The sequence below is a fragment of the Bacteroides sp. AF29-11 genome, from assembly GCF_003602895.1.
Taxonomy (GTDB): domain Bacteria; phylum Bacteroidota; class Bacteroidia; order Bacteroidales; family Bacteroidaceae; genus Bacteroides; species Bacteroides uniformis.
In genome coordinates, this window is sequence record NZ_QTLY01000010.1 from 173,015 (window position 1) to 222,209 (window position 49,195).

General features: G+C 47.2%; 43 protein-coding genes and 2 tRNA genes (1 of these 45 only partly in view). 8 read left to right on the top strand and 37 right to left on the bottom strand.

The window, feature by feature from the left end; all coding sequences use genetic code 11:
- Positions 1-220, bottom strand: partial view of a tRNA 2-thiouridine(34) synthase MnmA gene (gene mnmA / locus DWZ03_RS17485; RefSeq protein WP_016273142.1) — the 5' portion only. The gene continues 848 nt to the left of window position 1, outside the view; 220 of the gene's 1,068 nt are visible here — the first part of the coding sequence; it begins with the start codon at positions 218-220; the stop codon falls past the left edge of the window.
- Positions 221-318: 98 nt separating this feature from the next.
- Positions 319-2,601 (bottom strand): exo-alpha-sialidase, encoded by a 2,283-nt coding sequence (locus tag DWZ03_RS17490; protein ID WP_229122445.1) that lies wholly within the window; start codon positions 2,599-2,601, stop codon positions 319-321.
- Positions 2,602-2,888: 287 nt separating this feature from the next.
- Between DWZ03_RS17490 and DWZ03_RS17495 the strand changes: the two genes are divergently transcribed.
- On the top strand, positions 2,889-3,944 hold the full coding sequence (locus DWZ03_RS17495) for a porin (protein ID WP_117600792.1): 1,056 nt from the start codon (positions 2,889-2,891) through the stop codon (positions 3,942-3,944).
- Between the two features lie 67 nt (positions 3,945-4,011).
- A complete protein-coding gene (locus DWZ03_RS17500) occupies positions 4,012-4,872 on the top strand; it encodes a hypothetical protein (protein ID WP_117600791.1) in 861 nt (286 codons plus the stop codon).
- Between the two features lie 4 nt (positions 4,873-4,876).
- Here DWZ03_RS17500 and DWZ03_RS17505 read toward each other — a convergent pair whose 3' ends face one another.
- The 5 genes from DWZ03_RS17505 to DWZ03_RS17525 all read right to left on the bottom strand — a co-directional run bounded on the left by DWZ03_RS17505 (position 4,877) and on the right by DWZ03_RS17525 (position 8,843).
- Positions 4,877-5,932 carry a Gfo/Idh/MocA family oxidoreductase gene (locus tag DWZ03_RS17505; RefSeq protein WP_117600790.1) on the bottom strand — a complete coding sequence of 352 codons (1,056 nt, stop codon included), beginning with the start codon at positions 5,930-5,932 and terminating at the stop codon, positions 4,877-4,879.
- Positions 5,933-5,954: 22 nt separating this feature from the next.
- A complete protein-coding gene (locus DWZ03_RS17510) occupies positions 5,955-6,971 on the bottom strand; it encodes a metallophosphoesterase family protein (protein WP_120130466.1) in 1,017 nt (338 codons plus the stop codon).
- 44 nt (positions 6,972-7,015) lie between these two features.
- A complete protein-coding gene (gene ispF, locus DWZ03_RS17515) occupies positions 7,016-7,495 on the bottom strand; it encodes a 2-C-methyl-D-erythritol 2,4-cyclodiphosphate synthase (RefSeq protein WP_035450125.1) in 480 nt (159 codons plus the stop codon).
- A gap of 74 nt (positions 7,496-7,569) precedes the next feature.
- Complete coding sequence (locus tag DWZ03_RS17520) at positions 7,570-8,187, bottom strand: fumarylacetoacetate hydrolase family protein (RefSeq protein ID WP_009037830.1); 618 nt, start codon at positions 8,185-8,187, stop codon at positions 7,570-7,572.
- Positions 8,187-8,843, bottom strand: a complete 657-nt coding sequence (locus DWZ03_RS17525) for a redox-sensing transcriptional repressor Rex (RefSeq protein WP_016274430.1) — start codon at positions 8,841-8,843, stop codon at positions 8,187-8,189. The genes DWZ03_RS17520 and DWZ03_RS17525 overlap by 1 nt, the downstream gene beginning before the upstream one ends.
- Positions 8,844-8,993: 150 nt before the next feature.
- Here DWZ03_RS17525 and DWZ03_RS17530 point away from each other — a divergent pair, with 150 nt between their 5' ends.
- The gene (locus DWZ03_RS17530) at positions 8,994-9,341 is read left to right on the top strand and encodes a translation initiation factor (protein ID WP_005833443.1); all 348 of its coding nucleotides are present in this window, start codon (positions 8,994-8,996) and stop codon (positions 9,339-9,341) included.
- A 107-nt stretch (positions 9,342-9,448) separates the two neighbouring features.
- Here the strand turns inward: DWZ03_RS17530 and tsf are convergent, their stop codons facing one another.
- The 12 genes from tsf to carB all read right to left on the bottom strand — a co-directional run bounded on the left by tsf (position 9,449) and on the right by carB (position 22,189).
- Complete coding sequence (tsf, locus tag DWZ03_RS17535; protein WP_005829605.1) at positions 9,449-10,441, bottom strand: translation elongation factor Ts; 993 nt, start codon at positions 10,439-10,441, stop codon at positions 9,449-9,451.
- 122 nt (positions 10,442-10,563) lie between these two features.
- Positions 10,564-11,397: a 30S ribosomal protein S2 gene (rpsB, locus tag DWZ03_RS17540; protein ID WP_005829604.1), complete on the bottom strand. Its 834-nt coding sequence runs from the start codon at positions 11,395-11,397 to the stop codon at positions 10,564-10,566.
- 172 nt (positions 11,398-11,569) lie between these two features.
- Positions 11,570-11,956, bottom strand: coding sequence for a 30S ribosomal protein S9 (gene rpsI / locus DWZ03_RS17545; RefSeq protein WP_005829603.1), 387 nt, complete (start codon positions 11,954-11,956; stop codon positions 11,570-11,572).
- A gap of 6 nt (positions 11,957-11,962) precedes the next feature.
- On the bottom strand, positions 11,963-12,424 hold the full coding sequence (rplM, locus tag DWZ03_RS17550; protein ID WP_117600785.1) for a 50S ribosomal protein L13: 462 nt from the start codon (positions 12,422-12,424) through the stop codon (positions 11,963-11,965).
- Between the two features lie 338 nt (positions 12,425-12,762).
- Entirely contained in the window at positions 12,763-13,254 is a 492-nt protein-coding gene (locus DWZ03_RS17555; RefSeq protein ID WP_005829599.1) for a DUF4488 domain-containing protein, read from the bottom strand.
- Between the two features lie 151 nt (positions 13,255-13,405).
- Positions 13,406-14,809, bottom strand: a complete 1,404-nt coding sequence (asnS, locus tag DWZ03_RS17560) for an asparagine--tRNA ligase (RefSeq protein ID WP_117965166.1) — start codon at positions 14,807-14,809, stop codon at positions 13,406-13,408.
- Positions 14,810-14,836: 27 nt separating this feature from the next.
- The gene (locus DWZ03_RS17565) at positions 14,837-16,321 is read right to left on the bottom strand and encodes a pseudouridine synthase (protein WP_120130467.1); all 1,485 of its coding nucleotides are present in this window, start codon (positions 16,319-16,321) and stop codon (positions 14,837-14,839) included.
- A 136-nt stretch (positions 16,322-16,457) separates the two neighbouring features.
- On the bottom strand, positions 16,458-17,804 hold the full coding sequence (gene purB, locus DWZ03_RS17570; RefSeq protein ID WP_005829591.1) for an adenylosuccinate lyase: 1,347 nt from the start codon (positions 17,802-17,804) through the stop codon (positions 16,458-16,460).
- A 157-nt stretch (positions 17,805-17,961) separates the two neighbouring features.
- Positions 17,962-18,036: transfer RNA gene (locus DWZ03_RS17575), tRNA-Val, on the bottom strand.
- 31 nt (positions 18,037-18,067) lie between these two features.
- A tRNA-Val gene (locus DWZ03_RS17580) sits at positions 18,068-18,142 on the bottom strand.
- 130 nt (positions 18,143-18,272) lie between these two features.
- The gene (locus DWZ03_RS17585) at positions 18,273-18,833 is read right to left on the bottom strand and encodes a sugar O-acetyltransferase (RefSeq protein WP_016274434.1); all 561 of its coding nucleotides are present in this window, start codon (positions 18,831-18,833) and stop codon (positions 18,273-18,275) included.
- A 128-nt stretch (positions 18,834-18,961) separates the two neighbouring features.
- Positions 18,962-22,189 (bottom strand): carbamoyl-phosphate synthase (glutamine-hydrolyzing) large subunit, encoded by a 3,228-nt coding sequence (gene carB / locus DWZ03_RS17590; RefSeq protein WP_005829587.1) that lies wholly within the window; start codon positions 22,187-22,189, stop codon positions 18,962-18,964.
- Between the two features lie 641 nt (positions 22,190-22,830).
- On the opposite strand from carB, the gene DWZ03_RS17605 reads away from it, so the two are divergent.
- Positions 22,831-23,475, top strand: coding sequence for an HU family DNA-binding protein (locus tag DWZ03_RS17605; protein WP_022401787.1), 645 nt, complete (start codon positions 22,831-22,833; stop codon positions 23,473-23,475).
- Positions 23,476-23,549: 74 nt separating this feature from the next.
- Positions 23,550-24,644, top strand: a complete 1,095-nt coding sequence (gene trpS, locus DWZ03_RS17610) for a tryptophan--tRNA ligase (RefSeq protein ID WP_005829577.1) — start codon at positions 23,550-23,552, stop codon at positions 24,642-24,644.
- A gap of 156 nt (positions 24,645-24,800) precedes the next feature.
- On the opposite strand, the gene DWZ03_RS17615 is transcribed toward trpS, so the two are convergent.
- From DWZ03_RS17615 to tig, 12 genes are all read right to left on the bottom strand, one after another.
- The gene (locus DWZ03_RS17615) at positions 24,801-25,994 is read right to left on the bottom strand and encodes an OmpA family protein (protein ID WP_009037822.1); all 1,194 of its coding nucleotides are present in this window, start codon (positions 25,992-25,994) and stop codon (positions 24,801-24,803) included.
- Positions 25,995-26,123: 129 nt separating this feature from the next.
- On the bottom strand, positions 26,124-28,040 hold the full coding sequence (gene mutL / locus DWZ03_RS17620) for a DNA mismatch repair endonuclease MutL (RefSeq protein ID WP_120130468.1): 1,917 nt from the start codon (positions 28,038-28,040) through the stop codon (positions 26,124-26,126).
- A 39-nt stretch (positions 28,041-28,079) separates the two neighbouring features.
- Positions 28,080-28,370 carry a hypothetical protein gene (locus DWZ03_RS17625; RefSeq protein WP_005829571.1) on the bottom strand — a complete coding sequence of 97 codons (291 nt, stop codon included), beginning with the start codon at positions 28,368-28,370 and terminating at the stop codon, positions 28,080-28,082.
- Positions 28,371-28,374: 4 nt separating this feature from the next.
- Entirely contained in the window at positions 28,375-30,096 is a 1,722-nt protein-coding gene (locus DWZ03_RS17630) for an OstA-like protein (protein ID WP_022401785.1), read from the bottom strand.
- 25 nt (positions 30,097-30,121) lie between these two features.
- A complete protein-coding gene (locus tag DWZ03_RS17635; RefSeq protein ID WP_005829568.1) occupies positions 30,122-31,489 on the bottom strand; it encodes a peptidylprolyl isomerase in 1,368 nt (455 codons plus the stop codon).
- Positions 31,490-31,499: 10 nt separating this feature from the next.
- Entirely contained in the window at positions 31,500-32,348 is an 849-nt protein-coding gene (locus tag DWZ03_RS17640) for a peptidylprolyl isomerase (protein WP_022401784.1), read from the bottom strand.
- A 57-nt stretch (positions 32,349-32,405) separates the two neighbouring features.
- Positions 32,406-33,968: a peptidylprolyl isomerase gene (locus DWZ03_RS17645; RefSeq protein ID WP_022401783.1), complete on the bottom strand. Its 1,563-nt coding sequence runs from the start codon at positions 33,966-33,968 to the stop codon at positions 32,406-32,408.
- Positions 33,969-34,057: 89 nt separating this feature from the next.
- Positions 34,058-35,533, bottom strand: a complete 1,476-nt coding sequence (guaB, locus tag DWZ03_RS17650) for an IMP dehydrogenase (protein ID WP_117600772.1) — start codon at positions 35,531-35,533, stop codon at positions 34,058-34,060.
- Between the two features lie 102 nt (positions 35,534-35,635).
- Entirely contained in the window at positions 35,636-37,819 is a 2,184-nt protein-coding gene (recQ, locus tag DWZ03_RS17655; RefSeq protein ID WP_120130469.1) for a DNA helicase RecQ, read from the bottom strand.
- Positions 37,820-37,993: 174 nt separating this feature from the next.
- Positions 37,994-39,238: an ATP-dependent Clp protease ATP-binding subunit ClpX gene (clpX, locus tag DWZ03_RS17660; RefSeq protein ID WP_005829557.1), complete on the bottom strand. Its 1,245-nt coding sequence runs from the start codon at positions 39,236-39,238 to the stop codon at positions 37,994-37,996.
- A gap of 2 nt (positions 39,239-39,240) precedes the next feature.
- Positions 39,241-39,903: an ATP-dependent Clp endopeptidase proteolytic subunit ClpP gene (gene clpP / locus DWZ03_RS17665; protein ID WP_005829555.1), complete on the bottom strand. Its 663-nt coding sequence runs from the start codon at positions 39,901-39,903 to the stop codon at positions 39,241-39,243.
- 131 nt (positions 39,904-40,034) lie between these two features.
- Positions 40,035-41,390 carry a trigger factor gene (gene tig / locus DWZ03_RS17670; RefSeq protein ID WP_005829551.1) on the bottom strand — a complete coding sequence of 452 codons (1,356 nt, stop codon included), beginning with the start codon at positions 41,388-41,390 and terminating at the stop codon, positions 40,035-40,037.
- Between the two features lie 474 nt (positions 41,391-41,864).
- On the opposite strand from tig, the gene DWZ03_RS17675 reads away from it, so the two are divergent.
- Entirely contained in the window at positions 41,865-42,113 is a 249-nt protein-coding gene (locus DWZ03_RS17675; RefSeq protein WP_005829545.1) for an RNA recognition motif domain-containing protein, read from the top strand.
- Positions 42,114-42,193: 80 nt separating this feature from the next.
- Here the strand turns inward: DWZ03_RS17675 and lptB are convergent, their stop codons facing one another.
- A complete protein-coding gene (lptB, locus tag DWZ03_RS17680) occupies positions 42,194-42,934 on the bottom strand; it encodes an LPS export ABC transporter ATP-binding protein (RefSeq protein WP_034523256.1) in 741 nt (246 codons plus the stop codon).
- A gap of 182 nt (positions 42,935-43,116) precedes the next feature.
- Between lptB and DWZ03_RS17685 the strand changes: the two genes are divergently transcribed.
- Both DWZ03_RS17685 and DWZ03_RS17690 read left to right on the top strand, forming a co-directional pair.
- Positions 43,117-43,860 (top strand): MlaE family ABC transporter permease, encoded by a 744-nt coding sequence (locus tag DWZ03_RS17685; RefSeq protein ID WP_005829541.1) that lies wholly within the window; start codon positions 43,117-43,119, stop codon positions 43,858-43,860.
- Entirely contained in the window at positions 43,857-44,627 is a 771-nt protein-coding gene (locus tag DWZ03_RS17690) for an ABC transporter ATP-binding protein (protein WP_005829539.1), read from the top strand. Before DWZ03_RS17685 ends, DWZ03_RS17690 begins: the two co-directional genes overlap by 4 nt.
- A 114-nt stretch (positions 44,628-44,741) precedes the next feature.
- Here the strand turns inward: DWZ03_RS17690 and der are convergent, their stop codons facing one another.
- The 5 genes from der to DWZ03_RS17715 form a co-directional block, all read right to left on the bottom strand.
- Complete coding sequence (gene der / locus DWZ03_RS17695) at positions 44,742-46,055, bottom strand: ribosome biogenesis GTPase Der (protein ID WP_005829538.1); 1,314 nt, start codon at positions 46,053-46,055, stop codon at positions 44,742-44,744.
- Positions 46,056-46,104: 49 nt separating this feature from the next.
- The gene (era, locus tag DWZ03_RS17700; RefSeq protein WP_005829536.1) at positions 46,105-46,986 is read right to left on the bottom strand and encodes a GTPase Era; all 882 of its coding nucleotides are present in this window, start codon (positions 46,984-46,986) and stop codon (positions 46,105-46,107) included.
- Positions 46,987-47,071: 85 nt separating this feature from the next.
- Positions 47,072-48,076 (bottom strand): beta-ketoacyl-ACP synthase III, encoded by a 1,005-nt coding sequence (locus DWZ03_RS17705; protein ID WP_005829534.1) that lies wholly within the window; start codon positions 48,074-48,076, stop codon positions 47,072-47,074.
- Positions 48,077-48,199: 123 nt separating this feature from the next.
- Positions 48,200-48,385 carry a 50S ribosomal protein L32 gene (gene rpmF, locus DWZ03_RS17710; protein WP_004288267.1) on the bottom strand — a complete coding sequence of 62 codons (186 nt, stop codon included), beginning with the start codon at positions 48,383-48,385 and terminating at the stop codon, positions 48,200-48,202.
- A gap of 12 nt (positions 48,386-48,397) precedes the next feature.
- Positions 48,398-48,976, bottom strand: a complete 579-nt coding sequence (locus DWZ03_RS17715) for a DUF177 domain-containing protein (protein ID WP_005829530.1) — start codon at positions 48,974-48,976, stop codon at positions 48,398-48,400.
- Between the last annotated feature and the right edge of the window lie 219 nt (positions 48,977-49,195).

Here is a 49,195-nt window from a genome sequence, read left to right on the forward strand (position 1 = left end):
TCTGTACGATTATCTGTCGGAAGGCTTCGCGCTCATCTGCCACATGATGTTCAATCCCCATGCTGTCTGCCAGTTGGCGAGCTTCTACCGGTTCGTCTCCCCACACCCACATGGTGAGACCGACTATCTCATAGCCCTGCTCCTTCAACATCAGGCAAGTGGCAGTACTGTCTATACCACCGCTCATACCGACCAATACTCGCTTTTCAGGTGTACTCATATCAGAAACCAATGAATTAGTCTGCAAAAATACATGATTTCGAGCAGAAGATAGAGAAAAGGCATGCCTTTTTAGCATGCCTTCACATAAAGAACTTGTCAATCGGAAGAGGGCACTCCCGTCACAATCCCCCGTCCATGTGTCCCTATATAGATCCTGCCATACTCCTGCATATCCCCACAGATATGCAGAACCAACCCGTATTGATGAGCATCATCGTTAATACGCACCCAGGAAACGGCAGCATCGTCTGAGCGGAAAAAGCCGTACTGACCGTTGACAACGCCAATCAGATAAAGGGCCGGATAGTTACTGCCCGGCTTTGCCTTGCCAAACCCGAAGGCATAGATAGTACGGACTTTGTCCAGCGCACGAAAATCAAATCCCGTACGGGTAGTGGAATGGTACAGGCCATCGTAAGCGGCAATCCACAAATCTCCCTCACGACCGGGAGTCGAATAAATACGGTCTTGCCCTCCGCGCGGGTCACCCCTGCGATTCGTCAGAGAGGCATTGCCCCGCCGGAGTGTTTTTACAGCCAGTTGCAGAGTATCGGTATGGAAGGTCGCCCCGCCATCTTCGCTGCTGTATAGAAGTCCGGCAACAGCATCCACGGCATAAAAACGTTTGGGATTCACTTTGTCGGCTATGACACGGATATTCTCCGGCAGGCCTTGACAAGACATCCACGAATTCCCTTTGTCGCGGGTCAGAAAAGCGGTGGAACGGTCGGGTGTCCAAATCCAGGAAGAGCCGTCGGCCGAAATGGCAATATGCCCGTTGCGCGCCTTCTCTACGGGAACAGTAGCACACATGTTCCAACTCCTGCCTCCGTCTTCCGAATAGGAGATGGTGCGTGCACCCGGCTGGTGGCCGAACAAAGTTCCCACTCTGACTATCAAATCCTGCTTCAACCAGGCACCCGTCACTCCATTCGTATTACCGAAATGAGGATTGGCATGACTGCCCAACGGATCGGGCCGATTGAGGTCGAAATGCGTAAAGCCACCATAGTCACCGATACCGGAAATCAGGCGCGCGCCTTTTTCGGGAGCATAAAGTTCGAGGGGCACGGTCTCTTCAATACCGGCAGACATGATGCTCCATTTCACCGGTTCCCCGCGTTCCACGGCCGACAGGTTGAAAGTTTCCCAACCGCCGAAACCGGTGGTAAACATGGCATGTTCGGCGTCAGCAGGGTCTATCTCAATGTCGAACATCCAGTGCAGGGGCGCCACCTCTGTATAGGGAGCTTTAGAATAATCATACTCATATCCCGTCTTGAAAATCGGTTTCCAGCTTTTGCCACCGTCGGTCGTACGGAACATCTCATCACTCTTATAACCGTGTTTGCCTCCCAAGCTGTGTGTACTGGCAATCAGATGTTTCGGATTACGGGCATCCACTGATACAGCTGCATAGCCAAATCCCGCTTTTCCGCCATCGGACAGTCGGACGGGCGAAATGTCCGTCCATTTGTCTTTACGTATATCGTACTTCCAAACTCCACCGTCCTCCATCTGACTCGGACCGGGAGTATCTCCGTACGTCAATACTAATTGGCCGTCACCGGTCAAGACCATATGTGTGGGGCGATACTGCACCGGCTGTCCCCCGACCGGCCGCCAGCTTTCACCATAGTCGTGGCTCACGAACAGATTTTCCCTTCCCATCAATGAAGCCGCCACATAAATGTCACGGGTACCACGCCCATCTTGAGTACCTTGTACATCGTAGACTATGCAGACAATGCCACTACCGCGATTCCCCCATGCAGCACGGTCGGCAGGATTGAACTTCTCGGAGACATCCGGGAAAGACACCACCCGTGCCCAGCTCTGCCCCTTATCCATACTGCGCCACAAACCATGCAAACGGGTTCCCATATAAATGATATTCCCATTCTGCGGGTCCACCATCATCCGTTCCCCATTACCACGCCCGTTCTCGTTGCCGCCCATCGTAAAGGGCACATCGACACGGGCAAAGGTTCTGCCGCCATCATAAGAACAAAGTATGGCCCCATTGGAGCTACTTGTATACGTACCGCAGGCAATATACACGTTCTGCGGATTCTGCGGGTCGATGGCAATGCTCTCCACCCCCTGCAGATTACTTTCATCCAGACTTATCCAGTCCAGCAAGGGCGTCCACTGGTTGGAAGCAGCGTCCCACCGGTAGGCTCCTCCCATATCGGTGCGGCAATAACGGACACCAGGAGCTTCTGGGTGAAAAACGATACCGTCCACAAAGCCTCCTCCCACTATCGGTACGCTCTTCCATTCGTAAGAAACGGAATTCACCGGAGATATATCTTGAGCAAGCATCGGCATGCCGCCCAGTATCAAACTTATTCCTGCTAAAAACAACTGTCTTTTCATAAGCATCAGGGTTCTAAAACAAACGTTCTTGATATTTCCTTCAAAGATAAGAATATTTCATTGATATTTCAGACTGAAACATTTGTGGCAGTGCACATACAATCCTAACAACCAACGTTTTAATAAAAACAAGAAACTAAATCAAGCCATAAAAAGATTAAAACGACACCCATCGCAGTTCTTCCCTCCAACAGTTTTTTGTAACAACAATGCAACATATATGACACAAAAACACAACACGTATGTCCGAACTTTGTCGCCGACAAATCATTCGACAACAACAGATTATGAAAAAAAGTGCATTGACAGTACTGATTGCCCTGCTACCGTTGGCCGCAATTGCCCAAACGCCCTCCATCAACGAGGACGGAAAAAAGATTGAAAAGGAGAAGATGGAAACCAAAGACTACCTGCCGGAAGTCCACGGAACCATCCGCGCCAAATACGAATATCAGACCACCATGGGTGCAGGACGTTTCGAAGTACGCAATGCCCGCGTCAGCGTGACGGGTAACGTATTGCCCAGCGTAGCCTACAAAGCCGAGATAGACCTCTCCGACGAAGGTCAAATCAAGATGCTGGATGCCTACGCCCGGCTTTTCCCAACAAAAGGACTGACAGTCACCGCCGGACAAATGCGCGTCCCCTTCACCATCGACGCCCACCGCTCACCGCACCAGCAATACTTCCCCAACCGCTCGTTCATCGCCAAGCAAGTGGGCAATGTACGGGACGTGGGGTTCACAGTAGGATATACCCTGCCTACCGATGTACCTATCACTGTGGAAGGAGGACTTTTCAACGGTTCCGGACTGACTAACCAGAAAGAATGGCACAAGGAAGTGAACTACTCCGCCAAAGCCCAATTTCTCTTCACCAAAGGACTGAACCTGGCACTGAGCGTGCAGAGCATCCAGCCGGAAGAAGTACGTATGCAATCCTACGACATCGGTGCCTACTATGAAACCGGCCGTTTCCATATCGAAGGCGAATATTTGTACAAGCAATATTCCGACAACGCTTTCAAAGATGTACACGCCGTCAACACTTTCATCAACTACGACCTGCCGCTACGAAAAGTATTCAACCAAATGTCTTTCCTGCTACGCTACGACATGATGACCGACCAGAGCGACGCCAAAACCACCGATGAAGAAACCGGCAGGCTGACAGTGACCGACTACAAACGCCAACGCCTGACAGGCGGCATCACCTTCAGCCTCAGCAAAGCATTCCGCACAGACCTCCGGTTGAATTACGAGAAATACTTCTATGCCAAAAACAGCATAGCGAAGGAGTCGGAACAAGACAAAGTAGTATTGGAATTGATGGTACGCTTCTGATATTTCTTGGCTTCCCCTTGTTTCTTTCATTCCAAAAATGTATATTTGGAATAAATTATTCCGAGCTATGGCAAATCCAATCATACCCGGTATACCGCAGACTGAACAAGACTTATTGTATAGTAAACTGAATGCATACAATCAAGGGAGAGCCTCTTATAAGGAAGTAGGCGCCTATCTTATCGTACTGCCCCGGCCGGAGCATCTCCAATATACTTTGTGGATTTACTCTCCACTGCCCGGGAGACAGTCCATCTTCTACATTTGCGACCTTTCCACCGACATTCACGAAACGCTGCGGATGGCAAGCACGCTATGCTTCTACTCACCGCGCAGCCTGTTGCTTGTGGAGTACAATGCCAAAAGAATGCAGAGCAAAGGGGACGACATTATCTCCATAGGCAAATACCACGGGCATTTCCTGCACGAAATTCTCCGTATAGACCCTGCCTATCTTACGTGGATAGCCTTCAAATTCCAGCCACGCATCCCCAAGCAGGAACGTTTCGTACAGATTGCCAAGATTTACCATTCAGTCCATCTCGACATACAACGAAGAAAAACGTACCAAACCACCGGTGGACGTTTTCTGGGGAAGGAAGGGGAAAAAGTGGAGAACCTGACACTGACCGTACTCAGCGTGCGACTGGAAGACAACCCCTACAAGACGCAGCTCAAAGGAACCACTCCTTATTTCTACGTACGCCAAGTGTTGAAACTGAAAGACTCCGTCGGCAACTTCGTCAGCATCCGGATGAACGCACGCACGGCAAGCCGGAAATCATGCCAACTGCCTGCCGTGGAACATGCCTACCAAGTAGGGGAAATCATGGAAATAGCATCGGCACGCATAGCACGTACCTATATGATAGGAAGCACCAAATATACCCGGCTGACACATGTGAAGTTACACGTCCCTACCGGGTAAAGGATCAGATACGAACCACACACTGCATACGGCTGCTTTCCCAGGCTGCTTCTATCAAGCGGATGACTCCGACCACCTCCCGGGCATCGCTCTGCAAAGGTTTGCCGTGGTGGATATGCCGATAGATATTCTCATAAAAAGCTGCATAATCACCGGGAAGACTTGGATAAGGTTCATGCACGATTCTACCGTCCTTTTCCGTATAAAGCAGTCCCCAAGAGGATTTGTCCTCCTCGCCCCAGTGCGGAGTGCCGGGCAATACGCCCTCGGTCAAGGCAGCTTCCTGCGGGTCGAAACCATATTTTACGTAAGAACCTTCCCTGCCGTGGAGGACGAAACGGGGTTCGCTCGCACACATCAGATAGCTGGATTTCAGCGTTATCTTCACTTCGGGCGCCTTTGAGGGACGTAACAAATGGATGATGAAATAGTCGTCTACCTTGCTGTCCTTGCGCAACGTGGCAATATCTGCAAAGACGGCTTCGGGCATACCGAACAGCTGCACAGCCTGGTCTATGACGTGAGCACCCAGGTTATAGGTCAAGCCGCCGCCATCTTGTCCGGTTTCCTTCCAAGTATTCGGCTTGATAAAATTACGATAACGGGGAAAGGTAGATTCAAACTCCACCAGATGTCCCAGCAAGCCTTTGGATAGTATTTGCTTAACTGTCAGGAAATCGCAGTCCCACCGGCGGTTCTGGTAAACGCTCAAGGTCAGCCCCCGGCTTGCGGCAAATGCCACAAGTTCCTCAGCTTCTGCCACAGTGGTGGTGAAAGGCTTCTCCACAACCACATGCTTACCTGCTTCGAGGGCGCGGCGGGCATACTCATAATGAGTGCTGTCCGGTGTGTTGATGACAACCAAATCCAACCCTTCCACTCCGATAAGTTCCTCAAAACTCCGCACAATACAAGCGTCGGGATACTTCTCCCGGGAGAGTTCCTTACTGCGCTCCATGACGGCAGTCAATTCAAAATGAGGATTGGTGGAGATGAAGGGAGCATGAAAAACACGTCCCGACATTCCGTAAGCGGCTAATCCGGTTCTTATCTTGTCCATATCGTTCTTTTTAAGTTCACCCTTATTCCGTCACCAACGGACGCTTACGCCAATCGTCCTTCATATAGCTGTCGGGGTAGACCGTCTTATCAATAATTTCGCCACCTTTCAGACGAATCCAGGTGGTGAAAGTACGGGCACCTTCCTTCATCAAAATGACACGTGCACCGTTGGACAAATGGTTGTACTCGGTATTGCCACCGGTGAAACGGCCATAAGCCAGCAGGATACCTTTCCACATTACGGCATAATCGTTGTCATGATCGTGCCCGACAAACATCCCCATCACATCACCGGCCTCTTTCATGGCAGTGAACATGCCCGTATTCAGTTCCGGAGCACAAGCCTTTTCCATGCGGGTACCTATCAGTATGGCGTTCTCGTCGGAAGCGGCTTCGTTATATTCCGGCAGAGGAATATGGAAGAATGCCAGTGCAGGCAAAGGTTGCCCACCGTTCTTTGCCTTATAAGCGGCACTCTGCTGACGGTACCAGTTCACCTGGTCAAAAGTAAGCCAGTCATATCCCTTTACATCGGGCAGTTTGGAGTAGGAATGGGAATCCAGGCAGTAAAGCAGGGCTGCATCCTTCTTGCCGTCCGAGGATTTCAATGTGAGGACATAGTCGGGAGATTCTACTCCACCACGGTCTGGCTGGATATTGAAAGGCATGGAACGGATAACATCATAAAGTTCGGCACGTGTTTTTCCCTGCTCGTTGTCGTGGTTACCAAAAGTTACAACAAAAGGAATCTTACGGTCCGTAGCATAGGAAAGCACCTTGCGCATGGCCGTATCGGCAGGTGCGGCATAGACCACATCGCCGGTAAAGACTACTAAATCGGGGCGCTCAGCATCGAGCACCTCGCCAATACGCTTCAAAGCAATGTCTGAAGCCGGATTACCATACTTAAAGTGGATGTCTGTAAACTGGACGATTTTAAACTCTCCATTCTTGTTGAACTGTAAAGGCGATACTTGTGCCGGGCAGAACAAGGAGGATAAAAATGCCAGACAAAAGGTTAAGGAGATTTTCTTCATATAAGTGGATGATTAAAATTAGTCGGTATCATTTCAGCATAGTATTATTCTTTCACTATCAGCACAGTGGCATAGGCAGATATACCTTCTTCTCTGCCCGTAAAGCCGAGTTTCTCCGTGGTAGTGGCCTTGATGGAGATGTCGTCCTCGTCTATGCCCATCACAGTGGCAAGCGTGCGCTGCATTTCGGGAATATGTGCTTTCAGCTTAGGACGTTCGGCACAGACGGTGGCATCAATGTTGCTCACCGAATAACCTTTGGTAGCTATCAGTTCTATTGTTTTTTTCAGCAGAATCTTGCTGTCTATGTTCTTGAACTCACCGGCAGTATCGGGAAAATGATAGCCGATGTCGCGCATATTCGCCGCACCCAGCAATGCGTCACAGATAGTATGAATGAGCACATCCGCATCCGAATGCCCCAACAATCCCTTTTCATGTCCCAAGCGAATGCCGCCTAGCCAAAGCTCGCGTCCTGCCACCAGCTGGTGGACGTCAAAGCCGAAACCTACACGTATCTTCATATCATTACTTCTTTAAGTTGATACGAAAGTACGGAAAAAAAGCGAGGTAACAAGAAAAAACAAGACGAAGATAATCAGCGGATATGGAAGTCGAGCACTTTCTCCTCTCCAAGATAGCCCTGCAAGTGCTGTCCGATGCTGACAGGGCCTACTCCCACAGGTGTACCCGTAAACAGCAAATCACCGATTTTCAAGGTCATGAAGCGGCTGACATAAGCAATGATTTCATCTACCCGGAACAGCATGTCCGCTGTATGACCGCGTTGCACCTCCTTATCATCAATCGTCAGATGGAAGTCCAGATTTTGCACGTCTCCACCCGCCTGCTCCAACGGGATGAAGGTGCCGATGGCTGCCGAATTGTCGAAACCTTTGCAGAGTTCCCACGGATTACCGGCTTCACGGAACTTACGTTGCAGGTCACGCGCAGTGAAATCAATGCCTACCGTCACTGCATCATAATAGCGGTGCGCAAAGCGGGGTGCAATGTTCTTGCCCAGCCGACAGATACGCACAACTACTTCCGTCTCATAATGCACCTCGTTGGAAAAGTCGGGGATAAAGAAAGGTTTGCCATCTTTCAGTATAGCCGAATCGGGTTTCAAGAAAATAACCGGTTCCTTATTCTCGTGTGTATGTCCCAGCTCCTTGTTGTGCAGAGCATAGTTCATTCCTACAGCAATAATCTTCATTACTTGATCTCATTAAAGTTCAGTCTGTTAAACATCACGGCCAGATGGGCATAAAGGGAAGTGTTCTGCACGACAATGTTCTCGGGAACACGGATACGGAACGGGGTGAAGTTCCATACGGCCTTGATACCGCCCTCTACCATGGAATCCGTTATCTGCTGGGCTATTTCGATAGGTACCGTCAGCACGCCTATATTGACATCGTACTCCTGCATCTTCTGCTTGAACTTGTCCGAGTGATAGATGGGGATGCCGCTCAGTGTCGTACCCACCAGTTCGGGCTTCACATCGAAAGCAGCTACTATCTCCAAACCGAAATGGCTCAGACCCGAGTCGCGCAGCAAGGCACCTCCCAAGCTTCCGACACCGAACAGAAAGGCTTTGTGTATATTGGTAAATCCCAGGAAATCCTCCAGCACAGCTATCAGTGTGTCCACCTCATAGCCTACACGCGTACGTCCCGAGATATTGACATACGAAAGGTCTTTGGCAATTTGTGAAGCATCAATATTGATTTCCTTGGAAATCTGGGTGGATGATACGAATCGTTCCCCCTTTTGTTTCAGCAACTTTACATTGGAAAGGTACCACGGAAGCCGGCGCAAGGTAGGTTCCGGCACCTTCATGGTTTCTTTTTTCTGTAACGGACTGCTCATAGTTTCTTATTTAAGTTCTCAATATTGCGATTGGCAAAAGTAGTGCTTTTTTTCTAATCAGTAACACGGATGCAACAAAAGCTTAACATAATTTCTAATTGCATAATTCCACATAATATCGTACTTTTGGGAAGTTTAAAAGAAAGAAGTATGAAGAATAATGATTGGAAAGAACGGTTGAATATAGTCTATTCCACCAACCCGGACTACAACTATGAGATGAATGACGATGAGGAGCAAGCTACCCTCCCCCCTGCACAACAACGCCTGCGTGTACAGCTGGACCGCAAGAACCGGGGTGGCAAAGTCGTCACTCTTGTCACCGGTTTCGTGGGCACCGACAATAATCTGAAAGAACTGGGCAAATTGCTGAAAAGTAAATGTGGAGTAGGCGGAAGTGCCAAAGATGGAGAAATCATCGTGCAAGGCGACTTCAAACAACGTGTCATCGACCTCCTGAAGGCAGAAGGATACACGCAAACCAAGCCCGTGGGATAAACGCATCATCCGTCTCACTGCAACTGTAGAGGCATAAAAAAGTGACCGTTTAGGAATTCAACTCCATATACGGCCACTTCTTTTTATAGAATCGTTTCTAAGCGGAATTATTCAGCGCGCAAAGTAAAACGTTTGAAGTCAACAACCTTCAATTCAGGATCAGCTTCTTTCAAGACTTCTCTAACTGTCTTCTTGCCGTCCATGATGTCTTCCTGGTTCAGCAAGCAAACTTCTTTCAAGAACTTGCCAAGACGGCCCTTAGCAATATTCTGAATCATTTGTTCAGGCAGATGTGCAGCTTTCTCGGCAGAAACAGTAGCAATGATTTCCTTTGCCTTTGCCACGTCTTCAGCAGTAATCCAACCTTTGGCCATGTTGCTTTCCATGTGGTCTTCGCTGTCCACGTGAGCCGGGTTGATACCAGCCTTCTTCAAAGCGGCCTCAACAGCCTTCTGTACCTGTTCAGCTTTTGTCTTCTCGATAGCAACATCTATTTCCTTCTGCTTGATTTCTTCAGATACGCCATCTTCGTCTACTGCAATCGGGTTCATGGCAGCAATCTGCATGGCAATCTGCTTAGCCAGTCCTTCTTCAACAGCCTTGTTGAAAGCAACAATAGTGCAGAGGCCATTTCTGTTCATGTGGTTATAAACCACAGTGCTTGCACCTTCTACAGTCATGTAACCATCCAACTCCATCTTCTCGCCAGTGATACCGCTACGGTCTGTTACAGCATCCTGTACAGTACCGTTGCCCATCGGCAGAGCTTTTACTTCGTCCAGAGTCTTGCACTTGTTAGCTACGGCAAGGTCCAGAATGTCCTGAGTCAATTTCACGAAATCAGCATTCTGAGCCACGAAGTCAGTTTCGCACTTCAGAGCGATGATAACGGCAAAGTCACCCGTAGTCTTAGCCAGCACACAGCCTTCAGAAGCCTCGCGATCTGAACGCTTAGCTGCAACAGCTTGTCCCTTCTTACGGATAATTTCCATTGCCTTGTCGAAATCGCCTTCAGCTTCAGTCAAAGCATTTTTGCAATCCATCATACCAGCACCGGTCATCTTGCGGAGCTTGGTTATATCAGCCATACTTACAGCCATAATATCTTTTTATTTTAATTGTTAATAATATCCTTATAAAGTAATTGAGAGTTGAGAATAGAGAATTGAGAATTGCCGTAAAGTAACTCTCAACTTTCAATTCTCAACTCTCAACAGTATGATTAAGCCTCTTCTTCCTTCATGAAAGCAGCAGCCTTAGCGGCATTGATTGCTTCCTCGTCGGACTTGTCGAGTCTTGCTTTTGTAGCTTTCTTCTTACCTTTGTTGGCAGGAGCTTCACCGGCAGCTTCCATGTCTACCTTTTCGGCCTTACGTTCTTCCAGACCTTCCTGCATAGCAGCGCAGCAAGCATCAAGAATAACTTCTACTGACTTAGTAGCGTCATCATTTGCCGGGATTACGAAATCGATATTCGTAGGATCGGAGTTTGTATCAACGATACCGAATACGGGAATCCCCAGACGGTTAGCTTCACGAACTGCGATGTTTTCCTTCATTACGTCGATAACGAACAGAGCAGACGGCAGACGAGTCAGGTCAGCGATAGAGCCCAAAGTCTTGTCCAACTTTGCACGTTGACGTGAAATCTGAAGAATTTCTCTCTTGGAGAGGTTTGAATAGGTACCGTCGCTTGTCAACTTGTCGATGGTAGCCATCTTCTTGACAGCCTTACGGATAGTCGGGAAGTTAGTCAACATACCACCCGGCCAACGCTCGATTACATAAGGCATATTTACAGATGCAGCCTTATCGGCAACCACCTGCTTAGCTTGTTTTTTAGTAGCAACAAACAGGACTTTCTTTCCTGATTTAGCGATTTGCTTCAAAGCTTCAGCAGCTTCGTCAATTTTAGCAACCGTCTTGTTGAGGTCAATGATGTGAATACCATTGCGCTCCATGAAGATGTAAGGAGCCATTGCAGGGTTCCACTTTCTTTTCAAGTGACCGAAGTGGCAACCGGCTTCTAATAATGTATCAAAATTTGTTCTAGACATTTTCTTTTAAATTAATCGTTTACTTTCTTTTTTGTTTCTTCTAAACCAACCGCCGGGTAGTCTGAATCTGAAGAGTCCCGGTAGTTTAGATACTAAACGCTTTTTCAGTTGAGAGTTGAGAGGTGAAAGTCGAGAATTAAGCAACTTGTCCGCCCCAACCGTTCTCCAACTCTTAACGTTTACTGAACTGGAATCTACGACGTGCTTTCGGTTGTCCCGGTTTCTTACGTTCAACAGAACGAGGATCACGAGTCATGAAACCTTCAGAACGGAGAGCAGCCTTGTCCTCAGCATTGATTTTCACCAGTGCGCGGGCAATTGCCAAACGCAAAGCCTGAGACTGTCCAGTGAAACCACCACCGCAGAGGTTCACTTTGATATCGTACTTTTCAGCAACACCCAGCTTGTTCAACGGCTGTTTAACTACATACTGAAGAATGCTTGATGGAAAGTACTCTGCGAGGTCTCTCTTATTAATAGTAATCTTTCCGGTACCTTCGCTTACGAAAATACGTGCAATTGCACTTTTACGTCTGCCTAATGCATTTACTACTTCCATTATCTCTTATTTAAGTATGTTAATATCAATCATTTTCGGGTTCTGAGCATCGTGTTTGTGCTCGCTACCGGCATATACATACATATTGCCCAGCAATTTTGCGCCCAACTTGTTCTTAGGCAACATACCCTTTACTACTTTTCTCAGTAACTTGTCATCACCGTTCGGTTTTGCCTGCAAACGGGCAGGAGTGATTTCTCTCTGGCCGCCGGGATAACCTGTATATGACAGATATACCTTGTCATTCCACTTGTTACCGGTTAATTTTACTTTGTCGGCGTTGATAATGATTACATTATCGCCACAATCTACGTGAGGGGTAAAGTTAGGTTTATACTTTCCTCTCAACAGTTTCGCAACTTTTGCGCCCAGACGGCCCAATACCTGGTCTGTAGCGTCAACAATGACCCATTCTTTAGTCACTGTAGCTTTGTTTGCAGAAATGGTCTTGTAACTTAAAGTATCCACTCTTAATTGTTTTTTAAAATGTTACTACTAAAATGTTTTTCTTCACCGCAAGCCAGTCATCCCGGACAATGGAAGATTAACTCGCTATGAATTAAATGCTTATCCTTTCGAGATAATAATCGGCTTGCAAAGGTACGGTTTTTCTTAGAACTGGCAAAAGTTTTCCACTTTTTTTTAGAGAGCCACTTGGCTGATATACAACAGACAAAGTTATCCTGCGGAGAAACGAAAGAATCTCCGCTAGAACAACTCTTTATGATGCGGCCTTCATCGGCCAATGCCGTCATAGAAGACCTTCAAAGCTGCATTGAGAAAGAAACGGGAAAGAGAAAGAAATATCAACGGACAAGGTCCTCGGGGAATTTCGCGGGCATGCCCACCCGCTTCCATGTTTCATGGAACCATGTATTCAGTTCATTCCCATTCAAGTCCTTAGCTATAAAATACTTCAGGTACATTACCCCGTCGTCCCCTATTTCAAACTCCAATATATTGTCTTTGTGGTCCAACATGGGCAGATGGATGTTTTTCTCAATACTTTCCTTATAGGAATTATCCGTCAGCTGCTGATAAGTCCCATACCCCGTGATGATGGCATCCTTGCCAGGAATCATTGTAAAGTTGACAATGCGGCCGTCATCACTCAGCACTTTAAAGGTATTACTCGGTTTCAATATCCCGGGAACATCCGGGATTTCGGACACATAATGACATAACTGCCAAATTCCTGCCAGTTCCGCAGGCCTAAACTCTGCGCTCTCCTGCGCATTGGCTCCCGCTACCGCAAGCAGCACCGCTGCCAGCATGGTAAAGAAATAGTTCCGTTTCATATTCGTATGATGTTGGTTAACGTTATGTCGTTCCGCTAGACACAAATATAAAGATTTATTTTGAGATTATAACATTTTTGGGTATAAAAAAACCGCACAAACAACAGAATGTTTGTGCGGATGATTTTATCCAGTTTGTATATTCCGAAACTTAGAACTCGGCGTTGCGCGGCGTACGCGGAAACGGTATGACATCACGGATATTCGTCATGCCCGTAACGAACAGCAGCAAGCGCTCAAAGCCTAAACCGAACCCGGAGTGGGGACATGTACCGAACTTACGGGTATCGAGATACCACCACATATCCTTCATCGGGATGTGAAGTTCGTCAATGCGCGTCATCAGCTTGTTGTAATCCGATTCACGTTCGGAACCGCCAATGATTTCTCCAATCTTCGGGAAGAGTACATCCATGGCACGCACGGTCTTGCCGTCTTCGTTCTGCTTCATATAGAACGCTTTGATTTCCTTCGGATAGTCAGTCAGGATAACCGGACGCTTGAAGTGGTCTTCCACCAGATAGCGCTCGTGTTCGGAAGCCAAGTCAACTCCCCAGTACACCGGGAATTCAAACTTATGCCCTTTGGCAACAGCCTCTTCCAATATCTTGATACCTTCCGTATAAGGCAGGCGCACGAAGCTTTCTTTCAAGACACCTTGCAGACGTTCAATCAAGCCCTTATCAAACATGTCATTGAGGAACTTCACATCGTCGGCACAGTTGTCCAAAGCCCACTGTACACAATATTTGATGAAATCTTCCGCCAGGTCCATATTGTCCGTAATATCATTGAACGCCACTTCCGGCTCAATCATCCAGAACTCTGCCAAGTGGCGGGGAGTATTGGAATTCTCGGCACGGAACGTAGGACCGAATGTATAGATGGCTCCCAATGCAGTAGCGGCAAGTTCGCCTTCCAACTGTCCGGAAACAGTCAGGCTGGCCTGCTTTCCGAAGAAGTCATCATCGTAAATAATGGAACCGTTCTCATCTTTCTTCAAGTCGTAAAGGTTCTTCGTAGTCACCTGGAACATCTGGCCTGCGCCTTCGCAGTCGGAAGCCGTGATAATCGGAGTATGAAAATAGAAGAATCCTCTGTCATGGAAGAACTTGTGGATGGCAATCGCCATATTATGACGAATACGGAACACAGCCCCGAACGTATTGGTACGGGGACGCAGATGGGCTATCTCACGGAGGAACTCCATGGAATGACCTTTCTTCTGCAACGGATACGTGTTATCGCAAGCTCCCAGCACTTCGATTTCGCGGGCCTGCACTTCGGCCTTCTGACCGGAACCGACAGATTCCGTCAGCACCCCGTTTACACTCAAACAAGCACCGGTAGTTATCTCTTTCAGCATCTCCTCATCGAAGTTACCCAAGTCTACTACAATCTGCACATTATTTATTGTAGAACCGTCATTCAGCGCGATAAAGTTTACTTGCTTACTACCTCTGCGGGTACGAACCCAGCCCTTCACGTTGACCATAGCGCCAAAATCTTCACGCTTCAGCAGGTCAACCACCTTTGTTCTACTAATCTTTTCCATAAAACAGTTATTATACCTTATTATATATTACTCGAAAGAACCCATGCGCAGGAAGTTCACCTCTTGTTCCGTGAGGTAACGCCATTCGCCGCGGCGCAGGCCTTTCTTGGTTAAACCGGCAAAATACACACGGTCCAGTTTCATCACCTTGTATCCCAGCGATTCGAAGATACGACGCACGATACGATTCTTGCCGGAGTGGATTTCAATACCGACATCATCTTTCTTGAAGTCATCCGTATAGCTGATGGCATCTGCATGGATTTCCCCATCATCCAGTTGAATGCCGGCTGCAATCTGCTCCATATCGGCTTTTGTCAGGCTCTTGTCCAAATGCACATGATATATCTTCTTCTTCAGATACTTGGGATGCGTCAGCTTGGAAGCCAGGTCACCATCATTTGTCAGCAGCAACACACCTGTAGTATTACGGTCCAGACGACCTACCGGATAAATACGTTCGTTGCAAGCGCCTTTCACCAAATCCATCACCGTGCGACGTGCCTGGGGATCATCCGAAGTAGTCACTGTATCTTTCGGCTTGTTCAGCAGGACGTAAATCTTACGTTCGATGCTGACCGTCTGGTCGTGGAACTTCACTTCATCGCCACGCTTAATCTTGGTTCCCAATTCCGTTACCACCTCTCCGTTTACAGAAACGACTCCAGCAGTGATGAATTCATCAGCCTCGCGACGGGAGCAAACACCGGCATTGGCCAGGAATTTGTTCAGGCGGATAGGCTCGTTCGGGTCCACAAACTGCTCCTTATATTCTATCTGTTTCTTCTTGCTGTACTTAGCATTGGGGTCATAATCGGCCGAACGACGGACTGGACGGCTATAGCTGTCTCTGTTGCCGTATCCGCCAGGTCTTCCACCACCCGAATTGAAGCGTGGACGATAAGGACGGTCACCACCCTCATTATTGTAGCGAGGACGCTGCGGACGGTCGCCATCTTCGCTGTTGTAGCGCGGACGATAGGGACGGTCCGTATTATAAGAACGGTCGCTGTTGTAGGAGCGGTCGCCGTTATAAGGACGTTGCGGACGGTCACCACCCTCATTGCCATAACGCGGGCGCTGCGGACGGTCACTATTATAAGGGCGTTGCGGACGGTCGCCACCTTCGCTGTTATAGCGCGGACGGTAAGGACGGTCACCCGAATTGTTTCCATAAGGGCGTTGCGGACGGTCGCCGCCTTCGCTGTTATAGCGCGGACGATAGGGACGGTCGCCATTATCGTTATTGTAACGAGGACGCTGCGGACGGTCACCATTGTCCGCACCAGGATTAAAGCGCGGGCGATAAGGGCGGTCACTGTTATAAGGACGCTGCGGGCGGTCCCCGTTTTCACTGTTAAATCTGGGGCGATAAGGACGGTCGCCATTATCACGGTTGTAAGACGGACGGCTGTAGCCACCTTCCTTGTTAAATTGGTTACCATCGCGGCCGGCACCTGAGTTCTCCTCTGCGGAAGAAGCATCACGCCAAGTTTCGTTTTCTGTACTCATTGTTTTTTATTCGAATAAAATTAAACCTTGGCCTCACGGCCATTCATTGTCTCTATTATACCTTGAATTTTATATGTTTCTATAACAATTGCCGGAGTAAAAAGTTGAAATTCCTCCGGTACACTTCTGTGGTTGCTTAAATTCCCGTATAAGTATGGGGGGTAATCACCCGCAATTCTTTCTTTATCTCTTCACTTACATTCAGTCCCTCTATAAATTCCTTGATAGACGCTTCCGTAATGGCCTGATTGGTACGGGTCAACGCTTTCAACGCTTCATAAGGATGCGGATAGGCCTCGCGGCGCAGAATGGTCTGGATAGCCTCGGCCACCACGCTCCAGCAATTGTCCAGGTCACGGTAGATGGCCGGTTCGTTCAACAGCAACTTACGCAAACCCTTCAAAGAACTTTGTATGGCAATAATGATATGCCCGAACGGCATACCCACATTGCGGAGCACGGTAGAGTCCGTCAAGTCACGCTGCAAACGGGAAACCGGCAGTTTTACCGCCAAGTGCTCAAGAATAGCATTCGCCATGCCCAGGTTTCCTTCCGCATTTTCAAAGTCAATCGGGTTCACCTTGTGCGGCATCGCGCTGGAGCCCACCTCACCGGCTTTAATCTTCTGCTTGAAATATTCCATAGAGATATATTGCCAGAAGTCACGGTTCATATCAATCATCACCGTATTGATGCGCTTCATGGCATCAAAGATGGCAGACAGATTATCGTAATTGGATATCTGGGTAGTATACTCCTCGCGTTCCAAGCCAAGCTTTTCGGAAACGAACTTATTGCCGAATGCCTTCCAGTCATATTCCGGATAAGCCACATGATGGGCATTGTAATTACCCGTAGCGCCACCGAACTTTGCTGTCACCGGACAAGCCTTCAGCGTTGCCAACTGGCGTTCCAGACGGTAGACAAACACCATTACCTCCTTGCCCAAACGGGTAGGCGAAGCCGGTTGTCCGTGTGTCTTGGCAAGCATGGGGATAGCGGCCCACTCTTCCGCATAAGCACGGAGCTGCGCTATCAGTTCCTCTATTTGAGGATAGTACACCTGCTCCAACGCCTCCTTTACAGACAAAGGAACAGACGTATTGTTGATATCTTGTGAAGTCAGGCCAAAATGGATGAACTCCTTATAGTCGTCCATACCACCCAACTTGTCAAACTCTTCTTTTAAGAAATACTCCACAGCCTTCACATCATGGTTCGTCACGCTCTCAATATCCTTGATGCGTTGCGCGTCGGCTTCGGAGAAGTTACGGTAAATGTTTCTCAAGGTTTCGAAAACGCCCTTATCCACCCCTTTCAGTTGCGGCAAAGGCAGCTCACACAGCGTGATAAAGTATTCTATTTCAACTTGTACACGGTATTTAATCAGTGCAAATTCTGAAAAATAGGCAGCCAAAACATCCGTTTTGCCTCTGTATCGACCGTCAATCGGAGAGATTGCGGTAAGTAAATCAAGTTTCATACGTCGTATTTATGATGATAATTATCGGACTGCAAAATTACTGCTTTTTTCTGAGTAACAAGACATAAAGGATAAAGATTTTAAGAAAAGGAAGTTAACGGATAAAAAAATGGCCTTACAATCACTTGCAAGACCACCTTCGAATGAAAATTTCCAGTGGGCGTTGACGGATTCGAACCGCCGACCCTCTGCTTGTAAGGCAGATGCTCTGAACCAGCTGAGCTAAACGCCCTTTTGATGAACGAAAGTGCTTGGATTTTGTGTGGGCGTTGACGGATTCGAACCGCCGACCCTCTGCTTGTAAGGCAGATGCTCTGAACCAGCTGAGCTAAACGCCCGTACACTTCCGTTTCAAAAGCGATGCAAAGGTACAGCTTATTTTGACATTACCAAAACTTTTGCATAATATTTTTCGATATTTTTTTAGTCATTTAGCGACACGCTCTGTTTCTCAAGCATTTAGTACGTTCACTTTTTTGCCTCATTTTTCCGGATGACCTTTGCCGGATTACCAACGGCTATGCTATCGGATGGAATATCTTTCGTCACCACACTACCCGCACCGATGATACAACGGTCGCCGATGGTGACGCCTGGACACAAAATGGCACCGCCGCCAATCCAGCAATCCTCTCCTATCGTCACCGGATAGGCATATTCCTTTTCCGTACGACGCTCGATATAATCCATCGGATGATGGGGAGTGTATATCTGTACGCATGGACCGACCAACGTATGGGCACCAATCGTGATATATCCCCCGTCCAGGAAAGTGCAATTGGCATTGACAAAGACATGCTCACCCAGCCGGATACCATCCCCATGGTCGCAATGGAACGGCGGACAGATGACGGACGTGGCGGGAATGCCCGGTACCAGCTCCTCCAGCAAGCTCCGGTAATCCTCATCGTAAGTACTCATCACACGCATTTTTGCCAGCAAGCGCTTGGCATGCTCGAACTTCACCTGTATCTCCGGAACGGACATATCCGCCAACTGGGAGCTACGCATTTTTTCCACTTCATTCATATTGTTTCTTCTTTTGATTCATACAGAGACTCAGCCCCGAACAAAAATACGGAAATAAACGCAGTATACCAAAAGAGCGGAAAACCTTTCGGCTTTCCGCTCCTGCAATCGTTTATAGAGCAAACAATTTATTTGTACTCCTGCCAGCTCTTAATCTGGATATCTTCCAGCTTCATTTCGCAGAATGCCTCGATAAAGGCACTTGCCAGGCGGGCATTGGTAATCAACGGAATGTTGTGGTCGATGGCACCGCGACGAATCTTGTAGCCATTGGTCAGCTCGCGTTTCGTATGGTTCTTCGGAATGTTGACAATCAGGTCGAAGGCATGGTCGGCAATCATCGTCATCACGTTGTTTTCCGCATCCGGGCGTTCATCCGGCCAGTAAACGGCTTCCGTCGTCACGCCATGGGCGTTGAGGAAAGCGGCTGTACCTGCCGTAGCATAAATCTTATAGCCTTTGGCAAAGAGCATGCGGCTGGCATCCAGCAAATCCACCTTGGACTTCATGGCTCCGGAGGAGAACATCACGCCCTTCTCGGGACGGGGGATTCTGAATCCGGTAGCAATCATGGCATTCAGCAATGCTTCGGAGAAGTCGTCGCCAATACAGCCTACCTCGCCCGTAGACGACATGTCCACACCCAATACCGGGTCTGCCTTGTGCAGACGGGAGAAGGAGAACTGGCTTGCCTTCACACCGATACGGTCGATGTCGAATGCCGACTTGTCCGGTTGTGTATAGGGAGCGTCCAGCATGATGCGGGTAGCAGTCTCGATGAAGTTACGCTTCAGCACCTTGGATACGAACGGGAAGCTGCGCGATGCACGGAGGTTACACTCGATAACCTTCACCTCGTTGTTGCGTGCCAGGAACTGGATATTGAAAGGACCGGAAATATTGAGTTCCTTCGCAATCTGGCGGCTGATTTTCTTGATGCGGCGTGCCGTTGCAAAGTAAATCTTCTGTGCCGGGAATACCAGCGTAGCGTCACCGGAGTGTACACCGGCAAACTCTACGTGCTCGGAGATGGCGTATTCTACCACTTCACCGTTTTGGGCAACAGCGTCGAACTCAATCTCCTTGGTGTTCTGCAAGAACTGGGATACCACCACCGGATATTCCTTAGATACCTCAGCAGCCATCTTCAAGAAGTTTTCCAGTTCTTCTTCATCGTAGCATACGTTCATCGCAGCACCGGAGAGTACGTAAGACGGACGCACCAGTACCGGATAGCCCACCTTCTCTACAAAGCCTTTCACATCTTCCAGGCTGGTGAGTTCCTGCCAAGCCGGTTGGTCGATGCCCAGCTGGTCGAGCATGGCAGAGAACTTGTTACGGTTTTCGGCACGGTCGATGGAGATGGGGGAAGTACCCAACACGGGAACTGACTGGCGGTGAAGCTTCATAGCCAGGTTGTTAGGAATTTGTCCACCCACGGACACGATGACACCGCGCGGCTGCTCCAGGTCGATAACGTCGAGCACACGTTCGAAGGAGAGCTCGTCGAAGTAGAGACGGTCGCACATGTCGTAGTCCGTAGAAACGGTTTCGGGGTTATAGTTAATCATGATGGACTTGTAGCCCAGCTTGCGGGCAGTCTGGATGGCATTCACCGAACACCAGTCGAACTCTACAGACGAACCGATGCGGTAAGCGCCCGAACCAAGCACAACCACTGATTTTTCATTCTTATAATAGTTCACATCATAACCCTGAACGGCATACGTCATGTAGAGGTAGTTCGTCAGTTCCGGATGTTCGGAAGCCACCGTATTGATGCGCTTCACGGCGGGCAGGATGCCCAGCTCCTTACGACGGGCGCGTACGGTAAGGTTTTCCTTCTCCATATTGCCTTGCGGATTCAGCACGAAGCGGGCAATCTGGAAGTCGGAGAAGCCAAGCACTTTGGCTTCGCGCAGCACGTCGGCGGGGATGTCTTCCACCTTATTATATTGGGAAAGTTTCTGCTTGTAGTCTACGATGTTCTTCAGCTTGCCCAAGAACCAGGGGTCAATCTTGGTCAGCTCAAAGATGCGGTCGATGGCATATCCCTTTTCCAGAGCCTCGGCAATGGCAAAGACGCGCAGGTCGGTAGGATGTGACAGTTCGTAATCCAAGTCATCGAACTCCACTCCCTCATTGCCCACGAATCCGTGCATTCCCTGACCAATCATACGCAAGCCCTTCTGGATAATTTCTTCAAAGGAACGTCCGATAGACATGATTTCGCCTACCGACTTCATGCTGGAGCCAATTTCGCGGCTGACACCTACGAACTTTGTCAAGTCCCAACGCGGAATCTTGCAAATCAGGTAGTCAAGCTGCGGAGCTGCATATGCCGAGTTGGGAGTTCCCATCTCGCCGATTTGGTCGAGCGTATAGCCCAACGCAATCTTGGCAGCCACAAATGCCAGCGGATAACCGGTAGCCTTGGAAGCCAATGCGGAAGAACGGGACAGACGGGCGTTCACCTCGATGACACGATAGTCGTTTGTCTCGGCGTTGAACGCATACTGGATGTTACATTCGCCCACGATGCCCAGGTGGCGGATACATTTGGTGGAGAGCTCCTGCAACATTTTCACCTGCTCGTCGGTCAATGAGCAAGTGGGAGCCACTACGATGGACTCACCCGTATGAATGCCCAGCGGGTCGAAGTTTTCCATGCTTGCCACCGTGAAGCAGTGGTCGTTGGCATCGCGGATTACCTCGAATTCAATTTCCTTCCAACCCTTCAGAGACTCTTCTACCAGAATCTGCTTGGAGAAAGTGAAAGAGCTTTCGGCCAATTTAATGAAGGCTTCCTCGTCCGGACAAATACCGCTTCCCAGTCCACCCAGAGCATAAGCCGAGCGCACCATCACGGGGTAGCCAATCTCGCGGGCTGCCTTCAGTGCGTCTTCCATGCTCTCCACAGCGTGGCTCTTCGGAGTCTTCATCGGAATCTCGTCCAGCTTCTTCACAAAGAGGTCACGGTCTTCGGTGTACATAATCGCCTCAACGGAAGTACCCAGCACGCGCACGCCATATTTCTGAAGAATTCCGTTCTGATAGAGTTCCGTACCGCAGTTCAGCGCCGTCTGTCCGCCGAATGCCAGCAAAATGCCGTCGGGACGTTCTTTCTTGATGATTTCTTCCACGAAATAAGGAGTTACCGGCAAGAAATAAACTTGATCGGCGATACCTTCCGATGTCTGGATAGTAGCAATGTTCGGGTTTACCAAAACAGAACCGATACCTTCTTCGCGCAACGCCTTCAGCGCCTGCGAACCGGAATAGTCAAACTCTCCGGCCTGACCAATCTTGAGCGCACCAGAACCCAAGACAAGCACTTTCTTTAAATTCTTTTCCATATTCTCTTGTTGTCTATTAAGTTACGAGTTACAAGCTACGAACTACGAGTTGTAGCTATTTCACAAAAAAAATGCGTCACCCAATAAAGGATTAACGCATTACCAAAGAACTAAAAATATCTTTCTCGAAAAAAGAGAAACTGACGGCTCCCAAATGAAATTCATTCGAACGGAGGTTATATTTGCTTCTCATTTCCTGCGATTGCATAGTCTCTTTAAAATTTGTGCAAAGTAACGACTTATTTACGAAAAGAGCAAATTGTGGCATATTTTTTTGTATAAAAGAAACGTCATCCTCCATAATAGAAGAGCGGCCGTCGCCCGCAACCGAAATCTTTTTCCGAAAAATGCGATTCCATATAAAAAAGAAAGACTATATCTCAGTAAAGGCATTTGCGGATAAATATGAAGATTCTCCCCACCAAAACTTGCTTTTCTCGCCACGGAAACTTACCTTTGTGCCTATACAAAAATAGAACAAGGATTCTGTTTCTACAAACAAAGCCTTTATTCTTAAAAATAAAATTTCTATTCCTTGGAATAAAGGCTTTATTCTAAGATTTCTCCGCCACCAAAAGAACTTTGCTCCGCAGGGAAAAGGACTTTGCAACGAAGGAAAGAAAAGAAAGGAGAACGCAACAATGACCACACGCTACCAAATGAAAGAAATGCCCGACTTGCAAGGCACGGGCGAACCAATCACCTACCCCAAGATGGTGATGACCGGACAGACCGGCACGCGCGAACTGGCGGAATACATCGCCATGACCTCGGGATTCTCGAAAGGCGTAACCGAAGGAGTTATCTGCGAGCTGGGCGAAGCCCTGGCCCACGAAATGGGAATGGGACGCTCGGTGAAGATAGAAGGATTGGGCGTATTCACCCCCGCACTGTCCATCTACCCCGACAAAGAACGCGAACAGCCCCAAGAAAGCAGCACGAAGCGAAATGCACGGAGCATCTACGTAAGCGGCGTGAACTTCCGCACGGACAAGGCCTTGATTAGAGAAACCAACCATTGGTGCGAACTGGAACGTGCCTCCTGGAAACCCGCACACTCGTCGAAGAAATACACCCCCGAACAACGTCTGGCTCTGGCGCATCAGTATCTGGACAAGCACGCCTTCCTTACTGTCAGCATCTACCGGCAACTGACCGGACTCGTCCGCTCCACCGCCACCGTGGAACTGCGCAAATGGGCACATACTCCCGGCAGCGGAATCGATACAAGCGGCATCGGAAGCCATAAGGTATACGTGAAAAGGAAAGAAAGCGTCATCCCTTGAGGTTTCGATAATTATAGGTATCTTTGCCGGTCTTAATGGCTTTTATACAATGAAGAAACTAAAAAATACATAATATGGCAAAAGAAAAAATCATCCTTACGGGCGACCGCCCCACAGGACGCCTGCACATAGGACACTATGTAGGCTCATTGAGAAGAAGAGTGGAACTGCAAAACTCCGGCTTATACGACAAGATTTTCATCTTCATCGCCGACGCACAAGCGCTGACGGACAATATGGAGAACCCGGAAAAGGTGCGCCAGAACGTCATCGAGGTGGCATTGGACTACCTGGCTTGCGGACTGGACCCGACGAAGAGTACTATCTTCATCCAATCCCAGATACCGGAACTCTGCGAACTGACCTTCTACTATATGGACCTGGTGACCGTGAGCCGCCTGCAACGCAACCCGACGGTAAAGACCGAAATCCAGATGCGTAATTTCGAGACAAGCATCCCCGTAGGTTTCTTCACCTACCCCATCAGCCAGGCAGCGGACATTACCGCCTTCCGCGCCACTACCGTGCCCGTGGGCGAAGACCAGGAGCCGATGATTGAACAAGCTCGTGAAATCGTACGCCGTTTCAACTATATATATGGTGAAACCCTCGTGGAACCGGAAATCCTGTTGCCCGACAATGCAGCCTGCCTGCGCCTGCCGGGAACGGACGGCAAAGCCAAGATGAGCAAGAGCCTCGGCAACTGTATCTATCTTTCGGACTCTGCCGACGAGGTGCAGAAGAAGGTGAAGAGCATGTATACCGACCCCGACCACCTGCGTGTGCAAGACCCCGGAAAATTGGAAGGCAACACCGTATTCACTTACCTGGATGCCTTTTGCCGTCCGGAACACTTCGGCCTTTATCTGCCCGAATATCCGAATCTGGACGAACTGAAAGCCCACTACCAACGTGGCGGTCTGGGCGACATGAAAGTGAAGAAGTTCCTCAACGAAATTATGCAGGAGACACTGGAGCCTATCCGCAACCGCCGCAAGGAGTTTGAAAAAGACATCCCCGCCATCTACGACATGCTGAAGAAAGGTTGCGAAACTGCCAGGGAAACCGCTGCCGCAACCTTGGACGATGTACGCAAGGCTATGAAGATAAACTACTTTGATGATGCGGAACTGATTGCAGAGCAAGTAAAGAAATTCGGCGGAGAATAAGGGATAGGAGATACGAGTTACAGAAGTTACGAGTTACAAGGAGCTACCTGTTACAAGTTACTGGTTACAAAAAATGAGGGGCATGCGTCATAATAACGCATGCCCCTTCTCATTTCTATAACTCGTAACTCCTTGTAGCTTGTAGCTCGTAGCTTTCTAATTGGCAGATTTCACCAATACCACACGGTTCAGAATCGGCTGTCCGAACTTATCGACACCACCACCGGCATCCACCTTCAGGCGGTCAGCAGGAATTCCGTATTGTTTTACCAATACATCGACCACGGCTTGTGCACGCTTCAAACTCAACTCTTTGTTGAATGCCGGCGTACCGGTTGCAGAGTCTGCATATCCGTTTACAGTGTAAGTGGCGTTCGGGAACTGTTTCATCTGGTCTGCCAGATAAGACAAGTTCATTGCTTCACGTGGAGAGACTTCGGCAGAACCGATATTGAAGAATACGGTACGCGGTGCTATATCCGGATCGGGAACAATCACTTCGGTTTCCGTAACTTCGGCCACCGGCTGGTTCTGTGCAGCCACCAATGCATTCTGCAGCTGCTGGTTGGCAGCTCCCATCTCTGCAAGCTGTGCCTGCATGGCAGCCAGCTCTACCTGAGAAATCAACTGAGGCATCGGGCGACGGAATCCACGGGCGGGGAAACGGTATGTCAACCCTACCGTTGCACTCAGCACGCCATCATATCCATGATCGCCGCCAACTTCGCCATCGAACTTATCTTCAACGCCCATTGCGCTCAGCTCCAGGTTAATATCTATCGCATTGGAAATACGGAAGCGATTGATGATACCCGCGTTTACAGACAGAGCTTCGCGGTGAGGCTTTGTGTAGTTGTGAGTGAAGCCAGCACCTACATAAGGAATGATTTCATACACACGGTGCTGGTTGTATCCTCCAAACAGCGCATTCAGATTGAACATCACATCTCCGTGCAGATTCATATAGTCGAAACGCTGTTTGTAGTAGCCGTCATCCATCTGAGTGCCTTTCACGTAGTCAGCACCTGCATCATATGTATATCCTCTTGCCTGAAGGCCGCTATATTGCAGACGTACTCCCAGTCCCGGGGTGAACCATTTGCCGATGGCAAAATTCAGCGTCGGACTGATACGCTTGCCAAAACTTCCTGCCTTATCATTATCTCCAAAAGTTGCTTCGGCACCACCGCCTATAGAGAAAAACCAATTACTCCAGAACGGATTAGTGATTACCTGATATTTATCCTGAACCTGGATAACACCAAATTCTTCCACAACTTCAGTCTTTTGCTGCGCCATGGCAACAGAAGACACACCAGCTAAAGCCAGTAACATTAGAATCTTTTTCATATACCTTAAAATAGTTAAGTGGTTAATTAAACTCTTTATCATTCAAACTGTCTAATTAACGCCAACAGAACTAAAAGGTTCTGAATATTTGTACTTTTTTTGCCTTGATGCAAAAGAAAGTACTCTTCCTTATTTGGAGAAAAGCTTTTCTATGTCGTCTTCTTTAATGGTCGCCAGCACCGTCTTTCCGTCCGGAGTATAATTCGGGGATGGGCATGCAAACAGATTGTCCACGAGATTGGACATTTCCTCGTTGCTCAGCACTTGTCCATAGACGATGGCCGCAGCACGTGCCAAGGTCGATGCAAGAATTGTCTGCACCTCTTCCTTAACGTCATTCCCTTTTTCCATAGCAGTATGTACCATATTCCGGACCAATTCTACCGGGTTCAACCCCTCTATGCCCGAAGGTATGCCGTTGATGGCATAGCTGCCGCCACCCAGCGGGCTCAAATCGAAGCCTACTGCCGACAAATCTTCCAATATACTTTCCAGTACGGCAGCTTCCGAAGCCGGCAACTGGATAATCTCCGGAAACAATACCCCCTGGGATACGCCTTGTTTCTGTCGAATCTGGCTCATATAGCGGTCGAACAATACCCGGACATGCGCCCGGTGCTGGTCTATCAGCATCAGACCCGATTTAACGGAAGTCAGAATAAAACGCCCCTTGAACTGGAAGTGTTGCGCTCCTTTCTCTACCGTTGCCTCATTGCCATAGAAAGAGGCGCTTGCCCCGGAAGGAACCGTTTCCTGGAAATAAGGAACCCTCTCCTCCTCTCTTGGAGCCGTACCGGTAACCGTATCCTCTACAAAAGGCTCTTCCTCCATCGGCTCGTTCATCCTGCTGGCTTTTTCCAAACCGGAATAAAGCCCCTCCCACTCCACTTTGGGGCGCGAATAATTGCCACCGCCTCCATAGGAAGAAGCGGAAGACGTCTTGAAGGGATTGAAATCCGTGTTATAGTGTACCTTCGGAGGCTCTATCGGACGAGCCTGCTCGAATGCAGGAATATCCGGCATGTCCTCGGTATCAAAATCGATAGTAGGTATAGCGCTAAACTTGCCTAAGGATTCCTTGACCGCAGCCGACAGAATCTGCCAGATAGCCTGCTCATTCTCGAACTTAATCTCCGTCTTCGTCGGATGGATGTTCACATCGATATTGGCAGGGTCTACCTCGAAATAAATAAAGTAGGAGATTTGCTCACCGGCAGGAATCAGCTGCTCATAAGCGTCCATCACCGCTTTGTGGAAATAGGGGTGACGCATATAACGCCCGTTCACAAAAAAGTATTGGTGCGCTCCTTTCTTGCGCGAGGTTTCCGGCTTGGCAACAAAACCGGAAATCTTTATCATCGTCGTATTGACGTCTACGGACAGCAACTGCTGATTCAGTTTCTTTCCGAAAACTGCCATGATGCGTTGCCGCAAAGGCATTACCGGAAGATTGAACAATTCCGTATCATTACTATACAGATAGAAGGCTACCTCAGGATGCACCAGCGCTATACGCTCGAATTCCGTAAGGATATTGCTCAACTCCGTAGAGTTGGCTTTCAGGAATTTACGCCGGGCAGGAATATTGAAGAATAGGTTCTTGATGCAAAAATTGCTTCCCTTAGGGCAGGAAACGGCTTCCTGGCCCTCGACTTTAGAGCCGGCAATCAACAGTCGCGTCCCCAGTTCCTCGCTGGCTGGGCGTGTTTTCAACTCCACTTCAGCTACCGCAGCAATGGAAGCCAACGCTTCTCCACGGAAGCCCATGGTGCGTAGGGCAAACAAATCGGCAGCTTCGCGTATCTTTGAAGTTGCATGGCGTTCAAAAGAAAGACGCGCATCCGTTTCGGACATCCCCTTTCCGTCATCAATCACCTGGATGCAGGTCTTGCCCGCATCGGTAATCAGCACATGTATTTCCTCTGCTTCGGCATCAATTGCATTTTCCACCAATTCCTTCACAACAGATGCCGGACGCTGAATCACCTCTCCGGCAGCAATCTGATTGGCAACCGAATCGGGCAGCAAATGAATGATATCGCTCATGATAATGTTTAATGATTAGAGATTAATGATTAATCATTATTAAATGATTCCGTTACTGATGGCATACCACAGATAAATCAGCACAGCTATGACAACAAGGATTATGCCCAAATGCATCGGCTTACGTCCGCTCTCCTTGCGCCGCTTCAAGTGAGTTGTTCCTTCTATGAATTTGCCCCGTATATCCTCGGGCGAGAATTCCTTTTCCGGCAGCATACCCAGGTCACGCTTGGCGTTTTCTTCCATCTTCGCCAACTTCTCTTTCCGCTCATCCACATAGATATAGCTATGATTGAAGCCACGAGGCTTCCGCATTGCAAACATTCCCATGACGCTACTTATTATTTCGTTTAATATGCATATTCCTTGGCGAAGTTACAGGTTTCCGGTCACTTTTCTTCAATACTTCACCTGCTTTTTTAGCCCTCCACTCGAAGATGTCCTCCTTGTTGAGCGGACGGATGTAGTCGAACCAAACAAAAGAAGGCAGCCTGCTCTTATCTGGTGGAATCTGGTCCAAAGGATAGGCTGTACCGGTAGTCTTTCCAACAAAGACTCCGCGCTCCATTCTTCTCTCCTTCAAGTACATTTTCAAAAGTCCACCTTCCGAATAGTTCATCATAATCAGCGAACTGTCCTTCTCCTCTACCGGATAATACACCACCAATACATTGCCGTTTACCTCCACCAGACGCATGTCTCCATCTATGAAGAAAGCTTTCATCTCCTTACCGGAAACTTGGTTATAGTGAATACTGTCCTTTTTCTCTACCGTCAGGGCCTGATTGATGATATGTGCCCAGTCGATGGTACTATCGTTCATGTAAATTTTAATTTCCTCGCCCAACAACTGTTGTTCCCCGTGCCACAAGATAGGGTCGGTGTACATCGTCATGCAAGAGTCCTTGGAATTATACACCAACGAATCGCATACGGCCTGCACATCCGTGCGATAAGCACGCACCTTATGATAGGCACGCATCTCCCGGTACATGGAATCGGTATTCATATGGTAGGTAATCAGCCGCAAAGTATCACCGTGCATAAACAGACTGTCGCCCTGCGAATAGTCGATAGCTACGGCACGTTTGGTGGCAACGGCGCTTCCGGTCAGTTCGTTGTAGAAACAATAGTCGCCAGTCAACATGTTCCGGTTGACCGTATCATTCATCTGTACATTGTCAAAAGCCTCGCCGTATCCCAAGATGCGGTCGTAGAAAAGGCTGTCACCGGTCAGTTTCTTGCCTTCGTTAGTCAGTACGGAACGGTCGAGCAGTTCTGCCTGCTCAGTAGTCGTATTGTACACGCCACGTTCGGAATAAATATGATTTTGGTCACTCACAATGTCGGAGGGTCCTAAAATTGTGGCAATCTTAGTAGCTGTACTATACTTCAAGGTATCCGAAGTCAAAACAAACTTCGGGTTGACCAGCTTCACGTCGTGGTTGAAGACAGCCAACTTGGTGGCAGGGCTATATTCTCCCCATTCGGAAGTCAGCACATTATCCTCGTCGGTCAGCGTACCGCCTTCGAAGTAATAGCCCAAATCGTACAGACGGTCATAGTTCAAACTGTCGGTTGTCAGCACCGTATTACGATTTATCATACGTACATTCTCACGCAGCATGGCCAGCTGCGACATGCCGTCATAATACAGATAGTCTCCATAGATAAACAAGGTGTCACCCTGCTCCATACGCACATTGCCGAATGCCTCCACAGAATTTATCTTTTCGAATATCAGCGCACTGTCACAGAACATGTACATACTGTCATGCTTCATCCTCACCGAGCCGATGAGTACCTGCACATCAGGACGCAACTGTTTGTCCGCCTGCGCCTCATCTGCGTACAACAAATCGACGCGCGTCTTCTTCTTTTCCGGCGTCTCCGTCTTTTTCTGTTCAATCGAGTCCACTTTCTTCTTCTCTGGTGCACCAGTACTCTTCTTCTTGTCCTGCGCACTCAGCAGACAGATACCAAACAAGCATAGAATACCTACCAGGAGGTATCTATGCTTGTTCAGGAAATGATTTTTTGTATTCTTCTTTTGCATACAAATCTATGTAAATTCTTCCGGATTATTCTTTAATCCAGCCCGGATACTTGAACGTACAGTTATTCTTCCAATTATCCTTGATACGGACATATGTGTGCTTCTGCTTCTCACGAATCCACTTGTCCAGCACTTCGTCGCGGCGTTTCTCCAACACAATCTCTTTCAAGTTCTGATAGTCATCGGCAATGGTAGCCTTGTGTCCCGTCGTACGGCTCTTCAGTTTCACAATCACACACTCTTCTTTTCCGGTCTTTTGCGGAATCATGGTGAAGGCTTCGGAGATTTCGCCCACTTTCATCTTATCCACCACCTTGGCTATTTCAGGGGGAAGTTCCTGCATCTCAAAACGGGAAGTGTTCGTATTGGGATTCGGCAACAAACCATGATTGTTACGCGTATCCTTATCCTGCGAAAGCACTGAGGCAGCCTCTTCAAAAGAGAACTTGTTATTGCGGATATCATCGGCAATAGAATCCAAACGGGCACAACCGGCAGCCAGAGCTTCTTCCGGAATATGCGGTTTCAACAGAATGTGGCGTGTTTTAATACGGTCACCGCGCTTCTCTATCAACTGAATGATATGGAAACCATATTCAGACTCTACAATCTTGGAAACCTTGCTGGGGTCTTGCAAGTTGAAAGCTACATTGGCATAAGCGGGGTCCAGCATACCGCGTCCCGAAAACTCTATTTCACCGCCACGCATGGCCGAGCCACGGTCCTCGGAGTACAGACGAGCCAACATGGAAAAGCTTTCGCCCTTATTGACACGGTCGGTATACTCACGCAGACGCCTCTTTACATCTTCTATTTCCTCCAAAGGAACCTTGGGCTGCTGAGTGATAATCTGCACCTCCACCTGGGTAGGGATATAAGGAATGCTGTCCTGCGGCAAATCCTTGAAGTAACGGCGCACCTCAGCCGGAGTTATCTTAATCTCACCCACCAGTTTCTGCTGCATCTTCTGAACCTTCAATCCTTCACGGGCATTCTCGCGCAGCGTTTCACGAATCTGGCTGGAAGTCTTGTTGAAGTATTCCTCCATTTTCTCGCGCGAACCGATGTTGGCGATGTACATGTTCGTCATATAGTCCACACGCTGGATAACCTCACTCTCGGATACTTCGATACTATCGAGGGCAGCCTGGTGAAGATACAGCTTCTGCACGGCTATCTCCTCCGGTATCACGCAATAAGGGTCACGGTCAAATTTGCGTCCTTCATACAATGCACTCATACGTGCCTCTTCCACTTCGGACTTCAGTATAGCCTCGTCACCTACTACCCACACTACCTCGTCAATCACGTTGTCTTGTCCATAAACGGTAGAACCGACTAATAGCGTCAAGGCAAATAAAATTACAAACTTAAAGTTCATACACTGTTTCATTCTTGGTGTCTTATTCTAAATAATATTTAATCTTGTCTCTTTTCACCGCCCGTTGGTACAAATCATCCTTCACTTGCTTCATGAATTCCACCTGCTTCACGTTCAGCAGCATATCCTTCACTTGCCCACGGGCAAACTCATAGGGTTCCTGCTCTCCCATCGGGCGATAATCGCTCACATTCAGGAAATAATGGAAAGCCGTATCCTTCAGCTCTACATGGCGATTCTTGTCCAGATACTCGTCCACATCAGGAACCTTCAAGGGCAGCATATCCAGCACTTCCGATACCGGCACCCATTTATCATAAAAATACTCATACTTCACAGCATTCTGCAGACTGTACTTTTCCAGATGTTCCACCGCCTCACGGGTTTCCGTCTTGTACCAGCGACGAACATTACCCAGCTGCGGGGCTGTCAAAGGAACTTTGATGAACAAGCCTTTCATCAACGGACGTTCCACCTTGAAGAGCGCCTGGTTCTTCTCGTAATACTCCGTCAAGTCTTGTTCTGAAATCTCCTCTGATAGCCGCTGATGTATTAAAGCCTGCTGATAGGTATGCATTATCAATGCTTTGCGATAATTCTCCACAAGTTTATCAATCTCACCGTTATTGGGAATATTGCTCTGCGCTTTATCGTACAGCAAAATATCTTCCACCCAATTACGGATATAATGTTCTGCAAACAACAGACTGTCGTCTTTGGACAAACCGGCAGGAAGTACCGATTGCAAATCTTCCCGGTAAAGGAAATTGCCGTCCAACTCCACTAACGGTGTCCGCCCTTTATGGTCGTGCTGCTCGCTGCACGCCGCACAGAGAAGGAAAATTAAAAGCCCAAAGCAGGTTGTTCGCATCACCAACTGATATTTACTTCGTTTTGAGGTACGAAGATAGTGTTTTAATCGGTTGCATCAGTGATTATTAACGGTTTTTAAAACCTCTTGGTCAATTTCAACCTTACCGGCAGCACGCAACTTTGCCACCCAATGCGTTTCCAAATAGTTCCGATAAGCGGTTACGAGCGGCTCTCGCACCTCTTGCCAACTATCTGGTCCCTTCTGCTTACGACCTTGTACAGCAGTAAAGGGAAATGACAAAACCGGGGTTGCATTCTTCCCTTTGAACACCAATTCATCCACATATGCATTATCACCGGGAGCAAATAATCCTTGCTCTGCCCGCACCTTGGGAGTATCGCCGGCATTGAAAGTGAGACGGATGGCATCCATCCACTCCTCTTCCGGAATCTGTTTCAGAAATTTCCGTACTTGCTTCGCCACCCGCTTGGTAGTACAATGCAGCACAATACCCTTATAACGCGGTTCGTCCCAATGGAAGTCCGAACGGTGCGCCTCAAAATATGCTTTCAATCCCGCTTCATCCACCACACTCCTCTTTCCCACTTCACGGTCAGTGATTTCGGCAAGCAACATGCTGTCACGATACCCCTGCACCAACGCACAGAATTCGGGATGCTTCAATTCCAGACGGGAGTTTTCATAGTCCAGAATCGTTTTTACTGTAAAAGCCTCCAACTGTCTGCGCGTCCCTGCCGGATAAACAGCGGCAAATCCGGCAAACTCTTTTCCACCGTATGCCTTGCCATCCAGTGTAAACAATACACGGGAAGTGCTTCCTTTGGCCAGCAGTTCGTCGATACCGGCTTTATCCGGCATATAGTGATATTCTTTCTTCAGTTTATCCACAAAAGCCCGCGTTCCTTTATCCATTCCATGACGACGGGTTTGACAACGGATTATCTTGTCCTTCATCCTCTCAAAAGGAAGGATTTCCTGCTGTTCGAGTACTTTCACGATATGAATGCCTTGAGGAGTGAGGAACGGACGGGAAATCTCTCCGGCATTCAACCCGAATACAATATCCTCAAACTCCACCGGCATCTGCAGCCAACCCACCCAAAACGCTTTCTTCTCATCGGAAAATTGCTCGACGCAAGCATCGAAAGACGGCACAGCTCCCCCTTCCTTTGCAAGAGCCCTGTAGATAGAATCCATCCTGGACTCCATCTCACGCAAGGTATGACCGGAAATATTCTGGGGGAGATATTTAAAAATATGCTTCACATATACCCGGCCCGCACGCCGGCCGGATTTCATCTTGTCATAATACTGCCGTGCCTCCTGCTCTGCCGTCTCCTCATCTGTCAAGTATGATTTAATCAGACAGCGGCGATACTCATCCTGCTCCTTCTGGAAGACACGGGAAGTATCCAATCCCACAACTTCGGCAGCCTCTATTTTCAGCCTGAAGTCTATAAACTTATTCACATATGCATCCAATGCCTTCCGGCCTGCACCGACAGAGGTACCGCCCTTATTATAGCTACGTTCGAATTCAGAACGGAGGACCTCCTTTCCATTGATACGCATCAGTACCGGATCGTCCTGGGCCGAAACAGCCAATCCGAACCCGAGGAAGAAAAACACCCAAAACAATCTAACCATAAGCACCATCCGTTCTTTTTATACGGCTGCAAATATAAACAAAATGCCCGGAAAGCGGCAATCTCTCTCCAGGCATTCACTATTATTTTGTTATTATCTTACTCAGGACGGCTATAGTTCGGTGCCTCACTGGTTATAGACACATCGTGCGGATGACTTTCCAGTACACCTGCATTAGTAATGCGGGTAAACTTGGCATCGTGCAGTTTCTCTATATTGGCTGCACCGCAATATCCCATACCGGCACGCAGACCGCCAACCAACTGATAAATCACTTCATACAAAGTACCTTTATAAGGAACGCGAGCAGCAATGCCCTCCGGAACCAATTTCTTCACATCACTGGTACCGCTTTGGAAGTAGCGGTCCTTAGAGCCATTTTCCATAGCTTCCAGCGAGCCCATACCCCGATAGGACTTGAACTTACGACCGTTGAAAATAATCGTATCGCCCGGAGACTCTTCCGTTCCGGCAACCAGCGAACCGATCATCACGCTGTAACCACCGGCAGCCAACGCCTTCACCACATCGCCCGAGTAACGCAAACCGCCATCGGCAATCAAAGGAATACCCGTGCCCTTCAGTGCCTTTGCCACATCATAAACCGCAGACAACTGGGGAACACCCACACCGGCAACTACACGGGTAGTACAGATGGAACCCGGACCAATGCCCACCTTTACTCCATCAGCACCAGCCTCGACCAATGCCTTTGCAGCTTCACCAGTAGCAATATTACCAACAACAATATCAATATGAGGGAAATGCTCTTTGGCTTCTTTCAATTTTTCAATAACCCCTTTGGAATGTCCGTGAGCCGTATCAATGACAATGGCATCCGCCCCTGCATCCACCAAAGCCCGCATGCGCTCCAAAGTGTCATTCGTCACTCCCACTCCGGCAGCAACGCGCAGACGACCTTTGCTATCCTTGCACGCCATAGGTTTATCCTTTGCCTTGGTAATATCCTTATAGGTAATCAGACCTACCAATTTGTTGTCTTTATCTACTACCGGCAACTTCTCGATTCTATGTTCTTGCAGAATTTGAGAAACGGCCTCCATATCCGTCGTAGGATTGGTAGTAATGATGTTCTCCTTAGTCATCACCTCGTCGATACGCTTATTCATATCTTTCTCAAAACGAAGGTCACGATTGGTAACAATGCCTACCAAATATCTTTCATCATCTACCACCGGAATACCACCAATCTTGTATTCAGCCATCAAAGCCAGCGCATCAGCTACCGTAGAACCTCTCTTGATAGTCACCGGGTCATAAATCATACCGTTTTCGGCACGCTTCACAATAGCTACCTGACGTGCCTGCTCCTCAATGGACATATTCTTATGAATAACTCCGATACCACCTTCGCGGGCAATGGCAATAGCCATCTTCGCTTCGGTAACCGTATCCATGGCAGCAGTTACAAACGGGATTTTTAACTCAATGTTTCGTGAAAACTTAGTCGAGAGTTCGACTGTTTTGGGCAAGACTTCAGAATAAGCGGGGATTAACAGTACGTCGTCATAAGTTAATCCATCCATTACAATCTTATCAGCAATAAATGACATAGGGCTATGCGTTTAAAATTTATTGCGTGCAAATATACGGTTTTTATTCCATTCCGTATACTTGCACGCAACATTTTTTTCTTTTTTATCAACTAAAACCAATCAGTTTGCCATCTCTGAAATAAACTTGATGCGTACCAAACGTACCTCTTCTTCCGTAAAGTCATCACCCAACTCATCCAGAGCATCGTCAATCTTATCAGTGGTAGATTCCTTGAAATAATCATAGATATCCAGCAAGTGGTCTTCATCCATAATATCCTCCAAGAAATAGTCGATATTCAATTTCGTTCCGGAGTAGACGATAGCTTCTATCTCATCCAGCAGCTCTTCAAACTCAATGCCCTTTGACATGGCAATGTCATCCAATGCCACCTTACGGTCAATGGCCTGAATGATGGCCACCTTCATTTTTGACTTATTGGCCACAGTACGCACACGCAAGTCCTCGGGACGTTCAATCTCATTCTCCTCACAGTGCCGCTTAATGAGTTTACAGAATTCCTCGCCGTAGCGTTTTGCCTTTCCGGCTCCTACACCCGGTATGTTCTGCAACTCGTCCAAAGTCACCGGATATATGGTCGCCATCGCTTCCAAAGACGGGTCTTGGAAAATGACATAAGGAGGCACTTCCAACTTCTTGGACAACTTCTTTCGTAAGTCCTTCAACATGGAGTACAATGCCGGGTCTACCGCACACGCACCGCCTCCACGTGCAGGTGCTTCCTCTTCCACATCCTCAAAGTCATTGTCTTCCACTATTTTGAATGATTTGGGATGTTTAAGGAACTTCTTACCGTCATCTGTCACTTTCAGCAAGCCATAGTTTTCGACATCCTTACTCAGGTAACCGGCAATAAGTGCCTGACGGATCACAGCATTCCACGTTTTGTCTTCTTCGCCCATACCAGAGCCGAACACTTCGAGATCTTCATGCAGATGCGCCTGCACTTCTGAAGTTTCCTTACCTTGTATTATGTCTATAATATAGTCCGCTTTAAAATTTTCTTTCACCGCGAGAATAGCTTCAATCACGGTACACAATAATTCTTGAGCTTCCACTTGTTTTTTCGGATTTAAACAATTGTCACAATTACCACAATTTTCTTCTATATATTCTTCGCCGAAGTAATGAAGCAATGCTTTTCGGCGGCATACGGAAGATTCGGCATACGCAGCAGTCTCCAGCAGAAGCTGCTTGCCAATTTCCTGCTCTGCTACAGGTTTGCCTTGCATAAACTTCTCGAGCTTCTGCAAGTCTTTATTGGTATAGAAAGTAATACACTGCCCTTCTCCTCCATCTCTTCCGGCACGTCCGGTCTCCTGGTAATATCCTTCCAGACTTTTGGGTATATCGTAATGGATGACATAGCGCACATCCGGTTTGTCAATCCCCATACCAAAAGCAATGGTAGCTACAATCACATCAATTTTTTCCATCAGGAAATCATCCTGGTTCTGTGTTCGTGTAGCCGAATCCATTCCGGCATGATAGGCACGAGCATTGATTCCGTTTGCCTGCAGGATTTCAGCAAGTTCCTCCACTTTCTTCCGGCTCAGGCAATAGATAATGCCTGACTTTTCGGGATTGTTCTTAATGAACTTGATGATGTCCCGGTCTACATTTGCAGTCTTGGGGCGTACCTCATAATAGAGATTCGGGCGGTTGAACGATGACTTGAACACCTGCGCATCCACCATACCCAGATTCTTCTGGATGTCATGCTGCACTTTCGGTGTAGCCGTCGCAGTCAACGCTATCAGAGGGGCTTTTCCTATTTCATTGATAATGGGACGGATGCGGCGATACTCAGGACGGAAGTCATGACCCCATTCAGAAATACAATGGGCTTCGTCCACGGCATAGAACGAAATCTTCACCGTTTTCAGAAACTCCACATTCTCTTCCTTCGTCAGTGATTCCGGAGCTACATACAACAGCTTTGTCTCACCACTGAGTATGTCGGACCGGACCTGGTCTATCGCGCTCTTGTTTAGGGAAGAATTGATGAAGTGGGCTATCCCATCCTCTTCGCTGAAGTTACGCATCGCATCGACCTGATTCTTCATCAAGGCAATCAGAGGAGAAATCACGATACCCGTGCCCTCCATCAACAAGGACGGCAGTTGGTAGCACAAAGATTTTCCACCACCGGTAGGCATCAACACGAATGTATCATTACCCGCCAACAGATTCTCTATGATTGCTTCCTGATTTCCTTTAAATGTATCGAACCCGAAGTATTTCTTCAGCTGGTCTATCAAATTAATCTTCTTCCCTGCCATGATTCATTAGGTTGTTGTTTATTGAGTTAACTTTTAATAGTGGTACTCCGCCTTGTTTTCACAAAGAACCCTAACAAAGTTATAAACAACTTCTTAAATTTCAAGCATAATCCATCGAATATTTTTCAATAAAAAGTAAAATAGTCGGTTTTACCCCGTATTACCATCTGATTCTTAAGCACTTTGCAGTCGTGCTATATTTGCCTTTTCAAGCTGGCGCTTGGCGTAGTCCAACGTCACAACAAAATTGTCCTTCTGTTCTGACGGAATTTCGAACATGGCATCCATCATAATTGTCTCCACAATGGAACGCAAGCCGCGGGCTCCCAACTTATATTCTACCGCTTTATCCACGATATATTCAAATACAGCATCTTCAAACGTCAGCTTCACATTGTCCATCTCAAACAGTTTGATGTATTGCTTGATGATGGAATTCTTCGGTTCCGTAAGAATGGAGCGCAATGCCGCACGGTCCAACGGATTCAGATAAGTCAGCACCGGAAGGCGGCCGATAATCTCGGGAATCAGTCCGAACGACTTCAAATCCTGCGGAGCAATGTACTGCATCATGTTGCTCTTATCAATGGTTGCCGTATTGCGTACAGCGCTATACCCGACAACGTGCGTATTCAGCCGCTGGGCAATTTTCTTTTCAATGCCATCGAAAGCCCCACCGCAAATGAACAGAATATTCTTGGTATTGACCGGAATCATTTTCTGGTCGGGATGCTTGCGCCCACCCTGGGGAGGCACATTCACCACAGAACCTTCCAGCAGTTTCAGCAATCCCTGCTGCACGCCTTCACCACTCACATCACGGGTTATGGAAGGATTATCACCCTTGCGCGCTATTTTGTCTATCTCATCAATAAACACGATACCTTGCTCTGCCTCGGGCACGTTATAATCCGCCACCTGGAGCAGACGTGTCAAAATGCTTTCAATGTCCTCACCCACATAACCTGCCTCTGTCAGAACTGTTGCATCTACAATAGTAAAAGGAACATGCAGCAACTTTGCGATAGTACGCGCCAATAACGTCTTTCCCGTACCGGTACTGCCTACCATGATGATGTTCGATTTTTCAATCTCCACATCATCACCGCCGTCCTTCTGGAGCAGACGTTTGTAATGGTTGTACACCGACACAGACAAGAAACGCTTGGCATCGTCCTGACCAATGACATATTGATCGAGGAACTTCTTTATTTCTACGGGTTTAGGAAGTTCTTTCAGATTCAGCTTCGTGGCACTTGCCTTCTTGCCAGCCCCCAAAGCCTCCTGAGTAATCTCATAAGCCTGGGTGGCGCAACTGTCGCAGATATAGCCATTCATCCCCGTTATGAGAAATCCGACTTCATCTTCGGTGCGACCGCAAAAACTGCATCTATTTTTATTCTTTCTTGAATCTGCCATATTTATTTTTTAATCAAAACCTCATCTACCATACCATATTCTTTGGCTTCCTGGGCTGTCATCCAGTAGTCACGGTCAGAATCTGCCCATACCTTGTCAAAGGGAGTGTGGGAGTGGTCGGCGATAATGGTATAAAGTTCTTTCTTCAACTTCTGGATTTCACGTGCCGTGATTTCAATATCCGAGGCCTGCCCCTGGGCACCTCCCATCGGCTGGTGTATCATCACGCGGGAGTGGGTCAATGCGGAGCGTTTGCCTTCGGCACCGGCAACCAGCAATACGGCTGCCATGCTTGCCGCCATTCCAGTACAGATGGTAGCCACATCACTACTGATGAACTGCATGGTATCATAAATACCCAGACCGGCATATACCGAACCGCCCGGCGAATTGATATAGATGGAAATATCCTTGCCCGGATCCACCGAATCCAGATAAAGCAACTGAGCCTGCAAAGTATTGGCTGTATAGTCATCAACCTGCGTACCGAGGAAAATGATGCGGTCCATCATCAGACGGGAAAACACGTCCAACTGCGTTACATTGAGCTGGCGTTCCTCGAGGATATAGGGATTCAAATAGCCGGCTTGTGATTTAATCACATCGTCCAGCACCAAACTGTTCATACCAAGATGCTTGGTAGCGTATTTTCTAAAATCATCCATTTCTTTCTATTTTTTAATTTATAAGGATACAAAGAAACAAAAAAGAACACAGAGACACAAAAAAACACAGAGTTATAGTTTGTCAAACTCTGTGTTTCTTTATAAATTTTAGCCGTAGGCTCACATTACTCTTATGCAAACATCTTATTGAACTCTTCAGCAGAAACGTTCTTATGCTCCAGTTCCACCTGAGACTTCAATGCTGTAGCCAATTTAGATTCAACCACACGATTAACCAAGCCTTCTATGCTCTCTTTCTTCTTAAGCATTTCCTTTGAGTAGTTTTCCAGGATTTCTTCAGGCACACTCATCATACCATATTGTGCAAACTGTGCGCGGGTAGCTTCCTTAGCCATGTTTGTGATGTCTTCCTGCTCAACCTTGATATCATTGGCTTTCACCAGCTGTTCTTTAATCAGGTGCCAAGTCAGCTCTTCGATGCTCTTGTCATAGTTGTCCTCTACAAAGCTTTCTTCCTTGTCAGGATTGTTCAGACGCATAATGCGCTTCAGTAATGCATCCGGGAATTCCAGCTTGCCTACTTTCTCTGTCAGCATCTTACGTGCGTCAATCAAGAACTTATAGTCACTGTCTGCCACGAACTGGTTGGCAATAACTTCCTTCACTTTGGCACGGAATTCCTCTTCCGTTTTCACATTACCTTCGCCAAATACCTGGTCGAAAATTTCCTGAGTCAAGTCACCCGGAACGAAACGTGTGATTTCTTCTACCTGGAAGCTGAAATTGGATTTTACTTCGGGAGCAGCTTCCTTGTCAATCTTCAATAAAGAAGACAATTCGGCAGCATTTCCGTCCCAAGCAGTATTCGGATTGAATACAAGCACATCGTTCACTTTTGCACCGGCAAAGATAGCTTTCTGTTCATCATTTTTCATGTACGAAGGCATCATTACAGCACCTTCCACCTGAATACCACCCTCTTTGGTATTACCTTCTTCATCCAGTTCAGCAAGCAAACCTTTCAGCATGTCATTGTCCTCGTAAACGTCTACCTTGTCATACTTGCCGTTACGTTGAGTGTAAGCCTTGACCTGGTTATCCACCATTTCGTCTGTAACTTCAATAGTATAGTAATCTACCTTATCTTTTGCACTGACTTCAGCTTTAAATTCCGGAGCCAAAGCAATATCAAACAAGAATTCGAACTCTTCCATAGTATCGAAATCAATTTCCTGCTGCTTGTCTTCGTTGGGCAAAGGCTCGCCCAATATATTTACCTTATTGTCCTGGATATACTTATATACTGTTTCTGAAAGCAGCTTGTTCACCTCTTCAGCCAATGCAGACTTACCATACATTTTCTTAACTAAGCTCATAGGAACCATTCCCTTACGGAAACCGGGAATCTGTGCCTTCTGACGGAAGCTCTTCAATGATTTGTCTACTTTTTCCTGATAATCTGCTTTCTCAAGCTTTACAGTAAGCAGTGCGCTTACTTTGTCAATGTTTTGTAATGAAACGTTCATTCTGACAATTATTTATTTGATTTATACTTTGTTCCATATCTCAAATGGGCGTGCAAAATTAGCGTTATTCTTTCAATTATCAAAAGAACATTGCCGATTTATTTCAGTTTAATTCTTGGATAGAGCGGTAGAAGAGCCCAACCATCGGACTGACAACGGAGGACGTTTATGGGAAAGATACTCAGGGAAAAGACGATGATAAACCGAACCGTCCAGTTTCTATGAAGAGAAATGGGAGTTGCCCGAAGGCACGACAATCTACAAAAATAATTAAGGAAAAACATTGTTTATCCGAATTTTATGCGTTTCTTTGTCGCGGAATGATGGCGCATTAGTTTTTCGATTTCCATTACATGGTTTTTACTTCCGTTTTCAAGAACGCTTTTGTAAACTCTCTGTCGTTGTAATCCATTTATTATTCAGCCTTCCTTCCAAGAGAGTTTTATTCATTATATTTATTTTATCAATTTCATTATGAACATTTATGTTGGAAACCTTAACTACCGCGTTAAGGAGAGTGACCTGCAGAAGGCAATGGAAGATTACGGCACAGTATCTTCTGTAAAATTTATCAATGACCGCACCACCGGACGTTTCAGAGGCATCGCTTTTGTAGAAATGGAAGATGACGCTGCTGCAGCTAAAGCTATTGCCGAACTAGACGGTGCTGAATTCTTCGGCCGCCAAATGGTAGTGAAAGAAGCAAGACCTCCAAAATATTAATCATAGAGATTTAAGGAGAAATAAAAAAGGCCACTGAATGAGTGGTCTTTTTTATTTCTATCAATCGACAGTATCCGGGATTACTTCATAAAATCCTTGCGACGAAGTACGAAGCTATTACTCAGGTACTTTTCACGTACAATCTTATTCTCGGCCAACTCTTCCGGCGTACCCTGGAACAGAATTTTTCCTTCAAATAGCAGATAAGCACGATCGGTAATGCTCAGCGTCTCCTGCACATTGTGGTCAGTAATCAAAATGCCGATATTCCTATCTTTCAACTTCCACACAATCTGCTGAATATCCTCCACTGCAATCGGGTCTACACCAGCAAAAGGCTCGTCCAACATAATAAATTTGGGGTCAATGGCCAGACAACGGGCAATTTCTGTACGGCGCCGCTCGCCACCTGACAACTGGTTACCCTTGTTCTTCCTTACCTTCTGCAAGCGGAACTCTGCAATCAGGCTCTCCAGCTTGTCTTTCTGATACTCCAAAGGCTTGTCAGTCATTTCCAGTACAGATGCAATATTGTCTTCCACACTCATTTGACGGAACACGGAAGCCTCCTGCGCCAAATAACCGATACCCGTCTGCGCACGCTTGTATACCGGATATTTCGTTATATCCAAATCATTCAAGAAGATACGTCCCTCATTGGGAGTAATCAGCCCTACGGTCATATAAAACGAAGTTGTCTTACCGGCGCCATTCGGCCCCAGCAAACCGACAATCTCCCCTTGCTTCACATCAATGGACACATGGCTCACTACCGTACGCTTTCCGTACTTTTTCACCAAATCCTCCGTACGCAGCACCATGCTACCTTCCTCCCGTGGCTCTGCCCCGGCAGTCAAGCTTGGTCCGGCCTGCAGATTTTCCTTAACTTCCTCTACATTGTCCTTTATGCCTTTTTCTTCTTCCATACTCTAAAGGTTTTCGCCGCAAATGTAGCAAAAATAAGCCGAAATAGTGTACATTTGCATTCAAATACTTATATGTCATGTTTAAAGCACTTAAGACAGTGGGACGATATATCATACTGATGGGACGCGTATTTGCCCGTCCCGAACGTATGCGTATGTTTTTCCGCCAATATGTCAACGAGTTGGAACAGCTCGGCGTGAACTCTATCGGCATCGTATTGCTGATATCGTTCTTCATCGGAGCTGTAATCACCATACAGATAAAGTTGAACATCGAGAGTCCTTTCATGCCTCGATGGACAGTGGGATATGTAACCCGAGAAATCATGCTGCTGGAATTCTCCTCCTCCATCATGTGTCTGATTCTGGCAGGAAAGGTCGGGTCAAACATCGCCTCGGAGCTGGGCACCATGCGAGTCACCCAGCAGATAGACGCCCTTGAAATTATGGGTGTCAATTCTGCCAACTATCTCATCCTACCGAAAATTGCCGCTATGGTGACAACCATTCCACTGATGGTGACGTTCAGTATATTCGCCGGTATCATAGGTGCCTTCTGTACTTGCTGGTTCGGCGGCATCATGTCGGCGGTAGATTTAGAATACGGCTTGCAGTACATGTTTGTCGAATGGTTTATTTGGTGCGGCATCATCAAGTCGCTGTTCTTTGCCTTTATCATTGCCAGCGTATCGGCATTCTTCGGTTACACCGTCGAAGGCGGTTCCATCGAAGTGGGCAAGGCGTCCACCGACTCCGTAGTATGCAGCAGCGTACTTATCTTATTCGCCGACCTAATATTAACTCAACTTTTAATGGGATGATTGAACTGAAAGGACTTTGCAAATCATTTGAAGAAAAAGAGGTACTGAAAGATATCAATGCCACTTTCGAGAATGGAAAGACCAACCTGATTATAGGGCAGAGCGGTTCGGGAAAAACCGTACTCATGAAATGTATCGTGGGTCTGCTGACACCGGACAAAGGAGAACTGTTGTATGACCACCGCAACTTCCTCGCCATGGGAAAGAAGGAAAAGAAAGCGCTCCGCCGGGAAATGGGAATGATTTTCCAAAGTGCCGCGCTGTTCGATTCCATGACGGTACTGGACAATGTGATGTTTCCACTGAACATGTTCAGCAACGATACCCTGCGCGATCGGACTCGTCGTGCCATGTTCTGCTTGGAGCGTGTAAACCTGATTGAAGCCAAAGACAAATTTCCCGGAGAAATCAGCGGCGGTATGCAGAAACGCGTAGCCATTGCCCGTGCCATTGCCCTAAACCCGCAATACTTGTTCTGTGACGAGCCGAATTCAGGACTTGACCCCAAGACCTCGCTTGTCATCGACGAACTGATACAAGATATAACCCGAGAATACAATATGACTACTCTCATCAACACTCATGACATGAACTCTGTAATGGGTATCGGAGAAAAAATCATCTATATTTACGAAGGACACAAAGAATGGGAAGGCAATAAAGACGATATCTTCACTTCCACCAACGAGCGGTTGAACAGTTTCATATTTGCATCTGACCTATTCCGGAAAGTCAAAGAAGTGGAGATACAGAACCTTGAAGGATAAAACCACACCTCATTTTCTAACCTATTACATAAGAAAGCGTCCGGAAGCTATGTTCCGGACGCTTTCTCTTCATAAAACCAGTTAATAGAATCGACTATATCATCACGATATATTTTACTTCTGCCGGATATAGATATTTATCGGAGTTCCGGTCAACTTCCATTTCTCACGCATCTTATTTTCCAGGAATCGTCTGTAAGGCTCTTTCACATATTGTGGAAGATTTGCAAAATAAACAAATGACGGCACCTGGGTATTGGGCAACTGCGTAATATACTTTATCTTGATATACTTACCCTTAATTGAAGGGGGTGGATACGCCTCGATAAGCGGCAGCATTTCCTCGTTCAAACGAGCTGTCGGAATACGCGTCATACGATTTTCGTACACATCACGCGCCTCTTCCAATACCTTCAGAATACGCTGTTTGGTCAGTGCCGAAGCAAAGATGATAGGAAAATCCACAAACGGAGCGAAACGGTTGCGGATAGCATCTTCGAAAGTCTTCATCACCTTCACAGTCTTGTCCTTCACCAAGTCCCACTTATTCACCACAACCACCAGCCCCTTGGCATTCTTCTGTATCAAGGAGAAGATATTCAAATCCTGGCTTTCGATGCCACGCGTAGCGTCTACCATCAAAATACATACATCTGCATTCTCAATGGAACGAATGGAACGGATTACGGAGTAGTACTCCAAATCCTCATTCACCTTGTTCTTCTTACGGATACCCGCCGTATCTACCAGGTAGAAATCAAAACCGAATTTATTGTAGCGGGTATAGATAGAATCGCGCGTGGTACCGGCAATCTCCGTCACGATGTTGCGGTCTTCTCCAATAAAGGCATTGACTATGGAAGACTTTCCGGCATTAGGGCGTCCCACTACTGCAAAGCGGGGAATATCCTCGTCCAGAATTTCATCAGATTCCTTCTTGAACTTGCTGACGATAAGGTCCATCATATCGCCCGTACCGCTACCCGTTACAGCAGAAATACAATAAGGGTCACCCAAACCCAAGCTATAGAACTCAGGGGCATTGTATTGCAGTTCATGATTATCAGTCTTATTGGCAACCAGCAACACAGGCTTCTTGGCACGACGCAAGATGGCAGCTACCTGCTCGTCGAGGTCCGTAACCCCGTTCATCACATCCACCACAAACAGTATCACGTCGGCTTCGTCCACCGCCATCAATACCTGCTTACGAATCTCTTCTTCGAAAATATCATCAGAGTTCACTACCCAACCGCCGGTATCTACCACGGAGAACTCACGTCCCAACCATTCGGTCTTTCCATATTGGCGGTCACGGGTGGTTCCCGCTTCCTCATTCACAATTGCCTGACGTGTCTTGGTCAGACGGTTAAATAATGTAGACTTTCCCACATTGGGACGTCCTACGATTGCAACTAAATTTCCCATAGTTCACACTCTTTGTTTTTTGCGACTGTCACAGTCGTATGAATAACTCTTAATCCAGCTGATAACCAAAATTACGCAGTTCCTTGTCCGAACTCCGCCAATCCTTATCAACTTTCACAAACGTCTCCAGGAATATCGTTTTCCCGAAAAACCTCTCCAAATCACGGCGCGCTTCAGTAGCCACTTTCTTCAAAGCCTTCCCCTGCTTGCCTATGATAATACCTTTTTGCGAATCACGCTCCACATAGATTACGGCACTGATATGAATCTTCTTTGCCTCCTCCTTAAACTGTTCTACCATCACCTCCACCGAATAAGGGATTTCCTTATCGTAGTACAACAGAATTTTCTCACGGATTATTTCGGTCACGAAGAAACGCGCCGGCTTGTCCGTCCACTGGTCCTTGTCGAAATAGGGAGGAGAGTCGGGCAACAGCTCCTTCACCCGCTTCATGACATAATCCACATTAAATTTCGAAGTAGCAGAGATAGGAATAATTTCCGCCTTCGGCAGCAATTCCTTCCATGCTTCCACCAGTTCCACCAGCTTTTCCTGGTTGCTTAAATCAATCTTATTGATAAGCAGCAATACCGGAACGTCCAAGTGTCCCACTTTCTCCACAAAGTCATTATGCTTGTCGGGAGTCTCAACCACATCTGTCACATACAGCAACACATCCGCATCCGTCAATGCCGAAGTGGAGAAATTCAGCATGGACTCCTGTAACTTATAGTTTGGCTTCAATACACCCGGAGTGTCCGAAAACACAATTTGCATGTCATCCGTATTATAGATGCCCATAATCCGATGACGGGTGGTCTGCGCCTTGAAAGTGGCGATAGAAATGCGCTCACCTACCAAAACGTTCATCAATGTGGATTTGCCCACATTCGGATTTCCCACGATATTTACAAAACCTGCTTTGTGCATGACTTCAGTATTTGAATTGAGACAAAAAAACGCATCGAATCGAAATAGGATGCGTTTTTATCATATTATATTTAGCAATAGTATGTTACTGCTTCTTTCCGTCGTATCCCCACTTCACATACACGGCTCCCCAGGTAAATCCTGCGCCGAATGCAGTGAAAATAAGGTTGTCGCCTTTCTTCAGCTTATCTTCAAAGTCCCAGATGCAAAGAGGCAACGTAGCAGCACTGGTATTGCCGTAACGTTCGATATTAATCAGTACTTTCTCACGAGGAACTTCCAGACGATGTGCCACAGCATCAATGATACGAAGATTGGCCTGGTGCGGAATCACCCAGTCAATGCTATCCTTTGTCAGACCGTTTTTCTCGGCAATGGCCGCGCTAACATCCGACATATTGGATACGGCATACTTAAACACAGTACGTCCTTCCTGATAAATGTAATGCATGTGGTTGTCTACAGTAAAATAAGAGGGAGGACAAACCGACCCACCCGCTTTCATATGCAGGAAAGGCAAACCTTTGCCGTCGGTTCTCAGAATAGCATCCATAATACCTACATCTTCTGTTGTCGGCTCGAGCATGAAAGCTGCAGCGCCGTCTCCAAAGATAGGACAAGTAGCACGGTCTGTATAATCAACCATTGACGACATCTTGTCGGCTCCCACAATGATAACCTTCTTATATCTTCCAGAACGGATGAAATTGGCCGCCGTCTCCATCAGATAGAGAAATCCGCTGCAGGCTGCCTGCAAGTCAAAAGCATATGCATTTTTCAGCCTTAGCTTATCACATAAAATAGAAGCTGTAGAAGGGAAATGATAATCCGGAGTGGAAGTAGCTACAATCACCAGATCTATATCATCCGGATCCGCGCCAGTACGTTGCATCAGCTGTTTGGCAGCTTTACGCGCCATATAGGAACTACCTAACCCTTCTTCATTCAGGATACGTCTTTCCTTTACTCCGATACGAGTCATAATCCATTCGTCATTGGTATCCACCATTCTTGAGATTTCGTCGTTCGTCAAGACGTAATCAGGTACATAACCGCCGACTCCTGTAATTACTGCATTTATTTTTTCCATTAAAATCTTGTTTACTTATAGAACTACTGAAACAACGGTAGTCTAAAAAGGTTTGCTTATTAAATTACAAATCTTTTTAGACGCCCGATATTCAAGTATAAGTTTTAGTCAAACTGACCGTAATTATACGGCAGCTTCCTTTTCAACTGCAAGCTTACCTCTATAGTAACCACATGCACCACATACAGTGTGATATACATGCCACTCACCACAATTCGGGCAAATAGCCAGTGTAGGAGCTACTGCTTTATCATGAGTTCTTCTCTTCGCAGTTCTTGTTTTTGACTGTCTTCTCTTAGGATGTGCCATTTTCTTTAATCTTTAATTGTTATCTAATATTTTCTTTAATTCGTCCCAACGCGGGTCTACCTGCGTTTCTTCTTCATTCATCAGCTCCACCTCTTCTTCCGGAGCAAATGTGTCCTCAGCCATATCATCATCCGGAGTAGTGCGCATATGCTTACTCAATTTGCTGGTCATTGCCTTGTTACACTTACCCGGAGCATGCACATGCTTCATGGGGATGGCCAAAGCTACAAACTCGTACATAAACCATGCTACATTAATCTCACCTTCCTCTTCGGGAATTACAATGAGATTGTCACCTTCTTCGGCATATTCATGACCGAACTTAACCAGCAGCTTATCTGTCGAGCTGACAAGCTGTTCCATATCGTCCAAACAACGGTCACATGGCACCCACACCATTCCGTCTGTCTGGAAGTTCAATTCGAAAGCACGAGATGTTTTCTTTACAACTAACACCACATTGACTTTACCCTTCTGCACTTCCGGTCCATCAATATTGGCAAAGAAAAGGTTGTCTAGCACAAACTCATATTTGCATGAATCTGCTTGCATACCTTTCAGGTCTATTTTGTATTTATCAAACTTTCCCAAAGCTTCTTTTGTTTATTCGGGCGACAAAGATACGAATAATTATCCTCATTATGTAGTATTTAGAGTAAAATATTCATTTTTTTATGTTCATTTCACCCTGATATCACTACAAATCAGCAGAAAACTCATGGCCTAAAACACAAGAACAATCCATGCCGGCATCCAAGTATATGTAAAGATATAAAACGAACAAAGCCTCCGTATCCTTATCAGACACGG

What these genes read in the sequence shown, in the direction of transcription:
- clpP (WP_005829555.1), bottom strand. Translation starts at nt 39,903, where the DNA reads ATGGATGATTTTAGAAAATACGCTACCAAGCATCTTGGTATGAACAGT.
- clpX (WP_005829557.1), bottom strand. Translation starts at nt 39,238, where the DNA reads ATGGCAGATTCAAGAAAGAATAAAAATAGATGCAGTTTTTGCGGTCGC.
- DWZ03_RS17585 (WP_016274434.1), bottom strand. Translation starts at nt 18,833, where the DNA reads ATGAATGAAGTGGAAAAAATGCGTAGCTCCCAGTTGGCGGATATGTCC.
- rpmF (WP_004288267.1), bottom strand. Translation starts at nt 48,385, where the DNA reads ATGGCACATCCTAAGAGAAGACAGTCAAAAACAAGAACTGCGAAGAGA.
- DWZ03_RS17615 (WP_009037822.1), bottom strand. Translation starts at nt 25,994, where the DNA reads ATGAAAAAGATTCTAATGTTACTGGCTTTAGCTGGTGTGTCTTCTGTT.
- DWZ03_RS17490 (WP_229122445.1), bottom strand. Translation starts at nt 2,601, where the DNA reads ATGAAAAGACAGTTGTTTTTAGCAGGAATAAGTTTGATACTGGGCGGC.
- DWZ03_RS17645 (WP_022401783.1), bottom strand. Translation starts at nt 33,968, where the DNA reads ATGGTGCTTATGGTTAGATTGTTTTGGGTGTTTTTCTTCCTCGGGTTC.
- DWZ03_RS17510 (WP_120130466.1), bottom strand. Translation starts at nt 6,971, where the DNA reads ATGAAGAAAATCTCCTTAACCTTTTGTCTGGCATTTTTATCCTCCTTG.
- tig (WP_005829551.1), bottom strand. Translation starts at nt 41,390, where the DNA reads ATGAACGTTTCATTACAAAACATTGACAAAGTAAGCGCACTGCTTACT.
- DWZ03_RS17635 (WP_005829568.1), bottom strand. Translation starts at nt 31,489, where the DNA reads ATGAAACAGTGTATGAACTTTAAGTTTGTAATTTTATTTGCCTTGACG.
- lptB (WP_034523256.1), bottom strand. Translation starts at nt 42,934, where the DNA reads ATGGTGCTGCGTACGGAGGATTTGGTGAAAAAGTACGGAAAGCGTACG.
- purB (WP_005829591.1), bottom strand. Translation starts at nt 17,804, where the DNA reads ATGAAACTTGATTTACTTACCGCAATCTCTCCGATTGACGGTCGATAC.
- DWZ03_RS17500 (WP_117600791.1), top strand. Translation starts at nt 4,012, where the DNA reads ATGGCAAATCCAATCATACCCGGTATACCGCAGACTGAACAAGACTTA.
- DWZ03_RS17520 (WP_009037830.1), bottom strand. Translation starts at nt 8,187, where the DNA reads ATGAAGATTATTGCTGTAGGAATGAACTATGCTCTGCACAACAAGGAG.
- mutL (WP_120130468.1), bottom strand. Translation starts at nt 28,040, where the DNA reads ATGAGCGATATCATTCATTTGCTGCCCGATTCGGTTGCCAATCAGATT.
- DWZ03_RS17685 (WP_005829541.1), top strand. Translation starts at nt 43,117, where the DNA reads ATGTTTAAAGCACTTAAGACAGTGGGACGATATATCATACTGATGGGA.
- rpsI (WP_005829603.1), bottom strand. Translation starts at nt 11,956, where the DNA reads ATGGAAGTAGTAAATGCATTAGGCAGACGTAAAAGTGCAATTGCACGT.
- tsf (WP_005829605.1), bottom strand. Translation starts at nt 10,441, where the DNA reads ATGGCTGTAAGTATGGCTGATATAACCAAGCTCCGCAAGATGACCGGT.
- guaB (WP_117600772.1), bottom strand. Translation starts at nt 35,533, where the DNA reads ATGTCATTTATTGCTGATAAGATTGTAATGGATGGATTAACTTATGAC.
- DWZ03_RS17605 (WP_022401787.1), top strand. Translation starts at nt 22,831, where the DNA reads ATGACCACACGCTACCAAATGAAAGAAATGCCCGACTTGCAAGGCACG.
- DWZ03_RS17530 (WP_005833443.1), top strand. Translation starts at nt 8,994, where the DNA reads ATGAAGAATAATGATTGGAAAGAACGGTTGAATATAGTCTATTCCACC.
- recQ (WP_120130469.1), bottom strand. Translation starts at nt 37,819, where the DNA reads ATGGCAGGGAAGAAGATTAATTTGATAGACCAGCTGAAGAAATACTTC.
- DWZ03_RS17495 (WP_117600792.1), top strand. Translation starts at nt 2,889, where the DNA reads ATGAAAAAAAGTGCATTGACAGTACTGATTGCCCTGCTACCGTTGGCC.
- carB (WP_005829587.1), bottom strand. Translation starts at nt 22,189, where the DNA reads ATGGAAAAGAATTTAAAGAAAGTGCTTGTCTTGGGTTCTGGTGCGCTC.
- DWZ03_RS17555 (WP_005829599.1), bottom strand. Translation starts at nt 13,254, where the DNA reads ATGAAACGGAACTATTTCTTTACCATGCTGGCAGCGGTGCTGCTTGCG.
- DWZ03_RS17705 (WP_005829534.1), bottom strand. Translation starts at nt 48,076, where the DNA reads ATGGAAAAAATAAATGCAGTAATTACAGGAGTCGGCGGTTATGTACCT.
- der (WP_005829538.1), bottom strand. Translation starts at nt 46,055, where the DNA reads ATGGGAAATTTAGTTGCAATCGTAGGACGTCCCAATGTGGGAAAGTCT.
- rpsB (WP_005829604.1), bottom strand. Translation starts at nt 11,397, where the DNA reads ATGTCTAGAACAAATTTTGATACATTATTAGAAGCCGGTTGCCACTTC.
- era (WP_005829536.1), bottom strand. Translation starts at nt 46,986, where the DNA reads ATGCACAAAGCAGGTTTTGTAAATATCGTGGGAAATCCGAATGTGGGC.
- ispF (WP_035450125.1), bottom strand. Translation starts at nt 7,495, where the DNA reads ATGAAGATACGTGTAGGTTTCGGCTTTGACGTCCACCAGCTGGTGGCA.
- asnS (WP_117965166.1), bottom strand. Translation starts at nt 14,809, where the DNA reads ATGGAAAAGATTAGTAGAACAAAGGTGGTTGACCTGCTGAAGCGTGAA.
- DWZ03_RS17505 (WP_117600790.1), bottom strand. Translation starts at nt 5,932, where the DNA reads ATGGACAAGATAAGAACCGGATTAGCCGCTTACGGAATGTCGGGACGT.
- DWZ03_RS17565 (WP_120130467.1), bottom strand. Translation starts at nt 16,321, where the DNA reads ATGAGTACAGAAAACGAAACTTGGCGTGATGCTTCTTCCGCAGAGGAG.
- trpS (WP_005829577.1), top strand. Translation starts at nt 23,550, where the DNA reads ATGGCAAAAGAAAAAATCATCCTTACGGGCGACCGCCCCACAGGACGC.
- DWZ03_RS17690 (WP_005829539.1), top strand. Translation starts at nt 43,857, where the DNA reads ATGATTGAACTGAAAGGACTTTGCAAATCATTTGAAGAAAAAGAGGTA.
- DWZ03_RS17525 (WP_016274430.1), bottom strand. Translation starts at nt 8,843, where the DNA reads ATGAGCAGTCCGTTACAGAAAAAAGAAACCATGAAGGTGCCGGAACCT.
- DWZ03_RS17640 (WP_022401784.1), bottom strand. Translation starts at nt 32,348, where the DNA reads ATGCGAACAACCTGCTTTGGGCTTTTAATTTTCCTTCTCTGTGCGGCG.
- DWZ03_RS17675 (WP_005829545.1), top strand. Translation starts at nt 41,865, where the DNA reads ATGAACATTTATGTTGGAAACCTTAACTACCGCGTTAAGGAGAGTGAC.
- DWZ03_RS17625 (WP_005829571.1), bottom strand. Translation starts at nt 28,370, where the DNA reads ATGGGAATGTTTGCAATGCGGAAGCCTCGTGGCTTCAATCATAGCTAT.
- DWZ03_RS17630 (WP_022401785.1), bottom strand. Translation starts at nt 30,096, where the DNA reads ATGCAAAAGAAGAATACAAAAAATCATTTCCTGAACAAGCATAGATAC.